A 56,680-nucleotide genomic window follows, 5' to 3' on the forward strand; every position below is an offset into this window, starting at 1 on the left:
GGGATCAAGAAATCCATCGGCAACAACGGCTTCGGCAACAGCGCCGGCGAGCCACCGGCCTATTGCTTCTACCGGCCGCACAAGGGAGGGCAGGGGACCTATCAGCACGGCTTCCGCATGCCCTGGCCGATCGTCGGGCCGTACACGACCGTCGGCCCCGAGGATTGGGACTACAGCCACCTCGCCCGCCAGGACCGCTACACTCAGGCCTGGCTCGAGAACCACGGTTATGAATATGACGCCCTGAGCGACACCGACCTCCACCTGGATCCGCATGCGCTCGACGGCTACCGCGTCGTCTACGTGGTCGGGCACAGCGAGTACTGGTCGTTCGACGCGATGAACCACATGCGCCAGTACCTCGAGAACGGCGGCAACGCCATCGTCCTCTCGGGCAACACGGCCTTCTGGCGCGTCTCGTTCAATGAAGACGCGAGCATCATCGAATGTCGCAAGGGGGACGCCCCCGGCACGCAGGTCAGGGCCGATCGCCGCGGCGAGCTCTGGCATAGCCACGACGGCAAGCGGGGCGGGATGTCGCGCGAGTGCGGGTTCCCGGCCTGGCAGCTCTTCGGGCTCGAGTACTGCTCGATGTTCGGCGTCGGGACCCCGGGCGCGGGGCCTTACAAGGTGAGCAACCCCGACCACTTCCTCTTCCGCCAGCCGAACGACCTGAAGCTGGCCCAGGGGGAACCCTTCTGCAACACGCCGGGCAAGGCCCTGCCGCAGCCGATCGGCCACGAGGGGGACGTCCGGGTCTCGACCCTGGCCAAGTTCCTCGTCGAGCCCCCGCCCGAAGGGGGCGTCGCGCCGACCGAGGATCCCGCCGGCATGACGCTCCTGGCCGAAGGGTTCGCCGACATCACCAAGATCGCCTTCGCCTGGGATTACTTCCAGCGCTGGCTTCCCCCCGGCAAGGCCCCGCTCGTCCACGTCGCGGCCGAGATGATCTACTGGGAGCGCCCGCAAGGCGGCCGCGTCTTCCACGCCGGCTCGATCAACGCAGGTTCCACCCTCTCCGCCGATCCCCGCTGGACCGGCCTCATGCAGAACGTGCTGCACCACTTCGGAGTCAAGCGAGTGTAGCCCACCTCCACCTCCCTCCCTCCAACGCGACGGGCCCAACCACGTGCCAATCTCAGCCGAGTCCGTTTCAGCGTCCGCATCCGCGTCAGTATCCGCCAGGAACCAGCGAAGCGTGGTTCCCCTGTTAATGCTGGTCGTCGCCTTCGGCCACTTCAACCGCATCGGCATCTCGGTGGCGGGGAGCGAGCGGATCATCCCCGAGTACGGTATCAAGCCCGACCGCATGGGGATGATCTACTCCGCCTTCCTGCTCTTCTACACGCTGGCCATGATCCCGGGGGGCTGGCTGATCGACCGCTTCGGGGCCCGCGCGGCGCTGATCGCGCTGGGCCTGGGATCGACGCTCTTCGTCGCCGGGACGGGGAGCGTCGGCTATGCCGCCACGGAGGCGAACGCGGTCTGGCTCGGCCTGCTCGTCATGCGATCGCTGCTCGGGCTGTTCAACGCCCCGTTGCACCCGGCCTCGGCGCGGATGGTCTTCGAGCGCGTGCCGGCGCCGTCCCGGGCCTTCTCGAACGGGCTCGTGACATTCGCCGCCTGCGTCGGGATGTCGGCGGCCTTCTACGTCTTCGGCACGATGATCGATGTCTTCGACTGGCCGACCGCCTTCATCATCGCGAGCGGGATGACGCTGGCCGTCACCGGCGTCTGGACGTTCGCCTCGAGGCCTTCGCGCGAGGCTCGAATCGAGGCCTCAGCCAAAGCCAGGCCAATCCATGACCCCAAGGCGTTGAAACGGGTGCTCCTGAGCAAGAGCGTTGTCTGCATCACGCTCAGTTATGCGGCTTATGGCTACTTCCAGTACCTCTTCTTCTACTGGATCAACTACTACTTCGACGAGATCCAGCATGAGGAACGCGGCGTTGCTCGCGGCTACTCGACGCTCATCACGATGGCCATGGGGATCGGCATGGCCAGCGGCGGCTGGGTCGCCGACCGGGTGCCGGCGAGCTACCCCCCGAGGCTGCGCCGGGCGATCGTGCCCGTGGTTGGCATGATCGGCGGCGGGATCCTGTTCGAGCTGGGATTGCTCGGCCCGAACGCCAACGTCACGCTCGTGGCCTTCAGCCTGGCGGCCGGGCTCATCGGGGCCTGCGAGGGCACCTTCTGGACGTCGGTCGTGGAGCTCGGCGGCCGATTCGGCGGCACCAGCGCGGGGCTCATGAACATGGGAGGGAATGCTGGCGGGACCCTCTCGCCGACCCTCACACCCCTCCTGGCCGGGATCTTCGCGAAGCAGTACGGCCCCGACCTCGGCTGGCGGCTCAGCCTGGCGATCGCCGGGGGCATCGTCATCGCAGGCGCCGCCCTCTGGTGGGGCATCGACGAGAAGCCAGACGATGGCGAGAAAGCCGAGGTGCTCAACTTCGTCGGCGTCGGCTCTCCCGAGTCTATCGCGTCGGAGCCGTCGCCCTCATTGCTCTGAGCGGGCAACGCCTTGCGCGAGAGGAATGCCCCGGAACAACAAACCCTAACGCGAACGAGGCCGGATCCTTGCGGATCCGGCCTCGTTTCGTTGGAGCAATTTCTCGTGCGACCTCGACTCAGCCGGCCGATTCTTCGGTCGGCGGGGTCTCGGGCGTGGCGCCCGGAGTCGGCTCGGGAGCCGGCTGATCGGACGTGGGGGGCGTCCCCTCCGGGTTCTCCCCCTCGGGCTCGTCGACGCGGGCCTGCCACAATTGCTTGAGCTGGCCGAATGACCGGAGCGGCACGCTGCCGGAGAGGGCATCCTTCGAGAGCGGCGGCGGGGGAGGAGCCGGCTTGGAGGGACGGGGCTGCGGCCTCGGGGCCTGGGCCCGTTCGAACCGACCCTGGCCTTGCCCCTGGCCCTGCGGCCTCGGCCCTCGACCCGGTCCGCCCGAGTCGCGACCACCACCAGGACGCCCAGGCCCGCCCGAGCGTTCGGGGCGACGCGAGGGTCCGCCGGCTCCCGCGGGAGCACCGGTACCGGCCGGCTGGCCCGCCGGGGGCGCCGCGCCTTCTCGACGAGGAGGACGACCGCCGCCCACACGTTCGCCGCCGCGACCCTGACCTTCGCGTCCTTCGCCACCACCACGACGGCCACCGCCACCGCCGGCACCGGCACCGGCTCCCGGTTGCTGGGCGCCTCGGGGACGCTCGGTGCCCGGCTTGACCATGGTCAGCGAGACGCGCTTGCGCTCGTGGTCGACCCCCATCACCCAGGCGGTGACGACGTCGCCGACGCTGACCACGTCGTGCGGGCTCTTGATGTAGCGGTTCGCGAGTTGGCTGATGTGGACGAGGCCCGAGTCCTTGAGGCCGATGTCGACGAAGGCGCCGAAGTCGACCACGTTGAGGACGGTCCCCTTCAGCTCCATGCCGGCCGAGAGGTCCTCAAGCTTGAGGACGCCCTTCTTGAAGATCGGCTTGGGCAGGTCGTCGCGGGGGTCGCGTTCGGGCCGGGCGAGGGCCTCGAAGATGTCGTGCAGCGTCGGCTCGCCGACTTCCAGCTCGCGGGCGACGCCGGGCAGGTCGGCCTCGTTGAGCTTCTCGTGGAGCGAGGGCATCGCCGCCTTATCGTTGACGACCTCGGGGCCGAAGCCGAGCTTCTCGAGCAGCTTGATCGCCGCCGCGTAGCTCTCCGGGTGGATCCAGGTGCGGTCGAGCGGCTGCTCGGCGTCCCTGAGCTTCAAGAACCCGGCCGCCTGCGTGTACGTCGCCGGGCCGATCCCCTCGACCTGGAGCAACTGCTCCCGGTTCGTGAACGGGCCCTTCTCCTTGCGGAAGTCGACCACGCGCCTGGCGGTCAACTGATTCAGACCCGACACGTGACGCAAAAGCGGCACGCTCGCCGTGTTGAGGTCGACGCCCACGAAGTTCACGCAGCTCGCGATGACCGACTCGAGCGACTCCTTGAGCTGCTTCGAGTTGATGTCATGCTGATAGAGCCCGACGCCGATGCTCTGGGGCTCGATCTTGACCAGTTCGGAGAGCGGATCCTGGAGCCGACGGCCGATCGAGATCGTGCCGCGGAGCGTGGCGTCGAAGTCGGGGAACTCCTCGCGCCCGACCGGGCTGGCCGAGTAGACGCTCGCACCGGCCTCGTTCACGATCACGTAGGTGAGGTGCGAGAGCTGCTCATCCGCGGCGTGCGGCTTGGGCGGGGTCGGGGCGGGCTTGGGTCGCGGCGGGCGGGGCTGCGACTGCTTGCCTTCCTTCTTGCCGCTCGGGGCCGGCGTCGGGGCCGATTCTGGGGCAGCCTCGCCGGCCGCATGGTCGACGTGTTCCGGCGGGGTCGTGTCCCCTTCGGCCTCGCCCGTGGCGACGACGGCCGGCTCGGGGGCCGGTTCCTCGGCCGAAGCCGGGGCCGATTCCTCGGGGGCGGGGGCAACCTCACCCTCGGTCGGGGCGGCAGACGCCTCGGCCTGGGCTTCGGGGGCCGACTCGGCGGCCTCGGGCTCCTCCGGCTTGGGGGCTTCGCTCGACTCGGCCGGCGTGCCTTGCGGCTCGTCGGTCGGGGTCGACGGCGTCACCTCGGACGACGATTCCACCTCGGAGGAGTCGGGCGCACCGCCGGAGACCGGCGGCAGTTCCTCGACCGGGAGCTGCTCGGGCGGGGTCAGCGTCTCCTCGGCCGGGGCCGATTCGACCTCCGGCTCATGGTTCGCGTCCCCCTCGTGGGCCTCATCCCCCTCGTGGGCTTCGGCCTCGGCCTCGGCTTTGGCTTCGGCCGATTCGCCCGAGTACGAGGCCGGGGCAGCGGTCCCGCCGGGCATGGTGGTCTCGCCCGGGTTCTGGTGGAAGTAGGTCCCCTCGGCGATGATCTCGGCGACGAGTTCCTCCGTCTCGCGGCAGGCGCTCTGGTTCCCGATCGCGATCACGCCGACCTTGTGCCGCCCGACGAGGTCCTTGATGAACAGCTTGGCCTCGGACCGGCGGTTCTGGGGCGGGTGCGGGTGGATGACGCCGTGCTCGAGCAGGGTGCCGTGGTCGTCGAGCACGGCGACCTTGCAGCCGGTCCGGTAGCCGGGGTCGATGGCCAGCACGACCTGCTTGGGGATCGGCGGCTGGAGCAGGAGGCTCCGCAGGTTCCTGGCGAAGACATCGACCGCGTGACGCTCGGCCAGGTCGGTGAGGTCGCGCCGGACTTCACGCTCCATGCTGGGCAGGAGCAGCCGGTCGAGCGAGTCGACCGCGGCCGCCTGGAAGGCCTCGGCGTGCGGGTGACCTTCGAGCGGGAGGTTGTTGAAGACGGCGGCCTCCAGGTCGGGCCGGGAGACCTCGATCTTGACCTTGAGCGGGCCTTCCTTGTCGCCGCGATTGATCGCGAGGACCCGGTGGGGCGGGATGTGCGAGATCGGCTCGGAGTAGGCGAAGTAGTCGCGATATTCGAGCCCTTGCCCCTCGGGGATGTCGGCCTTGGTCGTGACCATCTTCGCGGTCTTCCAGACGACCCGGCGGACGGCGTCGCGGACCGCGGCGATTTCGCTGATCGCCTCGGCCAGGATGTGCCCGACCCCCTCGAGGACCTTCTCGACCGTGTCGAGTTCCTTCTCGGGGTTCACGAGCTCCTGGGCGGCGGCGTTGAGGTCGGTGAGCGACTCGTCCCGGTTCCAGATCCGGAGCGCCAGGGGTTCGAGCCCCTTGTCGCGGGCCTCGGAGGCCTTGGTCTTCTTCTTCGGCTTGAACGGGAGGTAGAGGTCCTCGAGCCGCTTGGGATTGTCGGCCTGGCGGATCGCCGCGGCGAGCTCTTCGCTGAGCTTGCCCTGGGCCTCGATCGTCTTGAGGATCGTTTCCTTGCGTTCGGCGAGTTCGCGGAGACGGCCGACCCGAAGCTGGATCTCCCGGATCGCCACCTCGTTCAGATTGCCGGTCCGCTCCTTGCGGTAACGGGTGATGAATGGCACCGTGTTGCCCTCATCGAGCAACTGCACGACGCTCTCCACCTGCACGCGCCGGATCTGTAAGTCCTGCGCGATCCGTCCCAGGTCGACCTGAATCGGGGTGTCCATGGAGGCTATTCACCTAGATGAGAGGGACGGCGACGACAAGGCGGAACGAGAGTCCGCAACCGCGACCAAACTCGCGGTACGAGCGCGCGGGGTTACACCCGGGAAACAGACCGCTTAATCTAGTAGATCGTCAACTCAATTGTCAAGGCGCGGGACCGATTCCGAAACCTCTCTCCTCATTAGGGTTGGAATCGGCACCTTTTAGAAAAAGAGGGGAAGATAGGCAACATTATCCTGCGCGATTCGTCGGGAATCTCCGGACAATCCCTGGCCAGGCCATCGAGCCACCTCTCTGCGATTCGAATCGATCTTGGCGAGATTCTTGCGAGATATCCGCTGAAACCCGCGAAGGGCCAGGCCGGTACGATCGCTGATGCACCTCGACGGGCGAGGCCAAGGCCCGCGGATCTCAGGCTCACTTCCAACCAAGATCGGGACGCCAACAAGATGATGTCGACACCACGCGCCACCCTGTTCCTCCTCGCCATCTCCGCCGCCTCGGCCTGGGCCGACGAGGCGAAGCCCGAACCCAAGGGGGACCTCGCCAAACTCCAGGGGGCATGGACCTCGCAGGCCGGGCCCAACGACGAGACCCGGATCGACCTCTCCTTCAAGGGGGACAAGGTCCACTTCGTGATGTCCAAGAAGGACGCGGACGACTACATCTCCGACGGCGAGATCGTCGTCGACGAGGCCGCCAAGCCGCACAAGGCCCTGACCTGGAAGAACCTCACCGACCCCAACGGCGCCGACCTCGGCGAAGTCCAGAGCATCTACGCATTCGAGGATGAAAACACGCTCAAGATCTGCAGCGGCGGACCCGGCAAGGATCGGCCGACGGAGTTCAAGGGTGGGGAAGGGGACGTGCCGCCCCCGTACCTGACCGTCCTGAAGCGCAAGGCCGTCGAGCAGAAGGCCGCGGCAGCCATCAAGGGGGATCATTTCAAGCTGCAAGGCAAGTGGACCGCGATGGCCGGGCCCGACAAGGCCGTCCCGATCTTCATCGCCGTCAAGGACAACGCCATCACCTTCAAGGGCACCACGCCCAACGGCGAGGAGTTCGAGTTCAGCGGCGAGTTCAAGATCGACGACCAGGCCAAGCCGCACAAGACGATTGATTGGGTCAACTTCAAGGCCCCCAACGGCGACGCCATCCCCGACAACCTGGCGATTTATGAGGTCGTCGACAACGACACCTTCAAGGTCTGCAACGGCGGCCCCGGCGCCAAGCGCCCCACCGAGTTCAAGGACGGCGAGGACGCCCATGCCCAGGTCCTCACCCTCAAGCGCGACAAGCCCAAAGACTGACCTAGGGCGTCGAACACGAGCGAGAAAAGGGCTTCGCTCCCTGGAGCGAAGCCCCTTCATCCTGGCATACGACTACTCATCCTTGGTGGTAACGTTCGCCTCATCCAACCAGGTTCGCAGCGCCTTATTCATGTCCGCGAGCTGCGCCGTGAGCACACCCAGGGCCCCTCCATCCCAGGTCGAGAACGGCCGCTCTCCATCCGGCTTCCGCAACCGCTCCGCCCAATGATTGATCGCCCAGAGTTTGGCCCCCTCGCCATACTGCTCGGCGAGTTCTTTCAGATCCTCCCTCGGCAGTCGATAGACCTCCTTGCCCCCGCCCGCAATCGACAGATACTCGAAGTTCGATCCCTTCAACTTCACCGCGAATTGCAGGAGCAGGTGAAGGACGTCGACCAGACGAGCATCCCCCTTGCACAATCGGGCATCGATCACGACGTTGCCGTCGAGCGAGTAGCCCACGCGGATATCTCCGGCGACGACATCGTAAGAAGCGCAGGATGAGAGGCGGTTGGCGAGGTCGAGCGATCGAGGGTCGATCGGATTTCGCACCGTCGGGTCGAGATTCAAGGCGACAAGCAAGACCGTGGCGACCCACGCGCAGAGGAGGGGCGGCGCCAGCTTCTTCTGCTGAACACTGAGCTTGGCCACGAGGCTCACCCCTTCCTCAAAACGAGCACCATCACGACGACGAGCGGCGTCGCGAACAGGAGCCCCAGGACGATCGGCTGGAGGACTTCCGGCAGGGCCTTGTACCAGCCGAACTTGAGGATCGTGCGGTCGAACCAGGCCGCGAAACGCTCGCGAGCTTCCTCGCGCCTGATGCGCCGATCCTCCCGATAGGCCGCCAATTCTTCACGCCGACGGTCATCCTCGGCCTTTCGGATCTCCCGCCAATGTCGCCGTGCCTCGAGACGGGCCTCGGCCACTGCCTGACGATGGAGTTTGAGCCTCCCGACCTCCTCCGCCGTACGCTCTCGAAGTACCGACTCCACCACGCAGCCGAGTGGGCCCAGGACGAGCCCGAAGGCCGCGCCTTCGAGAGGATGCCGCCGCTTGATGACGGCCACCCAGTAACCGCATCCGACGAACGTGCTCCAGATCGTCAGATTGACGAAAAGCATGCGCAAACTCCGGGGGCACCATCGCCTCAAGGCCTTCGAGAACACGGCGGCGTGGGGCCGGTCGATGATGGAACCACCCGAGCTCGTCCAAAGAGCCCGGATGTCAGAATCCCGCGAACAATGTGCCCATTGCTCACGTGAAGATGCCGCCGCGACCGCATCTCTTGCGGTAATTTTGTCCACTATATCATCAACGCCGACTGTGTCCACCCGTAAGGCGGGATTTTCTTCGAGTTTTCCCCGGCCGCATGCTGAGGTGAGCTATCCTAAGATATCTCGTTGAGGATTGTTTCAAGGTGAGCCTCGAGCCTTTTGCATCAGGTCACCCGAGATCACTTCGGCGGCTGCGTAGCCCGGAGGTAGGCGAAGAGGTCGACGACCTGCTTGGCTGAGAGCGACTGCAAGAGCCCCTCGGGCATCAGCGACGAGGGGGAGGCCTTCATCTCCTCGATCTCGTCGCGGGGGATGGCGAGGTCGTGGCCGTCGCTGCCTCGGATCACGACCCGCCCGGGATCCTGATCCATCAAGACGCCCGTGAGCGACTGGCCGTCGTTCGTCGAGATGAGCAGGGTGCCGTAGCCCTCGCGGATCTCGGCGTTCGGGTTCACGATGTTCAGCAGCATGTTATCGAGGTCGTCGCGGCGGAAGGTCGTCAGCTCGGGGCCCACGCGCCCGCCGGAGCCGAACATGGCGTGGCAGGCGCCGCAGGTTTTGGCGAAGAGCTTCTCCCCCTCGCGAGGGTTTCCGGGATCCTTGCGGATCACGCCCGCGAGCCGGACGATCTCGGCCTGGAGCGCCGCGGAGGTCGTCGCCTTCGGCTCGCCCCAGAGCTTGCGTGACATGGCGGCGACGTGTGCGTCTTTCAGGCGATGGAGCCGCGCGATCGTCTCGCCGGGAACCGACGCGGGGTCGATCGTCTTTGCGTCGGCCGCCTCCACGAGCCCCCTGGCCCAGAGAGGGCGGCTGGCGAGCAGGTTGAAGGCCTCGCCGCGGACGTCGTCCGTCATCAAGGGGATGGCCGCGAGCACCGTCGAGCCGATCTCGGGGTTCGGGTAACGCCGGAGCGCCCGCATGGCCGCGCCTTGCAGGGCGCTGTCGGAGCCTCGGGCGAGCTTCAACAGCGCGGGGATGCTCCGGGGCTGACTCACCTCGCCGAGGATCTGGACGTACTGGAGTTGCTTGCTCTTATCAGCACGTTCGTCGTCGAGGACTCGCAGCACCTCGCTCACGGCCTCGGCGCGACCCTGGCGAAGGCCGAGCGTCACCGATCCCCCCTGGAACCGGGCCAGGCCTTCGACCAGCGACTCGGGCAGGTTCCCGGCCGACCGCCCCTCGAGCGCCGACTCGAACCCGGCCGCGAGCCGCTTGCCCGAGTCGGCGTCGGGCGCGAGCTTCAGCAGCTCGGCGCAGGTGGCGAGATCCTTGCCCAGTCCGGTCGCGGCATATCGCCTCATGACCCGCTCGACGACGGTCTCCTTAACGATCGGCAGCGACCAGAAGGCCTTATCGCGGAAGAGGTCGACCACCGCGGATCTGTCGGTCTCGGCCTTGGCCTCGATGTCCCACCAGAGGAGCAGAGGAATGAACAGATCTTTCGCATCCACCGAATGCGCGAGCAGATTGCGGACGATCGGCAGCGAGGCCGAGGCGGGGAGCCTCCTCGCCGAGCTGGCGAGCTGGGCGCGGACCTCGACGTTCGGCTCGATTTCCGCGAGCGTCGCTAACGCCTTCGCCGCCTCGGGCGAGGCCGCCTTGCCATCGCACAGTAGGCGGGCCGTCCACAGCCGTACGTACGGATCCTCATGTCGGAGGAATTCGATCGAAAGCGGTCCCGTTAATCCTCCCGAGAGGTTGAGCGCCCAGAGGGCTTCGAGGGCCGTCTGCCCCTTCGAATCGCGGACGATTGCGGTGAGCGGCCCGATCGCGGCGGAATCCTTGCGGTCGCCCAGGAGTCGAAGAGCCGTCTGCCTCTGCCAGCGGTTCGGATGCTTGAGCCGCTCGATCAGCTCGGGGGTGCTCGCCTTCGCGAAGTCGAACGGCTTGTACGGCTTCGGCTCGAGGCCTCGAAGGCGATAGACCCGGCCGTTGCTCCGGTCGATCTGCCCTTCGTGGTTGCGGTAGTGGTTCGTCTGCCCGTCGTACCAGTCGGCGACGTAGAGCGCCCCGTCGGGCCCGAGCTCGATGTCGACGGGGCGGAACCAGTCGTCGGTCGTCTTGATCGCGAAGCCGACGTCCTTCGTCTCGAACGTCGAGCCGGCCGCGAAGACGTCGCTCATGACGACGTGGCTGAGGATCGGCGCGACGCCGAAGAGCCGGCCTCGATAGGCGTCGGGCAGGGCGTCCGCCTCGTAGATCACGAACGTGTGCGTGAACCGGGGGGTCGCATTATTCTTCATCGCGTCGAAGTAGCCGAACGTGTACGGGTTCGAGAGCGGCCCGTGCTTGTCGAACCCCTTCCGCGAGTAGCCCCCCTGGGGGTAGTGGAACCCCCGCGTATCCCCGCCGTTGTGCCCCGAGAAGATCCGCCCCTTCGCGTCGATCTCGACGCCGAAGGCGTTGCCGCCCCCCTCGGCGAAGACCTCGTACTTCTTCGTCTCGGGATGGAACCTCCAGATGAGCTGCCCCATCGAGTGCACGGGGGCATCCTTGGAACCGGGACGCTTCACGCGGCCGGTGACGGTGCTCCCCTGCGCGGCGTAGAGCCATCCATCAGGGCCCCAGCAAAGGCTGTTCACGACCGAATGCGTATCCTCGAGGCCGAAGCCTTCGAGCAGGACCTCGGGGTCGCCGTCGGGGACGTCGTCGTTGTCCTTGTCGGGGTAGAAGAGGAAGTACGGAGCATTCAGCACCCAGACCCCGCCGCGGCCCCGGACGCAGGCCGTCGCGATGTTCAGCCCTTCGAGGAAGACCTTGTGCTTGTCGAAGGTTCCGTCGCCGTCGGTGTCCTCGTGGATGGTGATGCGGTCGAGCCCCTTCTCATGGTTCGGCGGCGCGACCGGCACCTTGTCGTAGACGACGCGCCAGACGTTGTCGCGGCTCAGCATCTTGAGCCCAGCCGGCTCCGGGTACTGGCGATACTCGACGACCCAGAGCCGCCCTCGCTCGTCGAAATTGACGAAGACCGGCTGCGCGATTTCCGGCTCGGCAAGCACCTCGTCGATCTTGAGGTCGGCCGGCAGTTGGAACCTCGAGAGCGACTCGGCCGGCGAGAGCGGCACCTTGCGACTCTCCGGCTTCGCCTGGCCCATCGCCGCGGGGACGAAGCCGAGGCCGAGCAGCATCGCGGCCAGGAGCGTTCGCCCCTTGCGAGGTTTCCACTCGCGAAGGCCCGCATGGGATCCCAGGTTCGACAGAGACGGCTCGTTCAAGTGCTTCGCCATGAGTGACCACCGATCGAATCGAGGCGGGAAGTCGCGGGCGGGAGGGGCAGGTCGAGCCCCTTCGAGCGGAGAGGGGAGGGGGCTCGCGGGCCGAGATCGCGGAGCGAGGCCCAGTCCGACCGATCCAACAAGGCTCGCACCTTACACGACCCGAAGGCCGGAGTAAACCAGCGACGCTGGTGGGGTCTTCACCACCACGCATTTCGAACCGACCGCTTCTCATTCGGGAACGCAAATCATGGATGCCTCCTGTCGATGCGTTTCGACCGGGTCGATTCTACACACCCTGCCAGGCTCACATCTCGTGCGGCCTCCGCGAATCGACTCGACGAGGCTTCCGACGGCGACCCCGACGGCACGCGTAACGGCCCTCCAGACCTCTCGGGCTCGAACACATCTCGAAGCAGTCCTCGCCATTCACATCATGGCGGCGAACCTCGCTGACATCAGGCATGTCCGTAGTCAGGCCAGGCGCCATCGGCACCCCGAACCACGAGGCCCAAAAATGCTCGACCGTAAATTTGCAAGTACTTTCACAGCATCAGGCCGTCCCATCCTGTTCGGGACATGAATAGCTGGAATCGGCCTGAGACGCTCGTCGCCGCCGTGAAAGGGATGTGGCCTGTCCGCACTCTCCATTTCCACGGTCGCCCCCATACGTACGTCTCCCGAGGCCGATTCCCATGTCGACGACCCAAGCACGCAAGAACGCGGCGAATGCCGCCATCGATAGGGCCATCCAGGCCGCCGTGAGGTCGGTGGATGGTCGTTATTTCCGGACGAAACAGGCCTTCGACAGGCTCCTCTGGATCGTCAGGTCGAGGTCGGACTTGCTCCGACTCGCGCGGTCGGGCGGCCGCGTCGAGGTCGATGGCGCCTGCGCCGTCGTCCGGGGCCTGTTCGCCCTGGCGAGGTTCCACGCGAACTGGCTCCGGCCGCCCGAGGACTGGCAGCCCCTCGGCAGCGGCCGACTACCCCAGGCCTCATCCCTCGCGGGCCACCTGCTGTCGAACTACGAGATCCCGTCGTTCATGACCTCGGTCTGGCTCAAGGAGCCCGGCCCCGAGGCCTCGCGACAGCAGGGGTGGTACCTCCACCTCGGGCTCGGCCAGAACATCCGCAAGGCCGACCTGCCGTTGCAATACTCAAAGCGGATGGCCCACGAGTTCCTCCAGGCCCCCGCCCATTTCAGCGTCGAGCACGCCCTGCGCTGGGGTCAGGTGAGAGGCCTAGGCGGCACGAAGAAACTGGCCCAGGCCATCATCGCGAGCCGGCTCGGGCGTTCCTTCGAATCCGAGGAGTTCTGGAAGACGGTTGTGCATTTCTTCGTGAACCACCCGGACGTCGGCCTCGACAACATCGAGCCGATCGTCGAGTACCTCCACGACCAGCGCTTCTCGCCCCAGGAGGTCTACTACGAGCGTTGCGAATACGTCACCCTCGACCCTCCACAGCCGAACCTCACGATGAAAGGCCGGACCGCCAAGTCCCTCCTCCGCCAGGTCGCCGACTGGCGCGACGCCACGAAGCGGGCCCGCCGGCGCGTCGCCAAGAGCCTGAGGTGGAAGCCCACCGGCATCGCCGACTTCGAGTTGATCGAGCCCTCGACAACCCCCGACGTTCTGCATCGTCGCTGGACGATCCGCGAGATCACGACGAGCGACGACCTCATCCGCGAAGGCCAGGCCATGTCCCACTGCGTCGGCGGCTACGTCCGGGCCTGCGCCCGCGGCGAGTCCTCGATCTGGTCCCTGCGCTTCGACAACGGCGAGCGCCACTTCCGCGTCCTGACCGTCGAGGTCGATCCATCGACCAAGACCATCTGCCAGGCCAAGCGGAGGCTCAATCACTCCCCCAGCCTCAAGCTCGTCGCCATCCTCCGCCAGTGGGCCGAGCAAGCGGGATTGAGCCTCGACCTCTGAAGTACCCAAGGCTTTCTCTGCGTCCACCAAAACCCTGCGCCGGCCGGTGAGTCCTGTTGGAAGCCCGGCCGGTCGCCGGAATGATCGCCTGGCATGAACCGAGGACATCGCTCCAGATCGTGAATCCGGGTTTTCGTGAGAATTCGAGAAATGGCTCCCAAGACACGGCGTGCGTTCTCGTAGATCGTAAGACAATTCCCCGCCAGCAGGCCGATAGCGATTCCGTAATGCAAGAGAAGAGACTTGAACCCTCACGCCTTTTGGGCACAGGAACCTAAATCCTGCTCCTCCCGCCACGTCGTCGCATCGCAGTGAAGCTGGGTCGGCATTTAAGTCACTGGCGGACAATGGCGTTAGGCAATTGGTCCACCCGGGCAACATTGTATTCGGATTGGGCTGACACGGCCAGTACCGTTACCTTTTTGTGACCTCGGGCGACCTTTGGGAGGTTGAGCCGGGCGTATTCTCTGGCGAGCGGATAGATCGCGTATCAGCGTCTTGCAGAGCTCGCCAATTGAACGGTGCGATCAACGGACATCTATATTTACTTGATTGGTGGCCTCTACAATGCAAGTATACATTAATTCACATCGCAGGAGGCGCAGCCCATGCGACCGCCGCGACACGCCGACGTCCTGAAGGAGTCCGGGTTCACCGGCTCCCTCGAGGAGTTCCACTCGACGCTCGCCCAGGTGAAGGCCGAGCTTTACCCCGACCTCACCGATGAGAACCTGGCGTTCGGAAATGAGACCAGCGACCGTTACTGTGCCACGGTCAGGGAGCAGATCGGCGCCCCTCGGCTGGGCAGGTCTTCATCCTCAGGGCCTAAGTTCGACTATTGCCATTCTGACAGACCCATCGTGGCGGCGCGCACTCTGAGCGAGGAGACCCCTTGCGAGGGCGTCTCGAGCCGGGTTTTCGAGGCGAGCGAGCCGTTCGACGAGGCTTCAGGGCTTGCCGTCGCTCGGCCCCCGCGACGATATCGGCCGGGCCGGGCAATTTCGCCCCCTTGACCCGAGGGCGTCCCAGCCCCGTGTATCGCGGCGCGGGCTCGACCAGGTTGGCATCTGGGTGGAACAGGCTGACGAGGGTCAGCCTCTCGGGGGTCCGTGCCGCCAACTCCGCCAACTCATGGGTCGCATAGCCGCCGCCGGCCGTGACGACCCAGGTCCGATCGGGGAACCATCGCATCAAGACACGAATCAACTGGCCGAGCAGTTGGGGCGGTGTTTTATGCCGTTGGCCGCGTTTCTGGTTCTCGGGCTTGGGCCGATACGGCGCGATCAACAGCGGCAAGGCCCAGCGTCGCGCGGCCCAGGGGACGGGGACGAGCAGGGCCAGGACGACCCACTTATGCCCCAGCGGAACGCGGTATAAGTATGGGTCGAGCGGACCGGATCGCGATGGCGTCCCTTGCCATAGACGTGAGGGCCGGGATGCTCGGTGACGGTGTCGTCGCCCGCCAGGAGGATGGGCCCGCGCGCATGAATTCGGCGAGGACCGTGGCGATATAGCGGCGAGCCAGGGCGGCCATCGACCATCTACGGGCATTGAAAGAATGCCCCCGACTCTGGAATCATTAGGAGCAGTTGGTTCGATTGCGAACGCTAGGGCCGCGTGGCGACTGAACTTGTCTGTCGGTGCCGGAGGAGGTCGAGATGCTGTCACTCGGCCCCCTCCTCACACAACTTGTCCCTTGGAGGGTAGTATGACAGGTCCAATGAGAATAGCTGCCACTGGACCCTGGACGTGACCTATCGCGAGGACGAGTCGCGCCTGCGAAAGAGGCACCTTCGCGAGAACCTGGCGTGGCTGAACCGGTTCAGCCTTTCGCTGCTGAAGCAACACCCCGGGCGGGAGTCCGTCGCGATGAAGCGTCGGGGCTGCAGCTGGAGCGACGACTTCCTGATGCAAGTCATCAGAGGATCAGCATATTAGTGCGCGCTGACCCTGGCCGCTGTTGGCACAGCAGGCGCCGCCACGCGACGAAGCAACCCCTGTGCCGCAAGCACAAGCGGTTCAGCCTACGCCCGTCATCATCCAGCAATCCGCAGGATGGAGCGAAGGGCAAATCGCTGTGGCGATCACGCTTTCCATCTTGGTCTTCGTTGTCATTCTTGCAGTTTTTTTAAGGAGTTTTCCACATGACTTTCGCCGCTTTCTTAACCTGCATGTTAATCATCCTTTTTCTGCTCGCTCTGTCCTGCATTATCTTCGGGCCGCCCGTGCCATATTATGGTTACGCGGATGACGAGGAGATCGTCACCACGACCACGACCACCGCGCACTACGATAATCCGACTCGTCCGAAAATCGCTGGTGACCTCCGAGTCCGCTACACGGAAGGCAACACCCTCCAGCGCTACGTCCTCGATCCGGTCGACGGCGAAAAGTTCTGGTTGAACAGCAACGACGACATGTACGAGGACGCCGAGGGGAAAATCTGGCGCCTGGTCGCGACGCTGACGAGACCTTGGGCAAGACCCGCAGGCTCTCCTTCGCCTTGAAGAGTCCTGGGCTTGCCTACTCCAATCAATCTACGCATGATCCGGCCCAGATTATGCGCCGCCGCAGCCAGAGTATAACGTTTGCTCACGTCTTCGATACCTCGGAGCCAACTCCGACGCATCCCACCCGTCTCACAGATGTGCGCGAATGTTCGTTCGCAGCGCTCACTCCGCCTTTTCTGCAGTTGCTTGCTTTTGGAACGTCGCACCCGACGACGGTTGTTTTCGACGCAACGTCGGTAATCTGCTGGCTTGTTGGTCCATCTCCGCCGATGGATTCGCTTCGGTTCAGGGATGTAGGTGCGGAACGAGTAGGCGTCCGCCAATTCCAATGTTGATGCGGCGTGGTACCCCTTGTCGGCCACTACCTCTTCGATCGGTCTCACTCCGATCCCAGGGCCAGCGCGCACTTTTATGATGATCTGGTAGACTTTGTGGTCTTGCGCCCCTGGGCCTGTCCTGGTATACCGTCCACCGTGTCGTGAACCAGGCCCGGTGGACGGAGAGCGGCGATGGCGAGCACCCGTAGCAGGCTGGACGAGATCGTGGCGTCTTTCGCGACGATGGAGGACCCCCGCTCTCACATCAACCGGCGGCATCCCCTGCCCAGTGTCCTGGTCATCGCGGTCCTGGCGGTCCTCGCCGGCGCCGCCGGGCCTACCGCCATCGCCCAGTGGGCCGAGTGCAAGGCCGAACTCCTCGTCGGCCTCCTCGACCTGCCCTATGGCATCCCCGCCAAGGACGTCTTCCGTCGCGTACTGATGATGATCCAGCACGAGGCCTTCGGGGAGGCCTTCCACGCCTGGATCGCCCATCTCCGCGGCGAGGCGGTGGCCGACACCGGCGTCGATCGCCCGATCATTGCCATCGACGGCAAGACCGCCCGCCGCAGCCACGACGCCAAGAACGACCTCGGCCCCCTCCACGTCGTCACCGCTTGGGCCGGCGAACTCGGCCTGGCCCTGGGACAGCAGGCCTGCGCCGAGAAGTCCAACGAGATCACCGCGATCCCCGAACTCATGAAGAAGATCGACGTCCGACGCGGCATCGTCACGATCGACGCGATGGGGGCGCAGAAGGCGATCGCCGAGGCGGTCATCGCCGGCCAGGCCGATACGTCCTGGCCCTGAAGCGGAACCACGAGTCGCTGCACACGGCGGTCATCGAACACATCGACGGACGGTTGGAAGGGGATCTGGAGGATGCCCAGGAGCTGACGACGACGGATCGCGGCCACGGCCGCGAAGAGGAGCGGACCTACCTGCAGCTGCCGGCCCCCGAAGATCTGCCGGGTAAGGCGGAGTGGAAGGGGCTGAAGTCGTTGGGCGTGGTGACGTCGTTGCGGAAGGAGGGGGAGGAGGAGACCCTCGAGGTCCGCTACTACCTCAGCAGTCTGACAATTGACGTAGATATGTTCGCTCGTTCGGTGAAAGGCCATTGGTCCGTGGAGAACGCCTGCCATTGGAGTCTCGATGTCACCTTCCGCGAGGACGATTCACGAATTCGCGATCGTGTGCTGGGAAACAACATCGACTGGCTCTACCGGTTCACGCTCTCGATCCTCAAGCAGCACCCCGACCGCCGACGCAGCCTCATCATGAGGCGCCGCCTCTGCGGCTGGAGCGAGAAGTTCCTCATGGAAGTCATTGACGCATTAGCATGTTAGTGTGCGCTGGCCCTGACTCCGATCCCTTCGTGCACATGCCCCTGAGCAGTGACCACGCTGTCAACCAGTGTCTGTGTATCCGCCTGATCGGCCTTATAGATCTCGGCCGCCAGCACCAGATCGCTCTCCAGGTCAACCACGAGCTCGGCTTTGTAGGCCAGGTGCGTCCGGCCGTCCTTCATCCGGGTGATCCGGCTCTCCGGGTCCGTTGAGGACATCCATTCCTCGTTGGAAACCTTTTTGCCCTTGCGGCGTTGGTCGTAGCGGCGGATCTCCTCGTCGCTCGGTTTCTGGTCGGCTTCGATGACTCCTCCATCCCGCATCAGTCGGGTCACGTACGTCTTCCAGTCCTCGCCAGTGTCGCGACGCACGATGCTCTTCATTGCTGCGTCGGCCTCGAGCGTCGTGCTGTCAACGGCCACCGTCTTGCCCGACAGCAATTTCTTCTCATTCGCCAGCTTGAGCACGAACTGGAAGACTTCGTCGAAGATCTCCTTGGGCAGACGTTTGCGGGTGTTGGTAAGCGTCGAATGATCGGGGGTCGCCTCGTTCAAGGGCGTGCCCAGGAACTCGCGTAAGGCCAAGCTGTCGGCGCACCGCCAAGCGATGCCGCGCTGGCTGTCGATCCCCTCGAAATATCCGACCAAGAGCATCCGGAAGTAGACGCCCGGGGGAATGCTGGGCTGACCTCGCTTCTCTTCCTGTTCGTAATAACCCGTGCATCGAGCCTCGATCCAGAGATCGAAGCCAGCCTCGGCAAGCAGGCAATTGAGCGCTAGATAAAAAGGGTGTCCTGCCGATTTGGGCAAGTCCTGGGAGGAGATGAAAAGCGCTTCTTGCCGATCTCGCTTCCGACGCCCCATCGCCATGTTATCGCTCCAGACGCCGATCATTCAATGATATAAGTATTTTATGCGGAGAAAGAGAATATTTCAACAGGCTGTTAAGTGCCTCACTGCCCCCGTCAACCGTTCCGGAACTCTGTATATAAGGGAACCCGCCAATGCGCCTCGTCGCCTACCGCCGTGTCTCAACTCCCCCCAGGGCGTATCTGGCCTCAGCTTCGAAGCACAGGAAGCCGCTATTGCTGCCTATACTCAGGCCCATCACGGCACGATCATCCAGCCCTACACAGAGGTGGAAACCGGCAAGAAGGCCGACCGTCCTGAGTTGGTCAAGGCGCTGGCCGACTGCAAGCGGTCGCGTGCCACCCTAGTCATCGCCAAGCTCGACCGGCTGGCCCGCAACGCCCGCTTCCTCCTGACGCTGATCGAAAGCGGGGTAGACGTGGTGTTCTGCGACTTGCCGACTGTGCCGTCAGGGGCCGTAGGAAAGTTCATCCTCACACAAATGGCACCCGTTGCCGAGCTGGAGGCCGGCCTAACTTCAGAACGGACGAAGGCAGCGCTGGTCGCGTACAAGGCCAGGGGTGGATTGCTCGGCTCTGCCCGGCCTGGGGCAAGACGGCTTACGGGGGGAGCGAACTCCAAGGCAGCGCGGCGGGCCGGTGAAGTTGCCAAAGCCAACGCCGAAGATGCCTATGCCGATTTAGCTCCTAAGCTGGCCGAGATGCGGACAGGGGGGCTATCGCTGCGGCAAATCGCCCGGCGGCTCAATCAGGAAGGGCATACGACGCGGAGAGGGAAGGTGTGGAATGCGATGCAGGTAAGAAGAGTATTTATGCTTTCCTTGCCTGCCGGGCTGCCCGAGTAGCGTCCGCTAAAACTCGGCGCAGTCCGAGCCGAGGAGGTGTATGCAGCACGTCGAGTACCCGCCGTTCCGGCGAACGAAAGACCGCACGCACAAGTCTAAATGGCCGCACACGTGCAACAAGCTTGCCTGACCAATATTGCAGACCTGCTGGCTCCGGCAGACGATTCAACACTTCGCGGTAAAGCGTGGTGACAAAAGCATCGGGTACAGGGCCGTAGCCGGACGATGATGGAGCCGGTTTAGGAATAGACACGTTAGGTGTTGAGCCTCCAGGCGCTGACGGTGAAGAGGGTTCAACAGGCGAGGGCGGATTGGATGGCGGGGCAGGCGAAATAACAGTGATAGTAAATGTGGTTGAGGTTGCCCTGCCGTTCTGATCAGTAACGCCAACTGTAATCAGGAACACACCGGTCGATTTGGGAGTAAAGGTAAATTGTCCAGTCTTACCATCAATAGAAGCGCCTGCCGGCGGTTCACCCATAATTTTATATGATAGTTTCATGTTCGCATATAAACTTCGTGCGTAAATTGCAACAGATAACGTTTGGTCTCTGTAGAGCGTTCGCGAAGCCACTTTATCAATTTCGATCGGAACATCTGGAACATAATGCCCAAGATCGCCTACCGTTACGTCTTTGATACCACCTGATACTACATTTGGTGTGTTTATATGTTGCTCGTTTTTGGTTAGAATAACGCCGCCAGAGCGTGGATTTACAGTCGTATTGGATTTCCACGTGAATACAACAGGGTATCCATTTTCAGAATAACGTATCGTGTTGCTAGAATCATACCCAACACCTACAAGTTGAGTTTGAAAAGACTCATAGATTCCGCTTGGATAAGGCGACAAGTATGCAGGAATACGCGGCGCATCATGAAATGATAAATCGTAAGCAAACGTCATTAGCCCCAAGTCTTTGTACACCGGCATACCATCATCAAGCGATGCCTCATCATAGTAATACACGTACTGATCCGTGTCGATAAGAAAAGGATCGACATTTACGCCATTAATAATGATTGCTTTTGTGTAGTAATCTGGCGCACCTGCTTCTGACTGAACTACAGGGTCGTACCACGTTGATTCTGAGTCATCTGTATATGTAATTGGCGACGAGAAGTCTATAGTGCCGTCTGCGTTGTAGTAATAAACATTACCATCGACAAAAACAAGGCCTGGCTTATGGGATTCAAAGCTTGCATACAATCTGGCCTTATTTAGACCAGCCAACGTAATCGGAACCCATGTATTTGGTATACTTGTGACGGTCTGTATCCAATTGAAATGATCTACGCCAAGATAAACCTCTGCTTCCGAAAGCGGCATTTGTTGCCCAGAGCCGAGACCTGGCTTGAAAGTTGCGTCGATATTCGGGCCATTTACATCGGGTTTTTGTATTGAACCACTCAAGACATCGCCAACCGAAGAAGGCAAAGCAAGGAATTTAACTCTACCTGTATAGTCGGTCGCTCCAAGCAAATTGTCTGGATCAATTATTGCCATGACGAACTTAGCGTTCTCAGGTGGCACTCCCCAGCGAGCAGGATCGTTACCTGCTACAAAGCTCTCACCCGTTAAATAGCCGTGTGACCCAGGGCTGGTATTTATGATAAATTCGTCTGACTCATCGTCATTGTATGCTTGTGCAGCCTCTATTATATCAGTCTTCACAGCGACGGCGTCGGCGGTGGATGCCCAATAAAAAGCAATGGGAATAATGAGGCTAGAAGGAATCGTGCCCGAAACCTTGTATCTGAAATTAATGCCCCTATACATTTCTAGGTTAGGAGTCTGATAGTCGATGGTGGATGAGGCACCAAACCAATCAAAATAAGTGAGCGACACACTTGGGGGCGAAGAAACCATTTGTGTGATTGGCGACGAAGTGCTGCTGCTGAAATTGCTGTCCCCTACGTAAACGGCCGTGATTGGGTGAGTACCGACTGCGAGTTGTGAATCCGTACTCGTGAAGGTGGCAACGTCCGAAGCGTTGAGCGTGCCGGAGCCGATGGCGGTCGAGCCATCCATGAACGTGACGGCACCAGTGGGCGAGAATTGGCTAGAAGTTGCGGGTGAAACGGTAGCAGTGAATGTTACCGGTTGGCCGTAAGTGGATGGGTTGGGGGCGGATTTGACAACGATCGTAGTCGCCTGCGGCTTTGGTTGAGAGGGCGTTACCTGCCAAGAAACAGCGGATGATTGTTCATAGTCAAAAACCGTATCTGAATTGCTAGAATATTGACCGTACATGTGCACAGAAAACTCGAAACTCGTGCCCTTCTTCATCGCTAAAGAGTATGTGCCACTATTGTAGTAGAATACCTGCCCGTCCGAAAGATATGTGGCTGCGCGGTTGTATTGGGTTTGTGGATCGGTAGGCGGACTATTATCATAATTGATAACAAGTGTTCCATCGTAATCTGCTGTCACTTTAGTCGTGTACAATGCGCCAACATACGCATTGAGAAAACCCGCGTCAGTTCCGCTCAACGAACCTTCTATGTGAACAGTGCCGGAATCGGCCGACACCGAGGAATTGAGAGAGATGACATAAGAGCCGCTTGACCCAGCCGTTAAATCGCCAGCGGAACCGCTGGCTTCATCCGATAACGGGCCTATATGGCTCGCATCTTGGGTCACAAGATGATCTGGGTAGGACTGCGAATCCGTGAGGGTGGAAACGGTGGCCGATAATTCAGATGACTGGAAGGTCACGGACAAAAGCTGACGGTTCTCGAAAAGCTCGGCCCAAGGAATGAATTTTACGGTACGACGCCGACGCACACCGAACGGAGATGTTCGCTTAGAGAAAGGCACCGCACGTCTGAAAGGTAGTGACATGGCCGTTGCGCCGCCAAAGTTGCGACAATCAGCGTCAATAGTCCTGGAAATCATCATTTTTCCCGCTGTCAACTGTACTTTCCGTGAGAATGTATATGTCATGCTGCCAGGCTGAGCAGCCTGGCAGCGACGGCCTGAATCTCCTCCTCGGTGGCCCCCGGGCGTAGAACCGCGCGGATTTCCTCGCCCAGCAGCGCATGACGCCACGCCCGGCGCTTATCCGCGTGGCTCGGGCGACGCGACGGGCTGTCCCACGGCGAGGCCGAGCGGTCTACCAACTCCCCATCCTCCCTCGACCACGCCCACGCCTCGGTCAGGGTGAACGTCCACAGGCAGATGTGGAACGACCCGACGTTCGCACGGATCAACCGCACCTGCTGTTGCCCGGCCCCGACGACCTGCTTGCAGTCGCGGAAGGCGATCTCCAGGCTGAAGCGATCGGCCACCATCCCCAGGATCTCCGCCACGCTCGCCCGCGTGTCGGTGCAGAAGTACGCCCTCCATCCCTTCGGCTCGTCCACCAGGACCACCCGGATCGCGCCCCGGCCGGCCTCCAGGTCGCCGTGAACGTCTTGTAGCGGCTTGACCACATCTTCCCCGTAGAGCTCGAACGTGCCGGTGGACCAGCCACGACGCTGGCCGGCCCGCTTGGCCAGGTCGATCGCATCCGGGCCGTAGGTCGGGGCCGGGCCGCGTCGGCCCGGCGGCTTCGGCCCGGGCAGGGTCCGCAGGGCCGCATCCCTGCGGAGCCGGCTCACGACCGTCATACCCAGGGACTTCGCCGGCTTGAGGAACCCCCTCTTGGCATAGGCTCCGTCGGCAACCACCCAGATCGGCAGGCCCAGCAGGTCGAGCCAGGACTGGGCCCATCGGAGCAGCTCGACGGCCATCTGCAGCTTGGTGCGGAACTCGGGCCGGTGCCGGGGGTCGATGGCCGGCAGGTCCGCCTTGCGGACGTAGAGTCGGGACAGCAGGGGCAGGGCCACGACGCCCCTGGCCGGGTGCGTCGCCAGGAGCCCGAGTACGACGAAGACGTGGCAGTAGACGTAGGGGAGCCGGCCGGGCCGGGGTGGGGTTGTGATGGACGCCGGCCCCCTGGACGTGCGGGCCGTGCCGCTCCGTCGGGGTGTCATCCAGGGCGAGGACCAGCCGGGTGGACCCCCGGAGCAGCGGCCTGACCGCCGCGATGAGCAGGCGTGCGGCGATGCGATCGGCCTCCTTGCCGGCGGCGGCCGCGGCGGTGTAGCAGGAGCGGAACTCGTCGCCGAGGCCGGCGGCGCGGATCCAGGCGGTGACGGTGCGTCGGCCGCGGGCGAGGACGGCGCCGAGGAGCAGGAGCGCGAGCCTCGGTGCGGTCCGGCGATCGAGGACGTCGGCGAGCCATGCGAACCACTGGCAAGGGGCGGGCGTCGGATGCGAGGATGTCATGGGGGCCGGCTCCGCTCGGGGTGTCAGGCAGTGTGGTAACCGCCATCGTCCCGCCCGGGCCGGCCCCCGTCTACTCGCCACATCTCAACCCTACGCATACTTCAAGTCGCGGAAAGTACAGGCTGTCAAGAATAGCTAGAAAATTTTACCTCAAATCCCAACTTCCCCGAAGATTTTCTCTTTTGTTAGTCGTCGTGCTAACTTGTTCGGATTGGCGAGTTGACAGTCGGGCCAGTCTACATTCAATTCGGCATTTGCTTTTTCCTAAGCGGAACGCTTAGAAGAGATGTCTGTAGGTTCTTTCACCTTCGCAAGGCCCTGGTTCCGGCGCGCACGCCCCGACACGGCTGTCTCTTTTAGGCCACAGGTTGTGGCCGATTTAGAGTCTGTCACATAAGCTCGACTGATGCCGATAGCTGAGCCCTGCGCCGCCGGGGCGAGGGCTCGGCAGAGCCACTCGCGTAGAGGTGCGGGGAGTTTCTCCAGGCGTGAGTCGAATCCGACCTCTCGGTATACACCCTCGGACCACAACCTCAGCCGGACGGCGCACGGGGCATCCGAGGACGTCACGGACTCCTTGCCCGGCCGGTCGATCCCGCCGACACGGGCCTGCGCCGGCAGGGCATCGTGGAGCAGCGTCACGACCGAATACAGCCCGAGCAGGCACGGCGTGGCACGCAGCACCGTCAGCCGGCTCCATCCCCGGATGCTCTCCGAGTGGAGATGGGCACGGCCCACCTGGAACGTGCATTCCAGGTCCCGGCGGCCCGCGTATCGGGTCACGACCTCGCCGGCCCCCATCGCCTGGTCGGTCGTGTAGAAGTACTCGTCGCGATGCGTCCCCTCCCGGTCGTGGACGAAGACCCGGCGGATCGGCACCGGCCCCTCGCCCGCCTTGTACCAGTGCCCCGAGCCGGTGACGACCTAGACCCTCCGGCGGCCGCCGCCGTACCAGCCCACGGTGATCCTGCGGCGGCGCCGCGCGGCCTCCACGCCCTCGCTGGGCTTGGGCCGGCGGCCCCCTTGACGCGAGGCCGGCCCTTGCCGCCGTAGGGGGGCGGGGGATCGAAGAGGTTGGCCTCGGGGTGCAGCTTGCTCACCGGCGACAGCCGGGGCCGGTGGCGATGGCAGAGGCGCGCGACATCGTGCGAGCCGTAGCCCGAGCCGCCGACGAAGACGAAGCGTCGGCGGGGGAATTCCATCATCAGGGCCCGCAGCGGCCGGCACATCAATCGGACCGGCGTGCGATGCGGGTGGCCGCGTCGGCGGTCGTCTTCCTCGGAGCGGTAGAGGTCCACGAGCACGGGCAACGCCCGGGGGCGGCCCGTGCCGGGCAATCGGACGAGGACCGCCAGGACGACCCGGCGGTGGCCGTACTCCCGGGCGGTGTAGGCGTGGGAGGAGCGGACCGGGTCGCGGTGTCGGGCCTTGCCGTAGACGCACCGGCCGGGGTGGCCGTCGACGGTGTCGTCGCCGACGAGGAACACGGGCCCAAGCGGGCAGAGTCGATCGAGGATCGGGCGGGCGAGGGTGCAGCTGACCCTCAGGCCCGACCACGGGGCCCGCGAGAGGACGCGCCGATAATCGGTGCGATGCCCCGGTGCGAGGTCGCCTACGGTCCGCAGCGGGAGCGCCTCGGGCGGTAGGATCATGATGGGCCCGTCCTCGGCCGGTAAACTTGAGGTGCGTCAGCAACCCCTCAGGTTACCGCCGAGGCGGGCCCGTGAAATCGGCATCAGTCGAGATAAGAGGCTCAGCCGTTAGTCCACCCACAGGGAGCAGCTAGGTCGTGGACGACTCCACTCTGAAGCGCTACGCCGAGGAGATCGAGCCGGTCAACCGGCACTGATCGGGCAAGCACAAGGCCGCCGTCCGGGACATCAACCTCACCACCATGGTCTGGGCCGACGGCGATCGGATCGCCCCGGTCGATTATCGCGTCGACCACAAACTCCACTACAGGCCGACCAAGAACGGCCACTTACTGGACACGTTGCGCGCGGCCGAGCGGCGGGGCTTCGAGCCGAGCTGCGTGGCCTACGACACTTGAGATTCGGGCCTGGAGGACCTCAAGGCGTTGCGCTGCCGCTGGCTCATCGACCACCCCGAGGTCGTACGCGGGGCGGTCGGGTTCCGGTGGGCCGCCGCCCTTAATGGTCAGTGATCCACGGGATTCGGCATCATGCATGAGATCGACGTAGGCGTCCTCGGGCCTGCGGTCGGTGGAGGACCGCCCGGTCTCCTCGGTGGCCCGCCGGAAAGTCGCCTCGCCCCGGCTCGCGCCCACGGGGGTGTTCACGGGGGCTTTACAGGCCGAGGGACTCCACTTATAAGTGCAAATACTAATAATTATATTCCATCAAAGATTGCATCATGGTTTCCATATTTCGCGATCGGAAATATGCCAGGCTGCTGCGGCTCCGCGAGCATTGGGGGATCTCCCTGGAAGACCTCTATTACGCCGTCGAGAACGAATTCCTGCATGCCTGCGTGTGGATGCCGCTGCGATACCTCGAACGGGGCACGATCCGGGATCGCCAGTTCGTCTTCATGCGGCATGAGGCCAAAGAAGGGTTCGTCGGGGTCCGGCCCCGGGATTTCCGCACCATATCCAGCGTCGGGAGTGCCCGACTGCGGAGCTTCGATTCGGTGACGAGGAGGGGCACCGTGTTGCGGTTGCCGGACGAGCCGCGCCAGCCCGCCCTCCTGGTGCGCATAGAAGACTTGATGGTCCTTGCGCAGGACCGGGCGGAATTCGAGAGGGAATATCGCCTGAGGCCGTATGACGTCGAGGGCTGTGCGGCGGGGCCGCTGGCGGAATTCCTCGCCTCCGATGATTACAGGCATATTCGCATCAACGGCGAAGAGCATCATTTCGGCGACGTGCAGGCGCATGTCATCAAGATCCTCCACGCGGCATCGCTCGGCCGCAGCCCCTGGGTCCACGGCAAGACGCTCCTCGATGGCGCCGGATCGCACGCGGCCAGGCTGCGTGACGTGTTCAAGAGCAAGCGAGACTGGCGGAGGGTCATCCTGTCGGACAAACGCGGCTCGTATCGCCTGAACGTCCCATGGATGGCCGCGGAGCCGGAAGGAGTTGCAGGTCGCCCGGCCATTACCCCGTGACCGCCCTTGCGGCACTTTCCTCCGGGATTGCCCAGGACCGACTCCGATAGACCTTCCTCTCCATCCCCGCCGGCGCCCTCACCAAGGTACACGCCATCCCCCCGTGTCGTCGTGCAGCCTCGAATCGAACAACACGATCGAAGGAGGCCGTATGAATGATTTGTCCGAACCCGGGATTGCCCTGGAAGATCTCCGCAAAATGAGCAGGGAGGAGGTCTTGAGGCTCGATGACGAGGTCCTGACGGGGCTGCTGGAGCAGGCGGATAAGGCCGCATACAACGCCGAGGCCATGCTCGACTGGGTGCGCAGAATCATCGCCGGGAAGAAGGGGCACACGCCCGGCAGCGATGAATCCGACTCGTAGGGGCGGGCGTGTCGATCGAGTGGTACAGGGCCTATCACGGCATGCCGTACGACCCGAAGCTGCGGGTCATCGCCAGGCGCACCGGGCAGCCCATGCCCCTGGTGGTGGCGATATGGGCCTGCCTCCTCGATGCCGCGTCGCAGCACGACCCGCGAGGGGTGGCCGATGTCGATGCCGAGGAGGTCGCCGTCGCCCAGGATGCGGAGCTGAAGGCGGTCCAGGACATCATCGAGGCCTTCCGCGCCAAGGGGATGATCGACGGGGACAACCGCCTGACCGCCTGGAGTAGGCGGCAGCATGCCACCTCGACCGAGCGGTCCCAGAAGCATCGCGCCTCCAGGCGACCGGATGCAACGGCACGCGACGGCCTGCAACGCGGTGAAGCCACGGGGAAGGTCGCGGGACGCCGGGCAACCCAAGAAGCAACAGATACAGATGCAGAGGAGAATGCAGACTCAGATCCGGAAACCAGAAAGCCCCTTGTGAAATCCCTAGGCGAGAGAAACTTGAATCAAGGACGCCAGGCGGGAGGCAGGGAGGGGACGGAAACGCGGCCGCGGAGGACCAAGGTCGGATTTTGGAGCAGATGCTGGATATCTGGAACGAGGAGGTACAAGGCAAGCTGACCAGGGACGCAAGGCCGCCCTGACCGCCGCCCGGGAAGGTCGAATGATGCGGCGATGGCGGGAGGATTTTCGCCAGGACATGCAGGCATGGCGACATTATTGCGAGATCATCGGCGGCTTCGGACTTCTGCCTGGGGAAGATACCCGGCAAGGGCTGGACGATCGACCTCGGCTGGGCGGTCGAATCTTCCGATCACGTCGCCAAGGTGCTGGAAGGGGGATTCTCGGGGGGCAGGCACCCGCACCGCCCTCCGGCCTGCCATGTCCCCGAGCTGCAGGCGGCCTGCGACGCAGTCCTGAGTGCCTTCGAGAGGGAACACGGCAGGGCGGCATGCCGCAGCTGGCTCGGCAATACCGCCATCACCGGCTCCGAGCCGCGCCAGGGCGGCCTGCTGATTTACATGAGTTGCCCCAGCCGCTTCTCCCGGAATGGATCGCACGGCATTACCTCGACGATCTGCAACGCCTGTGGGCCGACGCCACCGCAACGGGCGTGCGCGTGATCGGGCTCCAGCTCGTCGGGGGGGCATGACCATGGAAAAGTGGACCGCCGAGGGCGTCGCGGGGCGCTTCGAAGAGGCGGCGAGGACGCTGCGTCGCCTGCCTCGCGTCAAGGCACGGGGGTATTTCAACGCCTGGCCGCCGATCATCCGCACGGTGCAGGAGTTGCTCGATGCGGAGCCGATGCCCCACCGCCTCGGGCCTCCCGGCGCGGCCGCGATCTCCAGGATGGAGGAGGCCCTGGGGTGGATGTTCCTGCTCGATTCCGAGGAGGAACGCCGCCTCGTATGGCTGCGCGCCGAGCGGGTGCGCTGGCGGAAGATCTGCGAGCGGATCGGCTGCGGCCGCACCAGGGCCTGGCAGATGTGGGGCGCGGCGCTGCTCAAGATCGCCACGCGCCTTAATGAATCATGCGGCGGGAGGAAATGAATGCTCGGGCAAAATAATGCTAAACAAGGCGAACAAATAATGCTATACGAAACGTCATCATCGGGAGAACTCCGACCGTCGATCCGAGTGCCGGGCGAGGGGGCGGGCCCATGCCGCTGACCTACGAGCAGGCGTGGGACGCCAGGCCGGACGGCCGCAGCCGCGAGGAAATCTTCCGATCCATCGTCGACCGCGTGAAGGAACGCTCCGGCGATACGCTATCCGATGCGGAGGCGCATGCGGCGGCGCGCAATCTCATCGCCTTCTGCCGGGAATTGATGGGACTGAAGCAGGACGAAACGCTAGGACACATTGACTCCATCGATCCACCTGTTACAACTAAGAATGAACATAAATAATTTTCATGGGTGTGGAACCCCGGAGGCGGACGGGATCATCAACCGACCTCGGCGCGTATCGTCCCCGCCCGGTCGGGGAGATGGCGGCTATGCGACAAGGCGTCGCCTGGAAGCCGTCATGCCGATCCGCCTTCGGTTTTCCAACTTGCCCGATCACCGTTGCGGGAGTATGAGCGATGAAAGACGCATTTGGAAACAGGGCCACCAAGGCCATGCAGCGCCAGCGCGTGTTTCGACGCCGGATCAGGAGCAGGGTTATTCGCTCGATGCGCAGACGTTCCGCCTGCGGGAATATTGCATGCGCAACGACCTGGAGGTGATCAGGACCTTCGAGATCGTAGAATCCTCCACGGTCGGCACCAGGAAAGACTTCATGGCGGCGATCGATTTCGCCAGGCGCCAGAAAGAACGCATCGCCATCATCACCGACAAGGTGGACCGGCTCCAACGACGCCTGACGGAAACGCCCCTGCTGGAGAAATTGATCGGGGAAGGGAAGATCGAGCTGCACTTCCACGTCGAGAACGTGCAGATCCACAAGAATTCCACCTCGCAAGAACGGCTGATGTGGAATCTTCACGTCATCCTGGCACAAAGCTATGTGGATTCGCTGCGCGATAACGTGAATCGCAGTATCCAGCAGAAATTGCGCAAGGGCGAGTGGATCAGCCTCGCGCCGATAGGCTACCTGCACATCAGGGGCCTTGAGAGGGAGAGGGGCGCCGGCAGAATAGTCGTCGATCCGGTGCGTGCACCCCTTGTCCAGAAGCTCTTCTCGTGCTATGCGTCGGGCGAATATACGCTCGGCGACCTGACGCGCAAGGCGAAGGAATGGGGGCTGAGGAATAGCGTGCGGTCGCAGGGCACCTTGAGCCAGTCGCACATCCACCGCCTCCTGCAGAACCCGTTTTACTACGGGGTGATGCGGGTGCAGAAGACCGGCAAGGAATACCCGCATATTTATCAGCCGCTCGTCAGCAGGGAGGTCTTCGAAGCCTGCCGGGCGGTGCGACTCGGCTGGAAGAAGAAACCGTATAAGTACGGCGGGAAGGAATATGTGTTCAGAGGACTCATCACCTGTGCCATCACCGGCAGGGTCGTGACGGCCGATACCAAGCGGCGCGAGCGTGCCCACGGCACTCCCTACCAGATCACCTATCTCGGCACTTATAATCCGGTTGACACGACCAAGAAAATATGGGTGCGAGAAGACGAGGTGCTGGCACGGGTGGAGGAGGTGTTCGAGAATTTGAAACTCGCGCCGGAGGATGTCGCCGAGATCGTGCAATATATCCGCAGCGGTGCCGTTTACGAGCGGGATTATCATAAAGCTCACCTGGAATCCCTGCACCGGGAGCAAACCGCCATCAAATCCAAATTGGATAGGCTCATGGATTTCTGGCTGGATGGCAAAATTACGGAAGAAGACCATTCGGAGTTCCGCAAAGCATTGGCCGGGCGCCGGGACGAGATCACCCAGGAGATAGGCCAGCATAACAGCGCCGACGATAAGTTTGCCGAACGCATGCAAGACATTGTAAAGATTAGCGGAAACGCCCTTTCGCACTTCCGGTCGTCGAACGTCGAGGGGAAAAGACGTCTCGTGAATCTGGTGTTTTCGACACTAAAATTACGAGGGAAAAATCTCGAATATACAATGCGTTCGCCATTCGACCACTTCATGAAAATGGATGAATTGCCCAAATGGCGATCCCTAATTGATGATTTTCGACGGAATCCGTCCCACCGCGATACGATTGCTAAATTCCCTTCTTATTTCCTGGGCCGGGATGATTGAATGAAGTTCACCCCAACCTGATATGGCTTGAGTGTCCTGCCTTGCCGCAGCATGGCAAAGCCTTCAATCGCTCTGTGAAGCCAAGGAGTGAACTGTCGGTGCTTCGATATGATTATGCGATATGCGGCATGGGACCAATTGCGGGCCTGAGACGTGAAGCCGCAAGCCCGCCCGCCGCCTGGCGGCTCGTACCTACCTGTTCCTCGGCTGGAGGTCGTGCAGGAAGTCGATCGCCTTCTGGGCGCAGGCAGCGGCCCGGAAGATCGCCCGATTGTCCTCCCTCAGCACTTTCAGCCAGTGATCGAGGTAGCTGATATGGTCCTCGCGCAATTCCGGCGTGACGCCGAGTTCGCAGCACAGGAAGGCCGCGCCGATCTCGGCCACCAGCTCCTCGCGGGCGTATCCCTCGTCGCCGAACCGCTTGCGGCCGAATTCTCGATTCAGGCGGGTGGGGTGCTTCGTCCAGTGGGTGAGCTCATGCGCCAGCGTTGCGCTGTAACTCTCGGCGTCGCGGAACGCCTCGAAGGGCGGCATCTGCACGTGATCCGAGCCTTCAGCGTAATAGGCTTGGTTGCCGCCATGGCGGATATCGGCCCCGGTATGGGCGAAGAACACATCCGCCGCTTCGATTCGTTGCACAGGATCGAGTGCCGGGGCGGCAAGCCGGTAGAAGGACTCGGGCAGTCCCTCGACCTGCTCGGCGTTGAACACCGTGTAGCCCTTCATGAAGAAGATGTCGCGATCGGATTCGTCGTCGTCCTCGCTCCTGGTCATCTTGTCGGCATAGACGACCAGCGACCCCTTGGCCCCTTTCCTGACGTGGCCGCCCAGTTCCTTCGCCTGGTTGAACGTCATCCAGATCGGGGCGGCGAAGCCCTGCGTCTCCGCCGCCATCCACAGCATCAGCACGTTGACGCCCTTGTAAGGCTCGCCGCTTGCACGCAGGGGCCGGGTGATGCGTCCCGCCGCATGCTCGGCGTCCCAGGGTTTCAACCACGGGCGGACGCCCTTCTCGAGCTCGGCGACGATCTGCTCGGTGACGCGGCCGTAGAGGTCGGTGCGGGCGGCGGGCATGGCTCTCTCCTTCGTTGACAAAGTCCGGTTGAATGCGGCGCATTCAACCGGGACGAAGGCGAGGCTCTTGAAGGGGGGAGGGCGGTCAAGGACGGCGGGCGCGGAGGGGACCCGGCTGCACAAACGCCAGTGCGGAAGCCGGGGAGGGGGCCGCGCCTGCCGCCGCAGGGCATCCTTGACGGGCGGGGGAATCCCCCCGCTTCCCCGCCACGCGGGCGAGAGGGCGGCGCAGCCGGTCACGCGAGGGACGGAAGCCAAGCACACCCCGAAAGCACGCGGCCGGCGCCAGCCGGGGCGGCAGAATTGGTATCAAGGCCTGAACAGGCGGAGAAAGGAGTCTTTGTAGAGGGCGATGCTTCCGAAAAGGAAGGGATTTCTGATGGTGATGCGCCGAGCTCGGCCTCGGTGTGCACGTGTCCCGGACGGCATAGGCTGGCAAGAAACAAAAGTTCGCCATAGAAATAACAGTTGCCATACATGTGAAAATCTGTCATGATCTAGCAAATGGATCACGGACAGGGAATGGGACCATGGAAACGGTAATGCGGGGTAAAGTGTCGTCGGGCAGGGTCGTCTTGCCGGCCGAGCTGCGGAAGGAGCTTGGCATCGAGGACGGGGCGGACGTGGTCTTCAGCCGCACCGAGCACGGCATCGAGGTCAAGACGCTCGATGAGGCCATCAGGCAGGCCCAGCAGATCTGCGCCCGCTACGTCTCGCCGGGCATGAGCCTCGTCGATGAGCTCCGCAAGGCCCGCGATCGGGACGGGACCTTTGCCTGAGGTTGTGCTCGATGCCTCGGCCCTGCTCGCCTTGATCCAGGCCGAGTCCGGTTCCGAGAAGGTCAGGCCGCTGCTCACGCACGCGGTGATCTCGGCCGTGAATTTCTGCGAGACGGTGCAGCGGCTGCGGCGGGGAGGGATGCCGCTCGAGGCCGTGACGAGGATACTGTCCCCGCTCGTGCCCGAGCCGGTGGCCTTCGACCGCGAGGCGGCGTATGTCGCGGCGTCGCTCCATGAGAAGACGCGGGGGCAGGGCATCTCCTTCGGCGATTGCGCCTGCCTTGCGCTGGCCTTGATGCGAGCCGTCCCGGCGGTGACCGCCGAGCGGAAATGGGATTTGTGCGACGTGGGCGTGCAGGTGATCCAGATCAGGTGAGGACGAGGGGCGTTCGAGCGTCCCCTACCCACCTATGCGCCACCGAACTCACCGGGTGGAAGCTCATCCTCCAGCGTCGAAAGCAGGAGCACCGCCGCGACATAGAGTTGATCCGTGACACTTTCCCCCGCGGCCTTCGCCTGAACGGCGCGCCGCGACAAGGCCAGCAGGTCGGGCGTGGCCGTGCGCAGCCGCTCGGCCGCGAAGTCGATGGGCATGGCTCGCTCGAACGCATCATCGCCGGCCTCGCCGACCAATGCGGCCAGGTTCTCGCCGCCACACTCCTCGATGGCCACGGCCTCGCCGGCAAGCATGTGCCTGGCGATCGCGGCGGCGGACTGGGGCGTCTCGGCCTCGATGCCTTCGAAGGTGATCCGCATTTCGCGGTAGAGATGGACGTGGTAGAGCGTCATGGTCTGATTCCTTTCAGAACTGTGGGACGGACGGTAGCGACGTCCCTGTTGAATTGCCGCCGGGATCGAGGGAGCGATTCACGTTCTTCGCTCCTCTCCATCGCCGTGGCCTGTGATGGAGTGGCCTTGCGGACGCGAGGCGCAACCGGTTAAGCTTCAATGCAGGATAAAGGACATTATCCGTAGCAGATTGCCCATATCTGCATCTCAAATCGAAATCCTCCGCACCTCCTTCATCATGCTCTTTTCACGGCGGCGATCGTAGAGCTTCGTCGTCTTGATGTCCTCGTGGGCGGCGAGTTCCTGCGCCCGTTCGAGCCTGCCGCCGTTGTTCAGGTACGTCGTGATCCCCGTGGCCCGAAAGGTGTGATTGCAGGTCGTCCTCGGGAGCGCCGCGGCCCTGGCGCGGCGCTTGATCATCTTGAGGGAGTCGTTCGACGCCATCGCCCTCGGAGTCAGCACGTGGTCCCGGCCGACCGTGCGGAACAGGGGGCCTTTCCAGTCGTCCCCCATCCCGGCGGCGGCGAGGTAAGCGTCCATGTAGAGCGCGGCCATGGGATGCGCGGGCACGCAATGGAGCTTGCCTCCCTTCTCATGCAGCCGGAACCAGACCTCCCCCGCCTCGACGAAGTAATCCTCCATCCGCATGCCCAGCACGGCTCCGATGCGGGCGAAGCTGAAGGCCATCGCGGCGATCAGGGCACGGTCGCGCAATCCGATGATCGTGGTCGTCTCGATGCTGTCGAGCAGTCGCCGCGCCTCGCCGGCCGTGAGGACCGGCGTCAGGCCTCTCCTGATCGCGTACCGGGGCCCTCGCACGGAGGCCGCCGGGTTGAACGGCATGATCTGGCCCGTCACCAGCCAGTCGAACAGCATGCGGATCGCCGACAGGCACTGCTTCACGCTGGGTTTCGAGCCCGGATGCTGCTCGACATAGGCCGCCACCGTGACGGGCTCGACCTCCCGAAGCTCGAGGCCGCGATCCTCGCACCAGGTGAAGAACTTCCCCACCGCTCGCGCGTAGGCCCGACGCGTGTTCGCGTTCCGGATATTGGCGGTGAAGAATTCCATGAATCGCCTGCCCGCCTTCTCCCCGGCCCTCGTGACGATGGTCGGTAGCCAGCAGCTATTCCCCTGCTGTTCGGCCGGGTCGACATCCCCTCCCTTCGTCTCAAGCATCTCGCACATCCGCAGGCCTCCCCTCCGATACAGGATAATGTCCTTTATCCTGCATGAGATCATGTCACAATATCTCGGTTTTATGCAAGCGAAAAGACGTCATCGAACGCCCATTCGATGCCCCGCCCCTCGACGACCGTCACCCGAGGCGTCGTTGCCCGGGATCAGTCCATGGACCCTCGCTTATCGAAGAAGGTGGGACGATGAAATCGCAGGACCAATGCCCGGAGAGAGCGGCCGGTAGCCGGATCCCGGCGGCCGGAGGGAGCCGAAGGCGGCTGAAACGCAATAGGGCCCTTGCCCTCGAATCGCTGGAAGGGCGGATCGTCTGCGCGGCGGGCGATCTCGACCTCACCTTCAACGGGACGGGCAAGGAAGCCATCCAGGTCGGCTCGGTCGGGACCGGCGGCGCGCCTACGAACGATGTCGCACACGCGGTTGCCGTGCAATCCGACGGCAAGATCGTCCTCGCCGGGACGGCCACCGTCGGCTCCGAAACCGTTTTCGCCGTGGCTCGCCTGGATTCGGATGGTGCTCTCGATCCGGGGTTCGGCCAGGGCGGGATCGCGACCGTCCCGGTCCCCTACGGCGGCCAGTCCCAGTCCGCCGCCGACGCCGAGAGCGTCCTGGTCCAGGCCGACGGGCGGATCGTCGTGGCGGGGTCGGCCGCCGGAGATTTCGGGCAGTCGGCGTTCGCCGCGGTGCGCCTGCTGGCAAATGGACAACTCGATGCGAGCTTCGGCGATGGCGGCCGGCAGACCATCGCCTTTCCGGGCGATGCCAGGGCTTATGCGGCCGCCCTTCAGCCCGACGGCTTGATCGTCCTGGCGGGCGAGGCGCAGGCGGGTTCGGGGTCGGGAGGCACCCTGTTCGCGGTGGCCCGGCTCACATCGGCCGGCGTGCCCGATCCCGGATTCGGCCAGGACGGCGAGCAGACCCTGGGCCTTGCCTCCGGCCCCGCGCAGGACGTGGCGCACGCCGTGGCCATTCAAGCTAATGGTGCCATCGTGCTGGCCGGGTCGCACGCGACGGGGCTCGGCGGCAGCGTCTTCGCCCTGGCGAGGATTAACGCACAAGGCATGCCGGATGCGAGCTTCGGCAATGCAGGCGTCCGGACCATCGCGCTCAGTGCCGGTTCTCAGCCGGCGGATGCCGCCAATGCCATGACCCTGCAACCGGACGGGGCGATCGTCGTGGCCGGCTCGGCGGGCAACGGTTACGGGGTGGCACGGCTGACCTCCTCGGGCGATCTCGACACGTCCTTCAATCAGACCGGCAAGTACGTGCTGCAATTCCCGGCCTCGTTCGGATTCCGGAGGGCGGGGGCCAATGGCGTGGTCATGGAATCCGACGGCAAGATCCTCGTGGCGGGGCAGGTGGGGGCGCCGCACGGCGATTTCGGCGTGATTCGCCTCAATGGGGACGGCTCGCTCGACGCGGGCTTTGCGGATCGGGGCGAGAGGATGATCCCCTTCAATTTGGGGACATCGAGCTTGTCCGACGACGACGATGAGGCGAACGCGGCGGCCCTGACCCCCGACGGCAAGCTCGTCGTGGCCGGATATGCCTCGCTCTCGGGAGGGGGCATCCAGGCTTCGGCGAGATTCGCGGTGGCGCGCCTGCTCACGGCGAACCCCGGTAATTCCACGCCGCCATCCTCGCCGCCTTCCACGCCCGCTCCGCCCACCGCACCGACCTCGCCGACGGCCCCGCCATCCATTCCCGTGGCGCCGTCGAAGCCGGCCAGGCCCGTGACGCCGGCCCCGGCGGCGCCTCCCCTGCCGCCCGGCTTCGCGCGGACGCCGCCGCAGATCGTCGGGGTGCGCGTGCTAAGGGCCCGAAACGGCGTAGTGCGCATCGTGCTGATGCTCGACCAGCGCATCGTGGCCAGGCCGGCCCTGCTTCGACGGGCGATTTCCGTGACGGGGCAGGGGGCCGATGGCTCCTATGATGCACCGGGCCGAATCCTCCGGGAATCCTACAATCCTCGGGCTCGATCCATCACCCTGGCGATGGCGCGGCGGCCTAGCCTCTCCGGGAGCCTGCGCCTGACCGTGAAGGCGACGGGGATCGTGAACCTCCTCGGCCAATCCCTCGACGGGAGGGGGGACGGCGAGGCTGGGACGGACTTTCTGGCCACGATCGACCTCCCTTGACGAAGCTTGCGACTCGCCCGCGTGGTCGAAGCAGAGGCCGCGCATCTCTCCGGGTCCAAAGATCGGACGATCGGTCTCGACCCCCACCGAGGCGTCGAGTCGCCATCGGAGTTCACCATTGGGGCGGCGTCGCCCCGAGCATTTGCTGTCTTCCCACGAACGGCAGGGACCAAGCGTCGACCCCGATGTCGCGACGCCCGGCAAGGAACCCGGTACCACAATGACCATCCGGCCCAAGACGGTGATCCACGGCTCCATGCTCTGCGTCTACGCCGCCTTCGTCGCCGGCAAGCTGGCGCATCGGGACGGCCTGGCCCGATGCGCGCTGGCGGCGGGCGCCCTGTTCTGCATCGGCGGCCTCCTGGCACTCGCCGCGTCCTATGTCCGCGGGTTCGCCTCGCGGCGAGAGGTCGCGCGGAGAGCGGGCCGGATCAATCGGCTGAGAAGAAGCCAATCGCCCGGGTCTCCTTCGATTCGCGGCGATTGCGATCACCCGAACCCGCAGTCGGCCCCATGCCCGTCGCAATCAAGGGCATGCCGGCCGCAAGCCTGCTCGGAGCCCGCCCGAGCGGGCGCCAGCCCTGAACGGATCCGACCCCCCGGGTGAGGGCCACGCCCGCATCGCTCGTACCTGACGCGCAGGCGGTGATGCGCCATGTGTTGAAGCCCATGAGCAAGCCGTTCCGCGCCTCCCTGGAGTTGGTCCCCGCGCCGTGCCCGCGCCTACTCCTCGACGGCCCGGGGGCGGCTACCGGCATCATCAATAGCCTGGACGGCCCGGCCGACTCGGACGATTTCCGGGTTGGCCTGCCGTTCGAGCGGCTGCGCCATCTCCTGGCACGGGAGGAGGCCCACCGCCGCGCTTAGCCCATCGTCCCGGATGGTGGCGACCCGTCGGCGGGATTTGAATCGGGAGTGCTGGACATCGTGACCTATCCCTTCCGGTTCATGCCGGGCCATTCCGTCGCGCCGGATGCCGAACGCCCACGCGCCCAGCTCCGGGAGATCAACTCGAACCTCTGGAACGGGTCCTTCCCGACGCTGCGCCGCCGTGCCCGCGTGCCGACGAACCCGCATTTCAACGAGGAGCCGATCGACGACGCGCCGGCGCATAATCTGGTGCTTTGGCCGCGCGACCGCCAGGATGCGATCCGCCCCGCGAATTGAGCCGCGGGCGGGTGCTCTGGCATGATGTCAGCCGCGGTCGGCCGAACGTGGACGACCGCTATGCGTTGCACGAACGCCGGCCCGCAAGACGGCCCCCGTTCAATTTACTGCCCTTGCCGGCCATCGCCGAAGGGCAATAGCGCGGTCTGCATTCCTCCCGCCCTGCGCCGGAGCGACTTCGGCGGGTAGGGGAGCCCGAGGGATACCATGCGGTGTCCAGGGCGGCACTCACGAGCCGCCCGAGGTCCGGCGCTCGCGGGTCTCTCGCACCGACGGGGCGACATCGCCTCGGGCGGCGATCGAAGGCGCTGCCTCGGCCTATCTGCACCTCACCGACAACCAACCTCTCTCCCGCCCCTTTCGGCGAAGTGGCGGGCTCGTCGGCTTCTGCGCCTGCCCGATCGATCACTGAAATGAGGGGATCCAGCCTTCGTATACGCTCGCCGAATGGGGCTCGCCGGACAATCCCGGGGGAACATCACTCCGCCCCACCATCGGAGCTCGCGTCCATCTCAAAGGACGGGGGATCCGGGCCCGGACGATGGCACGATGCCCCTCGAAGGCCTTTACAAATCCGCTCACGCTTACATGACTTACATTGATACATCGCGTCGAAGTTGGATGACTAACTGAGACGATTGAACACGCAATCGGGCGATTGTGAATTGGCTGAAGAGGCCGGGATTTACGGCATGGCCGCGGCCCCGTGCCCGGCGACTGAGGAGTTCACGCCGGCCGAGTCGTGCCTGCTGTCGCGTAGGCCGGAGAGCACGTCGAGGATCTTCCCCTCATCATTTCTCATGTTGAAGCCATGCCGCCAAGCAACGGCCGGGCCGGCAGCCGACCATGATTGCCCACCGTGCCGGACGCCCACACAAGTCAGTCTTCCAACTCATCCGAACCTGGAGCTCGGCCCAACGGGAAGCTTTTGCACGGTGAAAAAAGACCGCCCCTCGCCGCCGCTTGCGGCAAGGGCATCAGACTGCACCCCAAACCATCGACATCAAAAAGCGACAAGAACCCCTTGATCTCATGCGTAACATGCCATTGATCCACGAACGAGCACATGTGCCCGGGGGGGCGTCCATGATCCGCATGAAGCCGGTGGGCAATGGCGTGCGGGGCGAGCGGGCCGCGCGGCGGGCGGACCTCTATTACGAGAAGTCCGACGCGGGCTACTATCGGGGCGAGGGCGGGTCCCGCAGCGAGTGGCTCGGCAAGGGCGCCGAGGCGCTGGGCCTGGCGGGCGAGCCGGAATATGAGCACTTCAAGCGGCTGATCCGCGGCCTCGACCCGCACACGGGCGAGCAGCTCACCGCCAAGCTGATCGAAGACCGAATCCCAGCCTGGGACGTCACCGCCAGCGTTCCGAAGGGCGTGACCATCGCCAAGCTGCGCGGCGATGAGCGCGTCCCCGGCATCATCTGGGAAGCCAATCGGCTAGCGCTGGCCGAGCTGGAACGCTACGCCACCACGCGCGTCCGCCTGGACGGAAGGCAGGAGGATCGGGTCACCGGCAACCTCGCCATCTATTCCGTGTCCCACGGCGAGACGCGCCCGGTCCTCGACGAGTCGCTGCCCCAGGACCATCCCTGGCGGATCATGCCGATGCCGGACGACCACATCCACAACGTCGTCGCCAACGTGACGCTCGATGCGGTCGAGGACAAATGGAAGGCGGTCAAGTTCCGGCCGATCATGGACCTGCGAAAGTATTTCGACCGCTATTTCGACCACTGGCTCTCCCACCTGCTGGCCGAGGCGGGTTACGAGATCGAGACGAAATGGCGCGACGGCAAATACTATTCGTGGGACATCAAGGGCATGCCCGTCCACCTTGTCGAGCGGCTGTCCGGGCGGAGCCGGGAGGTCGAAGAGGCGGAGGCCGCGATCATCGCCGAGCGCAAGGAGGCCGCGCGACTGGCCGGAGATCCGGGTTGGGAGCTGATCCCCGACCGACTGAGCGCGGTCGAGCGCGACAAGCTGGGGGCGACGTCGCGCCGCCACAAGCGCGACGACCTGACGTTCGAAGAATGCCAAGCCTATTGGGACACGCTCTTCTCCGCCGCCGACGCCGCGGCGGTGGCGGAGCTGATCGACCGCGCCCGGAGCGGGCGCAACCCGCGGCCGGCGCGGACGGTAGGCGAGGCGGTGCGGTTCGCCTACCTGCACCATTCCGAGCGGGAGTCTTGCATGCGTTGGGAGGAGCTCGCGGCCACGGCGATGGAGCGCTGCATGGGCCACGCCTCGCCGCCCGAGATCGAGGCGGAGGCCGTGAGGCAGGGCATGATCCTGGGCGTGCTCGGCGGCGAGCGCTTCGCGACGTCGCCCGAGCTGAGGGCGGAGGAACGCTACCTGGCCGAGGCGGCGCTGCTCGGCCGGGGCGACGTGACCCCGGTCGCCGTGCCGGCAGGCCTCACGCGGACGACGGACGACGGCAAGGTGCTGAACGACGGGCAGTGGCGGGCCGCCCTCGGGCTGCTGAAATCGGAGAACCGCATCAACCTGCTCGAAGGCCCGGCCGGGGCGGGCAAGTCGTCCCTGCTCGCCAAGTATGAAGAGGCCATGCGAAGGGCCGGCCATGCGGTCGCGTATCTCGGCACCACGGCGAAGTCCGTGGGCGTGCTCAAGCGCGACGGCTTTGCCGCCGACACCCTGGCCAGGTTCCTGATCGACGGTGCGATGCAGGCGTCGGCACGTGGCCGACGCGTGGTCATCGACGAGGCCTCGATGATGGGGCATCGCGACGCCGTGCGCCTGTTCGAGCTCGCGCAACGGCTCGATCTCAAGCTGATCCTCGTGGGCGACGCGGCGCAGCACGGCTCGGTCGGGCGCGGCTCGACCATGCGGCTGCTCGAGGAGTTCGGCGGCATCAGGCCGTTCCTCGTGCCCGAGATCCTGCGCCAGCGCGAGGCGGAGGACGAGCGCTACCTCCTGGCGGCGACGCAGCTCTCCGAAGGCAAGGCGGAGGAGGGCTTCGCCACCCTCGACGCGATGGGCGCGGTGCGGGAGGTCGCCGACGACACCGACCGCTATCGCCACATCGCGGCCGATTACCTGCAGGCCCGGGACGATCGCAAGAGCTGCCTGATCGTGTCACCGACCCATGCCGAGGCGGCACGCATCACGGCCATGCTCCGCCACGAGCTCAAGGCCGCCGGCCGGCTCTCGCGGGGCGAGCATGCGGTGACGCGGCTGGTCGCCCGCGACGCGAGCGAGGCCGAGCGCGGCGACATCCGCAGCTATCATAAGGGGGACGTGCTGGTCTTCCACAAGCACGCCAAGGGGTACAGGCGGGGCGAACGCGTGAGGGTCGACGACCCGGCGTCCGTGCCGGTGGGGCAGGCCGACCGCTTCGACGTATACCGGCCGGAGACGCTCCTCCTGGCCCGGGGCGACCTGATCCGCTTCACCGGCACGGTGAAGACGATGGACGGCAAGCACACCTTGAAGAACGGCATGACCAGGACCCTGGGCGAGATCACGCCGGGCGGCAATCTGCGCCTGGAAAACGGCTGGGTGATCCCCTCCGACGCCGGGTTCATCCGGCACGGCTACGTCGAGACGAGCATGGGCAGCCAGGGCAGCACGGTCCAGCGCGCGATCGTCGCGGCCAACTCGCAGTCGGGCAGGGCGGCAAACCGGGAGATGGAATACGTGACGGCGACGCGGGCCAAGGAACGCGTCACCTTCTACACCGACGACAAGGATTTCCTGCGCGACGCGATCACGCGCAGCTCGCACAAGCGGCTGGCCCTCGACCTGCCGGAGCCCAGACGGCCGCAGATCGGTCGACCGGATGGCCGGGCGTCGCGCGGCGAGCGCAAGCGTCGGCTGACTCTGACCCAGCTCGCCCGCTCGGCCTACGGAGGCCAGGCGCGCCCGAACGACAAGCAACATCGAGAAGAAAGGCAGGCCGACCATGGATACGGACGATAGAACACCCCGGGATAGCTCGCACGGCTCGACCATCCTCGCCGAGATGAGGGCCGCCGCCGCCCGCCGGCAGGAGCAGGACGCCGACACGGACAAGCCGCGGGCGGAAGCCTCGGAACGCACGGACCCTCTGCCGCGGCCGGGGATGGCATACGCGGCCCATGGGAGGCAGATGCAGCGCCCGCAGATGACGCTGTTCCTGGTCGACAGGGAGTATCTTCCGGATGGCCTGGCCTACTCCGACCTGCGGCGCTGCCGCATGGTGGCCCCCCGCGAGCCGGGCAAAGGCCCCTTGCTCGTGCTGCGCTTCACGGATGTCGAGGTAAGGATCGAGGGGCGCCGGCTCTATTCGCTGTGCCACCTGATCGGGCTGCACCTGATGCCGTGGGTGTGGGAGCATCCCATGCCGGAGGAATGCACCGACGATCAGGCGACGCTCATCCGCAGGATCAGCGTCGAGGAAATCGCGTGAGCCTGTCGGCTTGAAAATGCCCGCTTGGCGGCCATGGGATCATCGGCCGAGTTCGAGCGGTGCAAACGCCCGAGGTCTTGTCAGGGATTCGCCTGCCCGGCCCGCTGCCGTCGGTTCCTTCCCACTGCCCCCCGCCGTTGTCCTTCTGCCTGCCATTCGGCCTCCGGCTAACGCACTTCAGCGGTGTAGGCTTTCAACACGCATATGCCCTTGCGCGCCTGGACGAGTCATGCACGGGCAGTCTGCCCCTGTCGCAAAGGAGCGGGACGTAACTCTCGGGAAGCCGCTCGCTCACTGCGAATGATGATCGAACCAGCCGGGTAGGGGGATCAGGGGGAAGCGGGAGGTCCATCCTCGACCTCGGATGGTCTTTCGCCCGCTTCGGCAAGACGGCGCGAAAGATAGCCGTCCTTATGTTCGATCAGGTAGCGGTCATGATCGGCAATTTGGGCGTCGACGCAATCGACTGCCTCGTCAAGCGTCATGCCTGGCGGCAGATCAGAGACGATGGTCCCTCCATTTCGGGCGGCCATCAGGATATCACGGCACGCCATGAGGTCTGCGTACTCCTGGATGGCGCGGACAACCTCAATCTGCCTCATCTCTCGATCTTTGCGCTCCACCGCCTGACGCAAGCCTTCGCCGACAACAAGGCCTTCATTCGCCAACGCGTCCTGAATCCGCCCCATAAGCTGGTTGGCGTCCGCCGCATCGATGCCACGCTCCCGCGCCAGTGCGTCGATATCGGCTGCGGGACGGTCACGAAGAAAGGCTTCGAACAGGAAGTACAGCCCATCCCGCAACGGTACCGGGGACACCTCAAAGGGAGATCCTGAAAGCAGCGAGCAGTGCCACCCGCATTTACGGCATCGATCGCTGCCTCCTCCCGGTCGGTCGGCCCACCGATCATCGTTCAAGGTGCCACAGCGGGTGCAGGGGCGGCCGTCGCGCCAGCGCGCGAACCTGATGAGGCTCTCCGCCGCCCCATCCTCACCGAAGATACGGCGTAGGCTCTCCGCTTCCATGTTCGTCAACATTGCCATCACGTCCAGCCAAGGGAACGATCTCCCCGAATCCGTCGCCTCGCCGGGGTCTGACACTGTTCCCGGCCGATCTGCGAGTCCGCGGTGATATCCGTCGAATGGATCGGCAGAGACGAATCCCTGGTCGGCCAGGAGATCGAATAGGCCGAGGACTGGCCTTAAATATTGATGAGCGCTTTGCGGTTCTAGTCGCCCGGATATCTCGCTGACATAGGTCAGTATGTCGGATCTGGAGAGGACTGCGAGCGTGAGCTTGCGGGCTTCGGCCCAACGGAAGAAACGTGAAATCAGCGCGTGGTAATTCTTTCGTGTCTTGGGTGCATACTTCCTCAGGTACGCCTGATAGTGACCGACGGCCTCCTCGCCCGCCGCGCGAATCAATCCCGGGGCATCGTCCGCGGCCTCTGTTGCTGTCTTATCAGCGTGGAGTGCGGCCTTGTCGATCTCGCCACCGAGGGCGTCAGAATCTCTAGAAGTATTTTCCATTCATGAATACTATTTAAAATAATTGGAGTTGGCAACGGTTATCGGATGCCCTCGACCGCTTAAACAGCGGATCCTCGCCGCATCCGGCATCCGCGGGCAGGCACGCTCGCGGGTTGGCATCGCCCCCTCCTGAAGCGGGTCGGGCGCGTCCTCGTCACGGTGGATGGCGATGCGGCAGGTCCGGCCCTCCCGCTCGACGGTGGTGATTTCGATGGCTTCCACGTTTCCCTCCTCACGCTTCATCGGTCTCTGGTGCGTCGCCGAATAAGCAGATGGCGGCGTCCTCAAGCGTATCCCAGGTGATGCCCAGGCTGGCATCGAGCCGCTCTTCGACGGCGGCAAGCACCCGCCAAGCCTGTTCGCCGTCCAGGTCGGGGCGGATAGTCTGTACGTCTTCGACGCTCCACACGGCGGCGATCTGCCCGCGCCGCGCGAGCCAGGTCCGTACGTCAAACTCGGCCGGTTCCGGATGCGGATCCGCTCCCTCGGGATCGTCGAGGGCGGATATGGATCGCTCGAAGGTCTGCCACGCCCGCCCGGCTTCGGCGTCGGCATCCGGGCAATCCATGAGAGACTCCGGACAGTGAGCCTCGCCCTCGGCATGAACGATCACGCCCTCGAGGGCGGCCAGCAGCTTCGGGGCGGCGAGGATCAGCCGCATGGCGGCGAGCGTTGGCGGCACCGGCTCGTCGCCCCCCGGCATCCAGAAAGGGCGGCTGCGCAAGAGCTCGTCGCCGCCCGCGTCCAGGATGACGGCGACATCCTCGGTGCCGTCGCGCTCGATTCGCATGTTCCAGGGAGTGTTGAACTTTTCTCGTGTTTTCATGGCTAGATTCCTTCCTGTGCGGGGTGAGTTACTGAGCGGGCGGCAATTCGCAGGGGTGATGCCCCTGCGTCACCAGGAGCACCGCCAGATCCTCCGGCTCGATCCGCTCGCCATCCTTCGCCGCGGCGGCGTCACGCCGGGCGAGGGCGATGGCCTCGACGGGGCCCGGGGCCTCCACGAAGGCGTAGTAGGTGTCCGCGCCCGTTTCGTTGGCGTAGTCGGGGTAGAGCAGCAGGACGGAGTAGGATTCGTCCTCCCAGGGCGGGCTGACGCCCGCAGCCCTTGCGATGGCGTCTTCGCAGGCCCTGGCCGCCTCGGCGAGATCGCCACGCTCCCATCGCTCGACGACCATCCGGCAGGCCGCGAGCAATGCCGGGCCGGCCTTGCGCAGCCCCTCCGGCCCGAAATCGAAGACGCGGGAATGCTCGTGATGCTCGTCTCCGACCAGGTCCACCAGGGCGGCGAGATCCTCCCCGTCGCAGTCGGCGATGTCATCGGCGGCGTCCGTCGATCTGTCCCGGGCGATGAGGGCCGCGGCCTCGGGGGATTCGGCCTCGATCCCTTCAAAAGTGAGCCGCATCTCGCGGTAAACATGCACAATGTATCCGGCCATGGCGCGTCTCCTCACGGTTCGATGCGGATGGCCTGCGCGAGGCCTGCAACCCGCTCGGCATAGTCCCACGCCTCGGCATAATCGCCGAAGCTGGCGAGCGAGGCGCCCGGGGCATCCATCGACTCCCCGGAGCCGGTCCGCTCGTCGTACCGCTCGATCTCGAGCCAAACCTTGTAGGTGATGTGCCGTTGCTTCTTCATGATAGTCTCCTTCGGTTGATGGACGGGCATCATCGCCCGCCCGGTAGGTTAATAGTCGAGCGGCAGCAGGACGGTCGTCACCGACCGGTCCCATTCGGTGATGATCCAGAACCGCTCGTCGCCCGAGCGGTAGACCGACAGCAGACGCGAGCCGTCCCTCAGGGACAGGTCGTTGAGCTCGTGGTCTTCCTCGCAGACCTCGCCCCAGTCGCCCCGGGCGTGGCGGCCCAGGCCCTGCCGGACGTCCACCGGGTCGAGCCGGGCATGGGCATTGGCGGTGATGACGACCTCGCCGAGGGGGAATAAGGCGCGGGTTAATTCGATGACAATGGGTCGCATTTCAGAGCTTTCTACATAGGGTTGATCCGAGAGGCGGGCGGGCCGAAGCCCGCCCGAGGGCTTCACTCATCGCCGCTGTTGGCCTCCTCGCGGGCCTTGCGCGACTTCGCGTCGGCCTGCATCTGCTTGGCGATCCAGCTGTGGGCCTGATCGAGGAGCTTGGACACCGAGAGGATGTCGTCGTATCCGAAGCTGTCGGTCTCCCTCCAGGTATCGTCGCCCTTCTTGTAGGAGCGGCCGGGGTTGACCGAGTACCAGACGCCCTTCTCGCTGCTGTTGCGCCAGATCGTGACCGAGAGGTTGCCGAAGCGGATCTTGTGTGCCGGTGATGCCATAACTTATTTCCTTTCCTTGAATTTCAGCCCGACCATCGGGCCTTACGGGAGCGACCAATCGGCCGCAAAGACGGGCATAGCCCATCGGCCCCATCGCGGGGCCGGTGCCCGGTGCAACCGGAAAAACGGAAGGTTCACACCTCGGGCAAACAGCGTTTGTGAAAGCCGTTTTTCCGGTTGCGGCGGGCGGATGCGGCTGTAGGTTCGCGGGAGTCAGGCCGTGGGCGGGCTGGATTCAAGCCGGAAAGGAGCCCTCGGCAATCGCCGGCCCCTGGAAGCAAATGGGGCGATCGGTTCAGGATCGGAGGAGCACAATTCAAGGGTGGCCGCACTCAGGGCCAGCGGTTCCGATCTCGGTCGGCGTGCAGGAAATCGGATGGCACCGCGGCCGGACGAACATGACATCGACATGCACAAAGCGGATTCATGGTAGGGCAGGGCATGGAAGCGAACCGTTGCCAGGATAGGCTGAACGGCTTTCTATCGCCTCAGTGCGCGAGATGCCCAAGGCCCTGGCCTCCACTGTCACGTTCGCCCCATCCCGGCAACTCCGTCCGCACAATACGCCCCCGGACGTCAATAAGGGGATGCCTGGCGGCGTCGACGGGGGTTGCGTCATGCTCCTGAGCGAAGAGGGGGATGACGTTGCGACGCAGGCTCGCAGGCAAATTTCCCGCGTCGATCGAAGCAAAAAGCACCAGTACAGCTCCACGCACGATGAGCCTACTGCCTCACCCGGTTTGAGTTGCTGGGTATAGGTGTCGGAGTTTGATGCGGGCGTCGGCGGTGGTGAATCGCCAATCGACGCCGATGCGCCGCTCGTTGCGGTCTTCCTCCCAGGCGGCGACTTCGCGCTCCAGTTCCTCACGCGATTCGATCCGGCGGTCGAGACATTGGCGGGAGAGGACCGCCAGCTCGATCTCGGCCACATTCAGCCACGAGCCGTGCTTCGGCGTGTGGTGGATCTCCAGCCGCTCGGCGATCGCCCGGGCCCGCTCCGGCGGGAACGCCTCGTAGAGGCTGGCGACCTTGTGGGTGTTGAGGTTGTCCATCACGAGCACGACCTTCTCCGCCTCCTCGTGGACCTCCTCCACCTCCAACCCCTGCTCGACGAACCGCTTGCGGGCCCTCTCGACGGTCGCGACGTCGACGTCGAACGCCTCGGCGATCGACTCGTCGAGCCATCCGGGCCCGCCCTCGGCCTGGTCGGCCTTCAGCAGGATGCGGGCGTGGGCCTGCGCCAAGGCCGACGCCTTGCCGGCCCGGATCAAATCCGCCAGCGTTTCCCTCTCCTCGGGCGTCAGCGTCACGCGATACTTCTTCATGGCGGCACCCTCCTGGGCCGTCCATCAGAAACCATCCCCGATCACACCGCAAGACGAGCCGGGCGGACCACTACGGCCTGAAACGCTGCTCGCCAGGACGGGGAGAGCCCCGAGAAACGTCGATGGGTGCTATCGTTGCAAGGAGCGACATCGCAGTCTTGCTGATCGTTGCAAGATCTGCCTTCTCATCTGCCTCGATCCATTGTTCATACGCAGTAATGAATATTTGAAGCCCAATGCGAGCGGCGAGTAGCGCCACATCCGCGTCAACTCCGCGTTGCCGGAGGGCGTCGGTGAACCCGACCGCAATGCTGCGTTGCTTGATCAAATCACGCTCCAATAATTCTGGATTCGCTGCAATCACTGCATGCCGTTGGCGATGGAAGTCCCGTGATCCCAGGCTTTCCCAATCGAATTCCGCCAAAACCCCGATGACTACCTGGAGCGGCCACACAACGTCGGGCGCCTGGAGAATTCTCTCGACGAGCGCCACGCACAGGTCGTCTGACCCATCAAACAGAACCTCGCGCTTATCCTCGAAGTGCCGGAAGAAAGTGCGTTCCGTCACCCCGGCCAGAGCCGCGATCTCGGTAGCTGTGGTCTGGCCATAGCCGCGCTCACGGAACAACTTTAGGCTCGCCTGTTGCAGGCTGCCGTGCACTTTTGCGCCGTTTCGAGGCATAGACGAACCCCCGTATTGACAGTCACTGACGTTTAAGCGTAGAGTCAGTGACTGACATAATGTAGCCCACAACTCGAAACATGCCAAAGGGATTCGTCATGAAACGCGTCCAATATCACCGTTACGGCGGATCGGAGGTTCTGAGCCTGGAGGAGTTTGCGCTCGCTGCACCCGGGCACGGGCAGATCCGCGTTCGGATCAAGGCGGCGGCCTACAACCCGCTGGACCGGAAGATCCGTAAAGGCGAGATGAAGATGATAACGGGTCGAACGTTTCCGCGCGGACTTGGCCATGATTTCGCGGGCGTTGTCGAGGCGGTGGGCCCGAATGCGACTCGTTTCAAGATCGGTGACGAGGTGTTCGGTGCTACGGGCTTGAAGGAATCGGGCACGTTCGCCGAGGCTCTGGTCACCGAAGAAAAGACGGTCTTCTTCAAACCGAAGTCCCTCTCGTTCGAGGATGCCGCTGCCTTGCCCGTCGTGAGCATGACGGCCTGGAACGCGCTGATCGACAAGGCAAAGCTGCAATCCGGCCAGCGGGTCTTCATCACGGGCTGTCTCGGCGGGGTCGGGCGTATTGCCGTGCAAATCGCTGCGATGCGCGGCGCGGAGGTCACCGGCAGTTGTAGCGCGTCCGGGCGTGAGGAAGCGATGACGCTGGGCGTGAGCGAGGTCGTCGACTATCGCGCTTTCGACATCGCTCCGCATCGAGATCGCTTCGACGTGGTGTTCGATACGGCGGGCGTGCTGTCGCTGAGCCAGTGCGGTGCGATGCTGAAACGCCGAGGCATGTCGCTGCACATCGTCCCAACGCCCGCCAAGATGATCGGCTGCCTGCTCCCGTCGCGACATTACCTGATCTTCGGCAATCCGACGCCGGAATGCATGGCGGGCATCACCGAAGCGGCCGAGCAGGGCAAGCTCGTCCCGGCGATCGGCCGCATAGCGCCGTTGTTCGAGGCAATCTCGGCCGTCGTCGAGCTGGAGGCGACAGGCTTGCCCAAGGCCAAGCTGGTGATCGTTCCCACGCGATGAATCCCGGGGAAGACGCCCTTTGAAAGATCAATCAGCGGAGGCTGGTGATGCCCTTTAAAATGATGGCGATCGTAACAGCAATTGCCGGCAGTATCCTCGGCCTTCGATTCATCTTCGCCGGGGCTTCGGTGCTCCATCAGTGGGGCGTCGAGGCGACCGAGGGCTCACTGGTCATTTGTCGCAGGATTGGCGCGATCTACCTCGGCCTCGCGATCTTGTTCTTTCTCGGACGAACGGCTCCCCCCTCGGACCTCCGCTCGGCGGTGTGTCTGGGTATTGGCGGAGCGATCGCGCTTCTCGCGTGCCTCGGACTCTTCGAGTTCTGGGCTGGACGAGTCGATTCCGGCATCATTGTCCCGGTGATCGTCGAGACGGTGCTCGCGGCAGGCTTCGTCTGGTCGTGGTGGGCCGGGCGATGACGACACCGAGACCCCGATTAATAAACTAATTAATACCCGTTGATGGACCATAGGAAAGTGCCCCGACGAGCCTCTGCGTCATGTATCGCGCCGGGGATGTGCCTAATGCCTTGCGAAACATGACCACGAAACTGCTGGCGTTTTCGTAGCCCAGGTCTGTCGCGACCGATTGAACGGATGCACCCTGCGAGAGCCATTGAAGGGCCAGAATGATGTGGAGCTGCTGACGCCAGCGACCGAAGCTCATCCCGGTCTCTTTCAGCACGAGCCGGCTTAGGGTCCGCTCGCTGACCCCGACACGTGCGGCCCATTCGTGCACGGTGGCCCGGTCCGACGGATTGGCCGTCATCCCGTCCGCGACCATCCGGAGGGCATTATGGGTAGGCATCGGCAGATGCAAATTCTCCACCGGTGCGGCGGCGAGTTCATCGAGCAACACCGTCACGAGGCGTGATTCGGCTCCGTCGGTGGGGTACAGGGCGGGAAACTCGGCACATCGGAGCAGGAGTTCCCGCAGCAGGCGCGAGACGGAGACGGTGCAGCAGGCGTTCGGCAGAGTAGGGGCCGAGGCCGGTTCGACGAACAAGCAGTAGACCTCGATGGTTCCGACACCTTTGACGCTGTGCCGTACGCCGCCGGGAATCCAGACGGCACACTGCGGCGGCACGATCCACAAGCCCTGCGACACCGTGCACGTCAACACACCACGTGCCATGTACATAAGTTGTGCTTTTCGATGCTGGTGGTCGACCAGCTCCATCCCGCTCGGGCCGGTCACGATGCTCCCACCCGCAGCCATCACCGGACGAGGCACCGAATCCGGTTCAAATGGGCCGTCATGGCTCTTGTAGAACGGCATGGGAATCAAACCTGGCGACGACGCGAGTAGACTGGCCGAATATCGATATAAATTGGCGGAATCCCCTAATGCGGTCAAGAGAATAGTCAAGTATCCTCCTCAGAGTCGTAGCTCGTCGTCCGTCGTGCAGAACGCCACGCCAATCCGTTCTCACGTCGGCTCCGGTCGCAGCACACTCGAACGGAAGGTACAGCAATGAATGACAATATCAGCATCCTCATATCAGGGGCAAGCATCGCCGGGCTCACCACCGCATATTGGCTCAATCGCCACGGCTTCAGGGTCACCGTGGTCGAGCGTGCAACGCACCTGCGGGCCGGCGGTCAGGCACTCGACGTGCGAGGCCCGGCCCTGGAGGTCGCGGAGCGCATGGGCATCCTCGGCTCGATTCGCGAGCGACGCACGAGATTGACGGGATTCTCGCAGGTGGACGCTTCCGGCAACGAGATATTCCGGAGCACGGAACGCACGCTCACGGGCGGACACTTCGACAGCCCCGACGTCGAAATCATGCGTGACGACCTCTGCCGCGTGCTCTTCGAGGCCGTGGGCGACCACGTGGAATATCTCTTCAACGATTCCATCGAGTCGCTTGCTCAGGACGATTCGGGGGTTGACGTCACGTTCAGCACGGCCGCACCTCGCCGCTTCGGCCTCGTCATCGGGGCCGACGGGCTGCACTCGCGTGTCAGGAGGCTTGCGTTCGGCCCCGAAGAACAGTTCATCCGCCGCCTCGGCAACTCGTACGTCGCGGTATTCGGGATGCCGAATTTCCTCGGCCTTGAACGATGGGAAGTGATGTATCAGAACGAGGAGGCGGGCGTCGGTGCCATGGTCATGGGCTTGCGAAGGGACGCTGACGCAAGAGCCTATGTCGGATTCGAGGCCTCCGAGCCGATTACCTACGACCACCGCGACACCGAGGCTCAGAAGCGATTGGTAACGGGCCGCGTCGCCGCGGGGGGATGGGTGCTCCCGCAGATTGTGGAACACATGCTGCGAGCCCGAGACTTCCACTTCGATTCGATTAGCCAAATCCGCATGAGCAGTTGGTCATGCGGACGGACCGTGTTGGTCGGCGATGCCGGCTACAGCGTCGCGTTGGCTACGGGCCAGGGCACGACCGTCGCGATGGTCGGAGCTTACGTCCTCGCCGGTGAACTCGCCTCGCACAAGGAAGACCCGGTCAGAGGTCTCGCCGCCTATGAGGAAGAGACCCGAGAGTATGTGCTTCGCAACCAGGACGCCGCACTGGAGTATCGTGCCGGGCAGGAGTCGACGACAGTTGGAGACCCTACCCAATCGGAAGAGGCCTGCCCCGCCGACGACCTTCCGGACTTCGGGCAGATGGTGCAGCCCCTCGCACTCAAATCTTACTGACAGGCCGGGCGGCCGAGGGCTGGAGCCGCCCAGGGCGACCAAGTATTGGCCGATCATCTCCGGCGTGACCGCCGGTAGCTCCACCCCTTACGCCTCAGGCCTGGAAGCGTTTGATCTCCCGCATGTAGGCTCTTTGCGTGTGCGGATTGTGGTGTTCGGCTTTTCCCGGCGGAGTCGTCACCGAAGAATTGAGCCGAGACGGAAGCGAACATCGCAGGCCGGTCCCCATTCTCCCGCCAGAACTCCGTGATCGGGCGGCAGCGGGGGGGGGTGGTCAGTCAGTCTGCGGCCGCTCGCATGCCTCCGATGACGGTCAGCGGCCCGCTAGCTGCGAGGGCCTCAAGGAGCGGGTTCATATCGAGCGGACCGAGGTGGTCGCCGTCGCCGCGCACTTCCTGACGCAACCCGAAGATCAGGTTGTGGAAGCGGACGAGATGCGAACCGCCGGAATGGTAAAAATGCTGAGCCGAGGCCATGACCATCTGGTCATGGAGGGCGCCGGCACACACCGCGTCGAGATGGCGAAGGTTCTCCGCGAGCAGCCGGTCGGCCTCTTCGCGGCTTTGCGGCGGGACGGCGAGAGGCGGGCATCTCGAAGTAAACGGTGATATCCACCAGGCCGACATCGATCCCGATCTGGCCGCCACCGTCGACGACCATGCGAAACGGCACCGTCGCGTGGCGAAGGCGTACCTCGCGCATGCGAGCCAAAGTCTGCGCCATCCACCCGTCCGGCGCCATGCCGCGGTCAATCCCGGGCTGGAGAATGACCGGCGGCACGCCGCTCCGCCATGGCCCTTCGCTCTCGATCTCATGCGCGATATAGCTTTCGACATGCTCCATGGGCACCACATCGATGCGATTGCTGACCTTGATCACCGGCCTGCCCCTGTTCGCCGCCCGGCGGGCGGCCCGATTCATGCTGCTCACGCGTGCTCCTCCCGTTTTATCCCGTTCTGCGCCACCATTAACCCATGTTCGTCTGGATAGATAGGAAATGATCATTGGGCATGTAATGCCATTTCACCGCGACTGTAAAGTCTTATCCTCGCCGCCATGGCTGCAGGCCTCGCGGGCCGCAGCCCGGCAGCCCTCCAGCCCGAGGAATCCCCAGCCGCTGTCGAAGGGCTCGGCCTGCTCCCCGCCGCAGGGGAGGTTCGCGATCCGCACGATTTCGTAACCGTATATCTCGCCGTTGCACCACCCGGTATAGGCGTCGCACGCCCGGCGGGCCCGCTTGCGCATGAAATGCCGGCGGGTCGATCCGCCGTAGCTGCGGGCGGATTCGAGCGCGGCGGCATCACGCCGGGCGCGGGCTACCGCCGTGAGCGGGTCGGGGGCTTTGACGAAGGCGTAATAGGTGTCCGCGCCGGAAAGGTTGGCGTAATCGGGATAGAGCAGCAGGACGGAGTAGGGCTGATTCTCCGACGGCTGACTGCCGCTCATTGCCGAGGCGATGGCCGTACGGATGGATATCAATATGGCCGCCGTGGCTTCACTGTCGGCACCGTGGTCGAAGGCCCATTGCACCATTCCTTCGGAGAGAGTCAGGGCGTCGAGCAATGCAGGGGCGGCCTTGCGGAGCCTTTCCGGCTCGAAGTCGATCATGCAGGATTGCTCGTATTGCGCATCGTCGGCTACGTCGACCAGGGCAGAGAGCGTTTCGCCGTCGCAATCGGCGATGTCCTCGGCATCGCCGGTCAACTTGTCGCGGGCGATGTGGGCCGCGGCTTCGCAGGATTTCGCCTCGATCCCTTCGAAGGTGAGCCGCATCTCGCGGTAGAGATGCACGATGTATTGGATCATGATGTGATTCCTTTCTTTCAAAGTGTGGGCGGGCAGCGCCGCCCGCCCGGGTTGAGCCTATGCGGCGTTGTTAAGGACGGCCGCCGCTTCGGAGGCGAGGGGAGGGGGCGTTCTTCCGAACGCCATGCCGTCGGGCAGCCACCTTGTCAGCGCTTCACGCTGCGATTGCGTGCAGGGGACCGAACCGGGCGCGGTGAATGCCCGCTCCAGGGCGCCGGCTAGCTCTGACTTCTTGTCGCGGCTGCGCGATTGTGCCCAGGGCTCGCCCAGGAGCTCCCGGCCGATGGCGAGCAGGCGGTCACGGCTCACGCGACCCAGGTAATTGTCTCGCGTAGGCCGCCAGTAATCGGCCATGTCCGCATCGGTCAGCGAGAGGGCCATCTCCCAGGCGGTATCCTCGTGGCCCGTGGCAAGCTGCGGCTTCAGGCACGAAGCCACGCACCAGGCCAGCAGGTCGAGCTTCTGTGCGTCCGGCAGGGCGATGAATGCCCGGAACTGCTCGCCCTCCGTCTCGGGCCTGAGCCAGGACAGCGGCAGGCTTTGCTGGGTGGCCTCGAAGGCCGCCTCGGCGCCCGTAGGCTCCTTGACCGCCGGCCGCTGCCGGCCGGGCCGCACGTCGAGGGGCCCCGTGTAGCTATGGCCGAGGACCGATCGCGCCACGGTGAAGATCAGCAGGTCGAGGGCGACGAGCCGGTGGCGGGCAAGCTCCAGCTGCGCCGCCTGCTGGCGGCAAGCCTCGAGATCGCGGCGAAGCGGATCGGGCATCGCGCCTTTGGGCCTCGCCGAACGTCGCTCCCCCGGCAGGATCAGCCGGGCATCTTCGCTGCGCACCAGCCCTTTCTCGATGGCGATCGCCCCGCCTCTGTCGATCGAGACGTAGCAGCCGGCATGCGGCATCTGGCGGGGATCGTAGGCCACGAAAGATGCGATCTGCTCGTCGATCTCATCCGATTGCTCGACGAGCCGGTCGTAGCTCTCCGACAATTCCTCGGACTCCGTGTCCTCCATGACCTCTTCGAGCGATTCCATCTCGGCCTCGATCTGTGACCGGCGTGCGAGCACCTCCTGCGGGACGTCCACCTGTTGCGGATGGATGCGGCGGCAGTTGGAGATGACGCCCCAGTCGCGGTCGGGGCTGACTTCGACCCATCCCCAGCCCTCGGCTTCGAGCTGCAGGCGGACGCCCTCGAGCTTGTCGTCGGCCAGGCGGTTCAGCAACCCAGGGTCCTCGAGATAGACGCCGTCGCCGAAGAGATCGCCACGGGACTGGCCGCCCGCCGCATGGTATGCATCCAGCCCGACGAAGCGGGCCAGCTTGCTTGACGCCTCGGCCATCTCGCCGGTGAGCGCCGCCCGGATGTCGTCGGCGTCGGCGGCCTGCCACGGCCGGAGGCTCGCATAGACCTCCCGTTGCTTGCCGTGATCGTCGGTGATGGTAAACGCCATCAGGGCATCGAGGGTAAGTGCTCCCTCCCGGTATGCGGCAAGCAGCTCGGGCGCGAGCCTGCCGAGCTTTAGCCGCTGCTCGACATGCCGCCGGCCGACGCCGAAGCGTTCGGCCACCTCGGCGACGGTGCGGCCATCCGCGATCAGGCGGGCGAACGCCTCAAACTCATCGGCCGGGTGCATGGCCTGCCGCACCGTGTTCTCGGCAAGGCTCAGCTCGGGGGCGTGGTCATCGTCGGCGATTCGGCAGGGCACGGTATGGTCGCCGCGCAGCGCCCCCTCGGCCTGCAGCTCGCACAGCGCCGTCAGGCGGCGTCCACCGGCGATGACGCGGTAGCGTCCGCCTCCGGCCTTGGTCACGACCAGGTTCTGCATCAGGCCGTGGGCGAAGATGGACGCTTTCAAATCCTCGGCGGCTTTCGCCGTCGTGGTGCGCCTCGCATTCTGCGGCGAGTGATCCAGCATCTTGACATCAATCATCGTATATTCCATAAATAACCTCCATTATGTTAAGGTGAAAATGCCGGGGCGGGCGGCAGCCCGCCCCGTTTGCTCAGTAATCCTCCGGCATCAGCACGGTGGTGACCGAGCGGTCGGCTTCGGTGATGATCCAAAACCGCGTTCCGCCCGAGCGATAGACCGACAACAGCCGGAATCCTTCTCTCAGGGACAATTCGTTTTCCTCGCGATCTTCCGGGCAGACTTCGCCCCAGTCGCCCCGGACGTGGCGGCTCAAGCCCTGGACGATATCCAACGGGTCGAGCTGGGACTGCGCGTTGGCGGTGATGACGAGATGGCCGAGGGAAAATTTGGCGTGCGATAAGGCGATAATCAACGATTTCATAAACAAGGCTTTCTACAGACGGTTGATCCAAAGGACCGGGCGGGCCGAAGCCCGCCCGGTCGATTCATTCGGCCTCGGCGTTGGCTTCCTCGCGTGCCTTGCGTGCCTTAGCGTCGGCCTGCATCTGCTTGCCGATCCAGCTATGGGCTTGGTCGAGCAGCTTGGCCATCGGCAGCAAATCGTCGAATCCGAGGCTGTCAGTCTCCTTCCAGGTTTCGTCGCCCTTCTTGTACGAGCGGCTTGGACTGACCGAGTACCAGACGCCTTTTTCGGAGCTGTTGCGCCAGATCGTGACCGAGAGGTTGCCGAAGCGGATTTTATGTGCCGGTGATGACA

The 56,680-nt window shown here is 64.3% G+C and carries 51 protein-coding genes and 5 pseudogenes (2 of these 56 only partly in view); 25 read left to right on the plus strand and 31 right to left on the minus strand.

Going from position 1 to position 56,680, the window contains the following annotated elements:
* Together ACOYYX_RS35780 and ACOYYX_RS35785 are read left to right on the plus strand one after the other, a co-directional pair.
* A protein-coding gene (locus tag ACOYYX_RS35780; RefSeq protein ID WP_422927441.1) for a N,N-dimethylformamidase beta subunit family domain-containing protein crosses the window boundary here: on the plus strand, positions 1–1,086 show its final stretch. 1,362 nt of this gene lie to the left of the window's left edge; only the last 1,086 of its 2,448 coding nucleotides appear in the window; its start codon lies off the left edge, out of view; its stop codon occupies positions 1,084–1,086.
* 112 nt (positions 1,087–1,198) lie between these two features.
* Positions 1,199–2,512, plus strand: coding sequence for an MFS transporter (locus tag ACOYYX_RS35785; RefSeq protein ID WP_422927442.1), 1,314 nt, complete (start codon positions 1,199–1,201; stop codon positions 2,510–2,512).
* Positions 2,513–2,630: 118 nt separating this feature from the next.
* On the opposite strand, the gene ACOYYX_RS35790 is transcribed toward ACOYYX_RS35785, so the two are convergent.
* On the minus strand, positions 2,631–6,059 hold the full coding sequence (locus ACOYYX_RS35790) for a Tex-like N-terminal domain-containing protein (RefSeq protein WP_422927443.1): 3,429 nt from the start codon (positions 6,057–6,059) through the stop codon (positions 2,631–2,633).
* 447 nt (positions 6,060–6,506) lie between these two features.
* Between ACOYYX_RS35790 and ACOYYX_RS35795 the strand changes: the two genes are divergently transcribed.
* Entirely contained in the window at positions 6,507–7,367 is an 861-nt protein-coding gene (locus ACOYYX_RS35795) for a TIGR03067 domain-containing protein (RefSeq protein ID WP_422927444.1), read from the plus strand.
* A gap of 72 nt (positions 7,368–7,439) precedes the next feature.
* Here the strand turns inward: ACOYYX_RS35795 and ACOYYX_RS35800 are convergent, their stop codons facing one another.
* From ACOYYX_RS35800 to ACOYYX_RS35810, 3 genes are all read right to left on the minus strand, one after another.
* Positions 7,440–8,018, minus strand: a complete 579-nt coding sequence (locus ACOYYX_RS35800) for a hypothetical protein (RefSeq protein ID WP_422927445.1) — start codon at positions 8,016–8,018, stop codon at positions 7,440–7,442.
* A gap of 5 nt (positions 8,019–8,023) precedes the next feature.
* Positions 8,024–8,491, minus strand: a complete 468-nt coding sequence (locus ACOYYX_RS35805; RefSeq protein ID WP_422927446.1) for a hypothetical protein — start codon at positions 8,489–8,491, stop codon at positions 8,024–8,026.
* A gap of 332 nt (positions 8,492–8,823) precedes the next feature.
* Positions 8,824–11,871 (minus strand): PVC-type heme-binding CxxCH protein, encoded by a 3,048-nt coding sequence (locus ACOYYX_RS35810; RefSeq protein ID WP_422927447.1) that lies wholly within the window; start codon positions 11,869–11,871, stop codon positions 8,824–8,826.
* Between the two features lie 683 nt (positions 11,872–12,554).
* On the opposite strand from ACOYYX_RS35810, the gene ACOYYX_RS35815 reads away from it, so the two are divergent.
* On the plus strand, positions 12,555–13,793 hold the full coding sequence (locus ACOYYX_RS35815; protein ID WP_422927448.1) for a PcfJ domain-containing protein: 1,239 nt from the start codon (positions 12,555–12,557) through the stop codon (positions 13,791–13,793).
* 825 nt (positions 13,794–14,618) lie between these two features.
* On the opposite strand, the gene ACOYYX_RS35820 is transcribed toward ACOYYX_RS35815, so the two are convergent.
* A complete protein-coding gene (locus ACOYYX_RS35820) occupies positions 14,619–15,344 on the minus strand; it encodes a transposase (protein WP_422927449.1) in 726 nt (241 codons plus the stop codon).
* 171 nt (positions 15,345–15,515) lie between these two features.
* Here ACOYYX_RS35820 and ACOYYX_RS35825 point away from each other — a divergent pair.
* A pseudogene (locus tag ACOYYX_RS35825) lies at positions 15,516–15,731 on the plus strand (transposase); the annotation flags it as partial.
* A 206-nt stretch (positions 15,732–15,937) separates the two neighbouring features.
* Positions 15,938–16,300: a hypothetical protein gene (locus tag ACOYYX_RS35830; protein ID WP_422931721.1), complete on the plus strand. Its 363-nt coding sequence runs from the start codon at positions 15,938–15,940 to the stop codon at positions 16,298–16,300.
* A 98-nt stretch (positions 16,301–16,398) separates the two neighbouring features.
* Here the strand turns inward: ACOYYX_RS35830 and ACOYYX_RS35835 are convergent.
* Positions 16,399–16,899 (minus strand): annotated as a pseudogene (locus ACOYYX_RS35835) (hypothetical protein); the annotation flags it as partial.
* Here ACOYYX_RS35835 and ACOYYX_RS35840 point away from each other — a divergent pair.
* Positions 16,864–17,966 (plus strand): annotated as a pseudogene (locus tag ACOYYX_RS35840) (ISAs1 family transposase). The pseudogenes ACOYYX_RS35835 and ACOYYX_RS35840 overlap by 36 nt on opposite strands.
* On the opposite strand, the gene ACOYYX_RS35845 reads toward ACOYYX_RS35840, so the two are convergent.
* Positions 17,963–18,835 (minus strand): transposase, encoded by an 873-nt coding sequence (locus ACOYYX_RS35845; protein ID WP_422927450.1) that lies wholly within the window; start codon positions 18,833–18,835, stop codon positions 17,963–17,965. The pseudogene ACOYYX_RS35840 and the gene ACOYYX_RS35845 sit on opposite strands and share 4 nt — an antisense overlap.
* 43 nt (positions 18,836–18,878) lie before the next feature.
* On the opposite strand from ACOYYX_RS35845, the gene ACOYYX_RS35850 reads away from it, so the two are divergent.
* The gene (locus ACOYYX_RS35850; protein ID WP_422927451.1) at positions 18,879–19,679 is read left to right on the plus strand and encodes a recombinase family protein; all 801 of its coding nucleotides are present in this window, start codon (positions 18,879–18,881) and stop codon (positions 19,677–19,679) included.
* Here ACOYYX_RS35850 and ACOYYX_RS35855 read toward each other — a convergent pair.
* From ACOYYX_RS35855 to ACOYYX_RS35875, 5 genes and pseudogenes are all read right to left on the minus strand, one after another.
* A complete protein-coding gene (locus tag ACOYYX_RS35855; RefSeq protein ID WP_422927452.1) occupies positions 19,645–22,596 on the minus strand; it encodes an Ig-like domain repeat protein in 2,952 nt (983 codons plus the stop codon). The two genes, ACOYYX_RS35850 and ACOYYX_RS35855, sit on opposite strands and share 35 nt — an antisense overlap.
* Before the next feature lie 26 nt (positions 22,597–22,622).
* Positions 22,623–23,657, minus strand: a complete 1,035-nt coding sequence (locus ACOYYX_RS35860) for an IS701 family transposase (protein ID WP_422927453.1) — start codon at positions 23,655–23,657, stop codon at positions 22,623–22,625.
* 16 nt (positions 23,658–23,673) lie between these two features.
* Positions 23,674–23,952 (minus strand): annotated as a pseudogene (locus ACOYYX_RS35865) (transposase); the annotation flags it as partial.
* Positions 23,953–24,216: 264 nt separating this feature from the next.
* Positions 24,217–24,831, minus strand: coding sequence for a hypothetical protein (locus ACOYYX_RS35870; RefSeq protein ID WP_422927454.1), 615 nt, complete (start codon positions 24,829–24,831; stop codon positions 24,217–24,219).
* Positions 24,732–25,604: a transposase gene (locus ACOYYX_RS35875; RefSeq protein ID WP_422927455.1), complete on the minus strand. Its 873-nt coding sequence runs from the start codon at positions 25,602–25,604 to the stop codon at positions 24,732–24,734. The genes ACOYYX_RS35870 and ACOYYX_RS35875 overlap by 100 nt, the downstream gene beginning before the upstream one ends.
* Before the next feature lie 242 nt (positions 25,605–25,846).
* Between ACOYYX_RS35875 and ACOYYX_RS35880 the strand changes: the two genes are divergently transcribed.
* The 7 genes from ACOYYX_RS35880 to ACOYYX_RS35910 all read left to right on the plus strand — a co-directional run bounded on the left by ACOYYX_RS35880 (position 25,847) and on the right by ACOYYX_RS35910 (position 31,155).
* A complete protein-coding gene (locus tag ACOYYX_RS35880; RefSeq protein WP_422927456.1) occupies positions 25,847–26,002 on the plus strand; it encodes a hypothetical protein in 156 nt (51 codons plus the stop codon).
* Between the two features lie 323 nt (positions 26,003–26,325).
* Positions 26,326–27,078 carry a hypothetical protein gene (locus tag ACOYYX_RS35885; protein ID WP_422927457.1) on the plus strand — a complete coding sequence of 251 codons (753 nt, stop codon included), beginning with the start codon at positions 26,326–26,328 and terminating at the stop codon, positions 27,076–27,078.
* Positions 27,079–27,229: 151 nt separating this feature from the next.
* A complete protein-coding gene (locus tag ACOYYX_RS35890) occupies positions 27,230–27,442 on the plus strand; it encodes a hypothetical protein (RefSeq protein WP_422927458.1) in 213 nt (70 codons plus the stop codon).
* Between the two features lie 8 nt (positions 27,443–27,450).
* Positions 27,451–28,068, plus strand: a complete 618-nt coding sequence (locus ACOYYX_RS35895; protein WP_422927459.1) for a hypothetical protein — start codon at positions 27,451–27,453, stop codon at positions 28,066–28,068.
* 534 nt (positions 28,069–28,602) lie between these two features.
* Complete coding sequence (locus ACOYYX_RS35900; RefSeq protein ID WP_422927460.1) at positions 28,603–28,998, plus strand: DUF6362 family protein; 396 nt, start codon at positions 28,603–28,605, stop codon at positions 28,996–28,998.
* 110 nt (positions 28,999–29,108) lie between these two features.
* Positions 29,109–29,357, plus strand: coding sequence for a hypothetical protein (locus ACOYYX_RS35905; protein ID WP_422927461.1), 249 nt, complete (start codon positions 29,109–29,111; stop codon positions 29,355–29,357).
* Positions 29,358–29,475: 118 nt separating this feature from the next.
* Positions 29,476–31,155 (plus strand): recombinase family protein, encoded by a 1,680-nt coding sequence (locus tag ACOYYX_RS35910; protein ID WP_422927462.1) that lies wholly within the window; start codon positions 29,476–29,478, stop codon positions 31,153–31,155.
* A gap of 192 nt (positions 31,156–31,347) precedes the next feature.
* On the opposite strand, the gene ACOYYX_RS35915 is transcribed toward ACOYYX_RS35910, so the two are convergent.
* Positions 31,348–32,229, minus strand: coding sequence for an ArdC family protein (locus ACOYYX_RS35915; protein ID WP_422927463.1), 882 nt, complete (start codon positions 32,227–32,229; stop codon positions 31,348–31,350).
* A 530-nt stretch (positions 32,230–32,759) separates the two neighbouring features.
* Here ACOYYX_RS35915 and ACOYYX_RS35920 point away from each other — a divergent pair.
* Positions 32,760–33,008, plus strand: coding sequence for an AbrB/MazE/SpoVT family DNA-binding domain-containing protein (locus ACOYYX_RS35920; RefSeq protein ID WP_422927464.1), 249 nt, complete (start codon positions 32,760–32,762; stop codon positions 33,006–33,008).
* A complete protein-coding gene (locus tag ACOYYX_RS35925) occupies positions 33,001–33,384 on the plus strand; it encodes a type II toxin-antitoxin system VapC family toxin (RefSeq protein WP_422927465.1) in 384 nt (127 codons plus the stop codon). The genes ACOYYX_RS35920 and ACOYYX_RS35925 overlap by 8 nt, the downstream gene beginning before the upstream one ends.
* 32 nt (positions 33,385–33,416) lie before the next feature.
* Here ACOYYX_RS35925 and ACOYYX_RS35930 read toward each other — a convergent pair whose 3' ends face one another.
* The gene (locus tag ACOYYX_RS35930; RefSeq protein WP_422927466.1) at positions 33,417–33,797 is read right to left on the minus strand and encodes a hypothetical protein; all 381 of its coding nucleotides are present in this window, start codon (positions 33,795–33,797) and stop codon (positions 33,417–33,419) included.
* A gap of 207 nt (positions 33,798–34,004) precedes the next feature.
* Positions 34,005–34,976 (minus strand): tyrosine-type recombinase/integrase, encoded by a 972-nt coding sequence (locus ACOYYX_RS35935; RefSeq protein WP_422927467.1) that lies wholly within the window; start codon positions 34,974–34,976, stop codon positions 34,005–34,007.
* 203 nt (positions 34,977–35,179) lie between these two features.
* Here ACOYYX_RS35935 and ACOYYX_RS35940 point away from each other — a divergent pair, with 203 nt between their 5' ends.
* From ACOYYX_RS35940 to ACOYYX_RS35960, 5 genes are all read left to right on the plus strand, one after another.
* The gene (locus tag ACOYYX_RS35940) at positions 35,180–37,132 is read left to right on the plus strand and encodes a hypothetical protein (RefSeq protein ID WP_422927468.1); all 1,953 of its coding nucleotides are present in this window, start codon (positions 35,180–35,182) and stop codon (positions 37,130–37,132) included.
* A 220-nt stretch (positions 37,133–37,352) separates the two neighbouring features.
* Positions 37,353–37,739 carry a hypothetical protein gene (locus tag ACOYYX_RS35945; protein ID WP_422927469.1) on the plus strand — a complete coding sequence of 129 codons (387 nt, stop codon included), beginning with the start codon at positions 37,353–37,355 and terminating at the stop codon, positions 37,737–37,739.
* Between the two features lie 308 nt (positions 37,740–38,047).
* Positions 38,048–38,299: a hypothetical protein gene (locus ACOYYX_RS35950; RefSeq protein ID WP_422927470.1), complete on the plus strand. Its 252-nt coding sequence runs from the start codon at positions 38,048–38,050 to the stop codon at positions 38,297–38,299.
* Positions 38,300–39,385: 1,086 nt separating this feature from the next.
* Complete coding sequence (gene mobF, locus ACOYYX_RS35955; protein WP_422927471.1) at positions 39,386–42,238, plus strand: MobF family relaxase; 2,853 nt, start codon at positions 39,386–39,388, stop codon at positions 42,236–42,238.
* Complete coding sequence (locus tag ACOYYX_RS35960) at positions 42,222–42,707, plus strand: hypothetical protein (RefSeq protein ID WP_422927472.1); 486 nt, start codon at positions 42,222–42,224, stop codon at positions 42,705–42,707. The genes mobF and ACOYYX_RS35960 overlap by 17 nt, the downstream gene beginning before the upstream one ends.
* A 329-nt stretch (positions 42,708–43,036) precedes the next feature.
* Here ACOYYX_RS35960 and ACOYYX_RS35965 read toward each other — a convergent pair whose 3' ends face one another.
* The 9 genes and pseudogenes from ACOYYX_RS35965 to ACOYYX_RS36005 form a co-directional block, all read right to left on the minus strand.
* Complete coding sequence (locus tag ACOYYX_RS35965) at positions 43,037–44,236, minus strand: hypothetical protein (RefSeq protein ID WP_422927473.1); 1,200 nt, start codon at positions 44,234–44,236, stop codon at positions 43,037–43,039.
* A gap of 9 nt (positions 44,237–44,245) precedes the next feature.
* Positions 44,246–44,458, minus strand: coding sequence for a hypothetical protein (locus tag ACOYYX_RS35970; protein ID WP_422927474.1), 213 nt, complete (start codon positions 44,456–44,458; stop codon positions 44,246–44,248).
* Positions 44,459–44,468: 10 nt separating this feature from the next.
* Positions 44,469–45,062 carry a hypothetical protein gene (locus ACOYYX_RS35975; protein WP_422927475.1) on the minus strand — a complete coding sequence of 198 codons (594 nt, stop codon included), beginning with the start codon at positions 45,060–45,062 and terminating at the stop codon, positions 44,469–44,471.
* A gap of 28 nt (positions 45,063–45,090) precedes the next feature.
* The gene (locus tag ACOYYX_RS35980; protein WP_422927476.1) at positions 45,091–45,675 is read right to left on the minus strand and encodes a hypothetical protein; all 585 of its coding nucleotides are present in this window, start codon (positions 45,673–45,675) and stop codon (positions 45,091–45,093) included.
* Positions 45,676–45,686: 11 nt separating this feature from the next.
* Positions 45,687–45,875: a hypothetical protein gene (locus ACOYYX_RS35985; protein WP_422927477.1), complete on the minus strand. Its 189-nt coding sequence runs from the start codon at positions 45,873–45,875 to the stop codon at positions 45,687–45,689.
* 48 nt (positions 45,876–45,923) lie between these two features.
* A complete protein-coding gene (locus tag ACOYYX_RS35990) occupies positions 45,924–46,214 on the minus strand; it encodes a hypothetical protein (protein ID WP_422927478.1) in 291 nt (96 codons plus the stop codon).
* 62 nt (positions 46,215–46,276) lie between these two features.
* On the minus strand, positions 46,277–46,549 hold the full coding sequence (locus ACOYYX_RS35995) for a hypothetical protein (protein ID WP_422927479.1): 273 nt from the start codon (positions 46,547–46,549) through the stop codon (positions 46,277–46,279).
* A gap of 731 nt (positions 46,550–47,280) precedes the next feature.
* Positions 47,281–47,631, minus strand: a pseudogene (locus ACOYYX_RS36000) (transposase); the annotation flags it as partial.
* 313 nt (positions 47,632–47,944) lie between these two features.
* On the minus strand, positions 47,945–48,502 hold the full coding sequence (locus ACOYYX_RS36005) for a TetR/AcrR family transcriptional regulator (protein WP_422927480.1): 558 nt from the start codon (positions 48,500–48,502) through the stop codon (positions 47,945–47,947).
* A gap of 152 nt (positions 48,503–48,654) precedes the next feature.
* Between ACOYYX_RS36005 and ACOYYX_RS36010 the strand changes: the two genes are divergently transcribed.
* On the plus strand, positions 48,655–49,590 hold the full coding sequence (locus ACOYYX_RS36010) for an NADP-dependent oxidoreductase (RefSeq protein ID WP_422927481.1): 936 nt from the start codon (positions 48,655–48,657) through the stop codon (positions 49,588–49,590).
* Between the two features lie 47 nt (positions 49,591–49,637).
* Positions 49,638–50,009: a hypothetical protein gene (locus ACOYYX_RS36015; protein ID WP_422927482.1), complete on the plus strand. Its 372-nt coding sequence runs from the start codon at positions 49,638–49,640 to the stop codon at positions 50,007–50,009.
* 25 nt (positions 50,010–50,034) lie between these two features.
* Here the strand turns inward: ACOYYX_RS36015 and ACOYYX_RS36020 are convergent, their stop codons facing one another.
* Positions 50,035–50,868: an AraC family transcriptional regulator gene (locus tag ACOYYX_RS36020; RefSeq protein WP_422927483.1), complete on the minus strand. Its 834-nt coding sequence runs from the start codon at positions 50,866–50,868 to the stop codon at positions 50,035–50,037.
* A gap of 195 nt (positions 50,869–51,063) precedes the next feature.
* On the opposite strand from ACOYYX_RS36020, the gene ACOYYX_RS36025 reads away from it, so the two are divergent.
* Complete coding sequence (locus tag ACOYYX_RS36025; RefSeq protein ID WP_422927484.1) at positions 51,064–52,248, plus strand: FAD-dependent monooxygenase; 1,185 nt, start codon at positions 51,064–51,066, stop codon at positions 52,246–52,248.
* Positions 52,249–52,526: 278 nt separating this feature from the next.
* On the opposite strand, the gene ACOYYX_RS36030 is transcribed toward ACOYYX_RS36025, so the two are convergent.
* The 6 genes from ACOYYX_RS36030 to ACOYYX_RS36055 form a co-directional block, all read right to left on the minus strand.
* On the minus strand, positions 52,527–52,724 hold the full coding sequence (locus ACOYYX_RS36030; protein ID WP_422927485.1) for a hypothetical protein: 198 nt from the start codon (positions 52,722–52,724) through the stop codon (positions 52,527–52,529).
* Positions 52,725–52,734: 10 nt separating this feature from the next.
* A complete protein-coding gene (locus tag ACOYYX_RS36035) occupies positions 52,735–53,178 on the minus strand; it encodes a hypothetical protein (protein ID WP_422927486.1) in 444 nt (147 codons plus the stop codon).
* Between the two features lie 93 nt (positions 53,179–53,271).
* Entirely contained in the window at positions 53,272–54,054 is a 783-nt protein-coding gene (locus ACOYYX_RS36040) for a hypothetical protein (RefSeq protein ID WP_422927487.1), read from the minus strand.
* Between the two features lie 57 nt (positions 54,055–54,111).
* Complete coding sequence (locus tag ACOYYX_RS36045) at positions 54,112–55,992, minus strand: ParB/RepB/Spo0J family partition protein (RefSeq protein WP_422927488.1); 1,881 nt, start codon at positions 55,990–55,992, stop codon at positions 54,112–54,114.
* A gap of 61 nt (positions 55,993–56,053) precedes the next feature.
* Complete coding sequence (locus tag ACOYYX_RS36050) at positions 56,054–56,344, minus strand: hypothetical protein (RefSeq protein ID WP_422931708.1); 291 nt, start codon at positions 56,342–56,344, stop codon at positions 56,054–56,056.
* Between the two features lie 64 nt (positions 56,345–56,408).
* Positions 56,409–56,680: the 3' portion of a hypothetical protein gene (locus tag ACOYYX_RS36055; protein ID WP_422927489.1), read on the minus strand. The gene runs 1 nt beyond the window's last position; only the last 272 of its 273 coding nucleotides appear in the window; only part of the start codon is in view: it crosses the right edge, with 2 bases visible at positions 56,679–56,680; its stop codon occupies positions 56,409–56,411.

The sequence above is a fragment of the Singulisphaera chitinilytica genome (assembly GCF_049331405.1).
Lineage (GTDB): Bacteria > Planctomycetota > Planctomycetia > Isosphaerales > Isosphaeraceae > PoT.

Excerpts from the sequence above, each read along its gene's own strand:
- ACOYYX_RS35790 (WP_422927443.1), bottom strand. The coding sequence starts at position 6,059 with ATGGACACCCCGATTCAGGTCGACCTGGGACGGATCGCGCAGGACTTA.
- ACOYYX_RS35795 (WP_422927444.1), top strand. The coding sequence starts at position 6,507 with ATGATGTCGACACCACGCGCCACCCTGTTCCTCCTCGCCATCTCCGCC.
- ACOYYX_RS35805 (WP_422927446.1), bottom strand. The coding sequence starts at position 8,491 with ATGCTTTTCGTCAATCTGACGATCTGGAGCACGTTCGTCGGATGCGGT.
- ACOYYX_RS35810 (WP_422927447.1), bottom strand. The coding sequence starts at position 11,871 with ATGGCGAAGCACTTGAACGAGCCGTCTCTGTCGAACCTGGGATCCCAT.
- ACOYYX_RS35815 (WP_422927448.1), top strand. The coding sequence starts at position 12,555 with ATGTCGACGACCCAAGCACGCAAGAACGCGGCGAATGCCGCCATCGAT.
- ACOYYX_RS35820 (WP_422927449.1), bottom strand. The coding sequence starts at position 15,344 with ATGCCCGTAGATGGTCGATGGCCGCCCTGGCTCGCCGCTATATCGCCA.
- ACOYYX_RS35830 (WP_422931721.1), top strand. The coding sequence starts at position 15,938 with ATGACTTTCGCCGCTTTCTTAACCTGCATGTTAATCATCCTTTTTCTG.
- ACOYYX_RS35845 (WP_422927450.1), bottom strand. The coding sequence starts at position 18,835 with ATGGCGATGGGGCGTCGGAAGCGAGATCGGCAAGAAGCGCTTTTCATC.
- ACOYYX_RS35850 (WP_422927451.1), top strand. The coding sequence starts at position 18,879 with ATGCGGAGAAAGAGAATATTTCAACAGGCTGTTAAGTGCCTCACTGCC.
- ACOYYX_RS35860 (WP_422927453.1), bottom strand. The coding sequence starts at position 23,657 with ATGACACCCCGACGGAGCGGCACGGCCCGCACGTCCAGGGGGCCGGCG.
- ACOYYX_RS35875 (WP_422927455.1), bottom strand. The coding sequence starts at position 25,604 with ATGATCCTACCGCCCGAGGCGCTCCCGCTGCGGACCGTAGGCGACCTC.
- ACOYYX_RS35880 (WP_422927456.1), top strand. The coding sequence starts at position 25,847 with ATGGTCTGGGCCGACGGCGATCGGATCGCCCCGGTCGATTATCGCGTC.
- ACOYYX_RS35885 (WP_422927457.1), top strand. The coding sequence starts at position 26,326 with ATGGTTTCCATATTTCGCGATCGGAAATATGCCAGGCTGCTGCGGCTC.
- ACOYYX_RS35890 (WP_422927458.1), top strand. The coding sequence starts at position 27,230 with ATGAATGATTTGTCCGAACCCGGGATTGCCCTGGAAGATCTCCGCAAA.
- ACOYYX_RS35900 (WP_422927460.1), top strand. The coding sequence starts at position 28,603 with ATGGAAAAGTGGACCGCCGAGGGCGTCGCGGGGCGCTTCGAAGAGGCG.
- ACOYYX_RS35905 (WP_422927461.1), top strand. The coding sequence starts at position 29,109 with ATGCCGCTGACCTACGAGCAGGCGTGGGACGCCAGGCCGGACGGCCGC.
- ACOYYX_RS35910 (WP_422927462.1), top strand. The coding sequence starts at position 29,476 with ATGCCGATCCGCCTTCGGTTTTCCAACTTGCCCGATCACCGTTGCGGG.
- ACOYYX_RS35915 (WP_422927463.1), bottom strand. The coding sequence starts at position 32,229 with ATGCCCGCCGCCCGCACCGACCTCTACGGCCGCGTCACCGAGCAGATC.
- ACOYYX_RS35920 (WP_422927464.1), top strand. The coding sequence starts at position 32,760 with ATGGAAACGGTAATGCGGGGTAAAGTGTCGTCGGGCAGGGTCGTCTTG.
- ACOYYX_RS35930 (WP_422927466.1), bottom strand. The coding sequence starts at position 33,797 with ATGACGCTCTACCACGTCCATCTCTACCGCGAAATGCGGATCACCTTC.
- ACOYYX_RS35935 (WP_422927467.1), bottom strand. The coding sequence starts at position 34,976 with ATGCTTGAGACGAAGGGAGGGGATGTCGACCCGGCCGAACAGCAGGGG.
- ACOYYX_RS35940 (WP_422927468.1), top strand. The coding sequence starts at position 35,180 with ATGAAATCGCAGGACCAATGCCCGGAGAGAGCGGCCGGTAGCCGGATC.
- ACOYYX_RS35945 (WP_422927469.1), top strand. The coding sequence starts at position 37,353 with ATGACCATCCGGCCCAAGACGGTGATCCACGGCTCCATGCTCTGCGTC.
- mobF (WP_422927471.1), top strand. The coding sequence starts at position 39,386 with ATGATCCGCATGAAGCCGGTGGGCAATGGCGTGCGGGGCGAGCGGGCC.
- ACOYYX_RS35960 (WP_422927472.1), top strand. The coding sequence starts at position 42,222 with ATGGATACGGACGATAGAACACCCCGGGATAGCTCGCACGGCTCGACC.
- ACOYYX_RS35965 (WP_422927473.1), bottom strand. The coding sequence starts at position 44,236 with ATGGAAAATACTTCTAGAGATTCTGACGCCCTCGGTGGCGAGATCGAC.
- ACOYYX_RS35975 (WP_422927475.1), bottom strand. The coding sequence starts at position 45,062 with ATGAAAACACGAGAAAAGTTCAACACTCCCTGGAACATGCGAATCGAG.
- ACOYYX_RS35980 (WP_422927476.1), bottom strand. The coding sequence starts at position 45,675 with ATGGCCGGATACATTGTGCATGTTTACCGCGAGATGCGGCTCACTTTT.
- ACOYYX_RS35985 (WP_422927477.1), bottom strand. The coding sequence starts at position 45,875 with ATGAAGAAGCAACGGCACATCACCTACAAGGTTTGGCTCGAGATCGAG.
- ACOYYX_RS35990 (WP_422927478.1), bottom strand. The coding sequence starts at position 46,214 with ATGCGACCCATTGTCATCGAATTAACCCGCGCCTTATTCCCCCTCGGC.
- ACOYYX_RS35995 (WP_422927479.1), bottom strand. The coding sequence starts at position 46,549 with ATGGCATCACCGGCACACAAGATCCGCTTCGGCAACCTCTCGGTCACG.
- ACOYYX_RS36010 (WP_422927481.1), top strand. The coding sequence starts at position 48,655 with ATGAAACGCGTCCAATATCACCGTTACGGCGGATCGGAGGTTCTGAGC.
- ACOYYX_RS36015 (WP_422927482.1), top strand. The coding sequence starts at position 49,638 with ATGCCCTTTAAAATGATGGCGATCGTAACAGCAATTGCCGGCAGTATC.
- ACOYYX_RS36020 (WP_422927483.1), bottom strand. The coding sequence starts at position 50,868 with ATGCCGTTCTACAAGAGCCATGACGGCCCATTTGAACCGGATTCGGTG.
- ACOYYX_RS36025 (WP_422927484.1), top strand. The coding sequence starts at position 51,064 with ATGAATGACAATATCAGCATCCTCATATCAGGGGCAAGCATCGCCGGG.
- ACOYYX_RS36030 (WP_422927485.1), bottom strand. The coding sequence starts at position 52,724 with ATGGCCTCGGCTCAGCATTTTTACCATTCCGGCGGTTCGCATCTCGTC.
- ACOYYX_RS36040 (WP_422927487.1), bottom strand. The coding sequence starts at position 54,054 with ATGATCCAATACATCGTGCATCTCTACCGCGAGATGCGGCTCACCTTC.
- ACOYYX_RS36045 (WP_422927488.1), bottom strand. The coding sequence starts at position 55,992 with ATGGAATATACGATGATTGATGTCAAGATGCTGGATCACTCGCCGCAG.
- ACOYYX_RS36050 (WP_422931708.1), bottom strand. The coding sequence starts at position 56,344 with ATGAAATCGTTGATTATCGCCTTATCGCACGCCAAATTTTCCCTCGGC.